This window comes from Chryseobacterium sp. Leaf405 (assembly GCF_001425355.1).
Taxonomy (GTDB): Bacteria; Bacteroidota; Bacteroidia; order Flavobacteriales; family Weeksellaceae; genus Chryseobacterium.
The window spans coordinates 57,672-115,342 of the sequence record NZ_LMQN01000016.1 but is presented as its reverse complement, the minus strand read 5'-3'; the positions used below and the strand labels follow the sequence as shown (position 1 = coordinate 115,342).

Below are 57,671 nucleotides of genomic sequence, written 5' to 3'. Positions count from 1 at the left end.
TAATTAATATAGGATTTTTCGGTCTTCTATTTTTATTTTGTTTTCCTTTTCCATCTTTTTTAGGGCTCTGATAACCGTTTCTACGCGAAGTCCAACGAGATTTGCCATTTGTTGCCTTGTTAGTTCAATGTGAAAACACTGTTCGCAGTCACTGTCGTAATAACTTCTCAGATAATCTAATAATCCTTTCAGTCTTGTCATAGGATTTTGTGAAGATATACTTTGCATCATGATTGACTTAAAATAGAGTCTCTGAGACAAACAAGCATTCATTTCAACGGAATATTTCGGATGTTTTTCCAACATTTCCAGAAAATTATTTTTAGGAAGCCGGATAACTTCCGTCGGGCTCAGACACATTGCATTCATAGGATAATATTTGTCAATAAAAAGCAGAGAATCTCCGAAACTTTGATTTTTACCTAAAATATTATGAATGAATTCTTTCCCGTCTTCATCGTAGCTGTTAAGCTTTACTTTCCCTTCTACAATTTGAAAATAATAAAGTGCATGATCGTCTTCGCTATAAATAGTTTCTCCTTTTTTATAACTCTTATCTTCTCCCCCAAAGGAGTACAGAACATCCTTATCAATGTTCATGCAGCTTATCGTTTTCATAATTATTTTTGGAAATTTCAATGCAAAAAAAAGACCATATATGTAATTTTAAGAAAATTTTAATAATAAATTTTACGATCTCTTATTTTTAATACATTATTTCTTTCCATCAACTTAATTGCTATTATCGCAGCTTTAAACCAGTAAGATCCGTCATTTGTTGTTTCGTCAAAGGATTTTTGAAAGAAAAATTTTGTGCCATTAATATTTAAATACATTCTTTCTGAAAGTACTTTATTCATATTAGCACATATTTCAGTAAATCCAAAAACATCTTTCTTGGCAATCTAATGATTTCACTTTTCTTAGTAACCACCGCATTATGCGGATAAGGTTTATTTATAAAAAGTGATGCTTCCCCTATACTCTGACCGTCTTTCAGAAGAACCTCACTAACTTCTTTACCTTCATCATTATAGTTGTTTAGTTTCACCTCTCCGGAAATTATCTGATAATAATAATTTGGAGAATCTCCTTCGTTGAAAATTACCTCGGAAGGCGCGTAAGTTTTGATACTTGCTCCTACGGAATACAAAATATCTTCATTGATAACCATTTTTAGCTGTTTACTGTTTCTCTTGTTTTAAGTCATCTTAGTGAAATTCATAGGAAATAATTACATTATACAAATACTGAACCCAATTTTTTGAATATATTAATAAAAATAAATTTTTTGTAAATAATATTAATTATAAATACAATTAAACCCGCTTTTTTCACAAAACGGGTTCAGGAAAATCTATGAATTGTAAATTATCTCGATGTGTTAGTCGCTGCCGTATCGGTAGTTGCCTGAGGCATACCTTCTGTACCGGTTGTAGCACTATCGGATACAGGTGGAATTACAGTTCCCATGGTATCATTTCTGTTAATTTGGGTTGAGTCAGTCGTAGTTCCTGTAGAAACGTTTGATTCTTTTTTGCAACTGATTACTAAGAATGCAAGTAGCATTGATGTAAGTACGAATTTCATAAAAAATATTTTTGTAGTGTGAACTTCAAAAGTAGATAAAATATCTAAGAAGGGATATGATCTTAATCACAACTAGTTTGGGAAATAGAAAATGCATTCACTATAATATTATATGAGCAAATACGAAGATTAACATTGCTATGACAAAGAAAGAATGTTATACTACAAACTATTTCAAAATTATGTGTGAATTAAAATTATAAAAAGTTAAAAAATTAGGTAAGAATAACTTTAAACTCTTTATTTATCCGGAACAAAGTTTTTCCGGGCCAATTCTTTTCTCACGCGGCTTAAACTTTCAGGAGTAATTCCCAAATAGGAAGCAATCATCCACTGAGGAACTCTTAATAATAAGTCAGGATACATTTTAATGAATTTCATGTATCGCTCTTCAGCGGTTTCGCCTAATAAAGAATTGATTCTGTCCTGAAGGTTTTTAATATGTTTCTGAAGTAAAATATCGCTTTTTTCGAGGCTGTTCGGGAATTCACCTATCAGATTATTGATAAAATCCGGATGAAGTAACAGTACCTCAGAATCTTCAACCGCTTCAATGTAATAAATAGATTTTTCGTTGAAATAAAGACTGCTTCGGTCGGAAGTAAGCCAGCTTTCCGGCGCAAATTGGATAATATGTTCTTTTCCGTTTTTATCAATAGAATACATTTTCAATAATCCTTTTTCAACAAAATAAATGTATCTGCACACTTCACCATACTGTAAAAGAAACTGATTTTTCTGAATTTTCTTTACTTCATAGTGTACACTACACATATTTACCTTTTCTAAAGGAACATCTAAAACTTTAGCCAGATAATTATTAATATTTTTCATCACAAAATTTGTTCTACCGATATATCCTGATGCGAAGCGTTGTTAATCGCTTTTCCGTTTTCTACAACGATGAGCTGCGGACTTTGATGGGTTACTCCAAGATCTTCCGCTATTTTATTGGAAATGGGTCTGTAAGCTAAAAGATCCAGAAAATATAAATCTGTTGTTTGTTCCAGATTTTCCAATTCCTTTTCAAAATTTCTCAATACCGTTTTGCTGATAAAGCAACTTGTTGAATGCTTGAATATTGCTATTTTATTTTGAAAAGAATGTTCAATAGCTTTTTTTAAATCTTCCTCAGATTCTATTTTTTTCCAGAAAGATTTTTGCTCAGAAGACGCATCTTTTCCGCCAAATATTTTATCAAAAAAACTCATACACTAAATTGTTTTAAATGGTGATTCAGGTGTTTGTACTCTAAAAATCCCCAGTCTTTTTCTGTCATTTTCCCGAAAAGTACATGATGATCAGGTAAATTTCCGCTCTCGAAAGCATTTCTATATTCATCAAGTGTTTTCAGGAGATTTTGCTGCTCTTCAACAAAATCACAATCAAAATTAATGATAAGTTTTTGAAAAGTGGGCATATTTTGAGGAATTCCGTTATTAAAAATCTGTATTTCCTTTTTTGTCAGAATTCCTATCGCCCGAAAAGCCATATTTATCGGTGGAAGCTGTATTTTCTTCAACGGAACATTCAGAACATAACTGCAATGTCTCATCATCTGCGAAACATTCATCCTTCCCCATTTTCGTGAAGAATTTTCAGATAAATTGGAAATTCTTCTGATGATTTCCTCAAAATAAATTGGATTATGAAGGCTCTTTTTTACCAACCTTTTTCTTTCTTCAGATTATCAATATGTGCAAAATGATGATTGCAGTGCCAGACATACAAAGCGAGGCAGGTTCTTAAATCATAATTTTTATTGTGTTCAGGATGGTGAAAAGTTCTTTCAAACTGCTTGTTGGTCATAGCTTTCAACAATGTTGTCCATCTTTGGTGAGTTCCTTTCAACATTCTCATGGCAGGTTTTACCGGCATATTAAAACTGTCCTGAAGTTCTCCCCATTTTGCCTCGTCATAAGGTTTTATCGTGGGATTATCTTCTGTAAGAGCTAATTTAAAACGTATAAAACTGTTAATATGACTGTCAGCCAAATGATTAACTACCTGCCTTACCGTCCAGCCACCTTCTCTATATTGTGTATCAAGCTGTTCATCGGTAAAGTTTTCGATCAAATTTCTAAGTTTTCCTGGAAAATCTTTGATCACTTTAATATATTCATCAAGCTTAATATCACAGATATTTTCAGGATATTCAAATTTTCCTATCGGAAACCTCTTTTGTTCTAAATCGTTCATTTTAATTGGCTGCAAATTAATGTTGTCTTTTATTAGAGATTTTTAAGACAATTTTTAGATATTAGTTTTTGTAAATTTATTAAAAATCTGAGAATTTATATATGAAAAAATATTAATCGTAATTAACTAGATATCGTACAATTAAAAAAGCTCCAATTAATTCAAATTGAAGCCTTTATTATTTTATTTCTAAATATTAATAACCATGTAAATCAATTCCTTCGGTTCTTTGTAAAGTTATTTTCTTCCCCATTTTCTTCTGAATCACTCTGAAATGCTGCAATTCATCATCCGTCAGAATATTAATCGCTGTTCCTTTTTCGCCAGCACGCCCCGTTCTACCGATGCGGTGAATGTAATCTAAAGGTGAACGTGGCAATTCATAATTGATCACACAGGGTAACGATTCAATGTGAATTCCACGACCAATTAAATCTGTTGCAACCAAAATCTGAGCGCCGTTTACTTTAAATTCCTCTAAATTATTTCTACGGGCACCCTGAGATTTCTGACTGTGAATGGCAACCGCTTTTATTTTATTTTTCTTTAATTTTTCAACCAAATTATCTGCAGATCTTGTTGATGAAACAAAGATTAAAGCTTTTTCAACTTTCTTTTCTTTAATTAAATAACGCAAAAACGGACCTTTATCTTCAGGAGAAACATGATATGCTAATTGTTCGATATTATCAATTTCAACTTCTTCCTTTTTGATTTCAATAATCGTGGGATTGATGGATAAGCGTTCCTTCATTTCAGAAACTTTATCATTTAGAGTCGCTGAAAATAAAGTTGTCTGTTTTACAACTGGCATCATTGCGAAAAGCTTATTCATTTCTTCGCCAAAACCTAGCTGAAACATTTTATCTGCTTCATCAACTACCAAATGTTGGATTCCCGAAATACTCAATGCATTATGATCAATTAGATCCAATAAACGACCCGGTGTCGCAATGAGAACTTCTACCCCAAACATTCCTTTCATCTGCGGATTAATAGAAACTCCGCCATAAACTGCCATTGTGCGGATTTCACGCTTTAAATTATCTGTAAAAGCCCTGAAAACTTCATCAATCTGAATTGCTAACTCTCTCGTCGGAACCAATATTAAAACCTGAACATTACGATCTTTTTTAACCTCCGCATTTTGTAATTTTTCTAAGATTGGCATTACAAAACAAGCAGTTTTTCCTGAACCTGTCTGTGCAATTCCCATCAGATCTTTTCCCTGCAAGATGACAGGAACAGCCTGCTCCTGAATCGGAAATGGCTTCAAATATCCTAATTTGTTGACAGAACGAATAATATTGTGTGATAATCCTAACGATTCAAATGACATAAAAATACTTATTTGTGCAAAGATAAGGTATTGAGATTTCATATGTAAAACTAAACATCAATCGAAATCTATTTATACAATGCCGATTTGTCCGATAATTTAATTTTGGATACTTTTTTGAATAAAAGTTTTTATAAATTTATCAAAAATTCGAGAAATCAAAATATGAAAAAAGCGTTAATAATCGTAGATGTACAGAATGATTTTTGTGAAGGCGGTGCATTGGCAGTGCCGGGAGCAAATGAGGTAATCCCGTACATCAATGCTCTGATGGAAGAAAATGAGTACGACCAAATTGTTTTAACTCAGGATTGGCATCCTGCAAATCATAAAAGTTTTGCCAGCAACAATGGCAGAAATGTTGGAGAGAGTATTATTTTAAACGGAGTTCCACAGTTTATGTGGCCGGATCACTGTATTCAGGGAACTTTTGGAGCAGATTTTCATAAAGATCTGAACAGAGACAAAGTAACCCACATTATACAGAAAGGAAAAAATACTGAAATTGATGCGTACAGCGGTTTTCAGGATAATAATCACTTTATGAAAACAGGTTTGGATGATTTCTTAAAATATAATGATATTCAGTTAGTGGAAATCGTAGGATTGGCAATGGATTACTGTGTGAAATTTACTTGTACAGACGCTGTTGCGAATGGTTATGTTACTTGCCTTCACTTTAACGGAACACGTGCTGTTAATGTAAAACCCGACAATGGCAGAGATGCGATTTATGAAATGATACAGAAAGGGGTGACTGTTTTGGGGTAATTTTTGATAACTTAAAGCCTTGTTCATAAAAAAGACGTTGAAAATTAATTCAACGTCTTTTTATTTTTAACTTAAAATTATTAGCTTTAAAACTCTAAATTTAATTAAAGCATTTTAAGATTATTCACTTCCAGTTCTGAAAGAATTCTCCAGTGACCTCTTTTAATATTTTTCTTTGTTAATCCCGCAAACATTACTCTGTCAAGAGCTTCCACTTCGTATCCCAATCTTTGGAAAATTCTTCTGATCACACGATTCCAGCCAATGTGAATTTCAATTCCAACTTCATTTCTCGGTTTTCCTTCAATGAAGGAAATCTGATCTACTTCCGCTACTCCTTCGTCCAAACGAATTCCTTCAGCGATAAGCTTTAAATCTTCATTGGTCAATTTCTTATCCAGCGTTACATGATAAATTTTCTTAGCGTCAAAAGATGGATGCGTCAGTTTTTTGGTCATGTGTCCGTCGTTTGTTAACAGAATAACTCCGGTTGTAGAACGATCTAATCTTCCGACAGGGAAAACACGGTAAGGAGAAGCGTTTGCCACCAAATCCATTACAGTTTTTCTTGCTTTGTCATCTTTAGTCGTAGAAATATATCCTTTGGGCTTATTTAAAAGAACGTAAACAGGTTTTTCCGGTGTGATATTTTGTCCGTCGAAAACTACTTTATCTACTTTTTGTACCTGATAACCCATTTCAGTTACCACTTTTCCGTTTACTTCTACTAAACCTTGGGTGATTAATTCGTCAGCTTCTCTTCTGCTGCAAATTCCTGAATTGGCAATAAATTTATTAAGACGGATGGTATCTTTATGCACATCCTTATCTATTTTTTCTAATCTTCTTTTCTGTACGAAAGATCTTGTTTTATCGGTTCTTTCGTCACCATTAGATGGTCTTTTTCCGTATTTTAAACTTCCTCTTTCGTCTTTATTTCTAATTCCGCCACTTACAGGTCTGCTACCTCCTCTTTTTGGACCGGAATTTCCGAACGATCTTTTTTCCTCACCTTTACTGGTAATAAAAGACTCCTGTTCAGTTTTTCCAAACTTCTTATCCATACGGGCTTGGTAACTATTGTCGCTTCTTCTGGTATCAGAATTATTAGCGCCATCAGAATCTCTTTCACTTCTTGTAAAAGGTTTCTTTTCGAATCTTGTATTAGATCCTCTGCTGTCAGAATTTCTTTCTCCTGCTTTAGGAAAAGACTTTTTAAAAGGCTTTGATCCGGAATTTCCAGATTTTGAAGCGCGAGAATCATCAGAATTATTTCTTGTTGAACTTCTTGGTTTCTTTGGTCTTCCTGAATTATTGTCTCTGCTCATGCTAAATATTTGTGCAAAGATAGTTAATTTAATAACGAGTTAAAAATTAAGAATCATAACTTTGCAAGATAGTTTAAATATAACTTTAAAGAAAATCTGAAAATGATAACAATAGTAGATGATAATTTTTCTCAATTAAATGACTTTTTACACGAAAAATCTTTTAGCAAAATATTTATTTTGGTTGATGAAAATACACATGAATATTGTCTTCCGACACTTTTAGGAAATATGGAGACGGATCTGGGTTTTGAAATTCTGGAAATAGAGCCAGGCGAGGAAATGAAGAATATTCAGACTGCCAATCAACTTTGGGAAATTCTAACTGAAATGCAGGCAGACAGAAAAGCATTGGTGATTAATCTTGGTGGCGGGGTCATTACGGATATGGGCGGTTTTGTGGCTTCTACTTATAAGAGAGGGATTCAGTTTATTAATATTCCTACTACCCTGCTATCGATGTGTGATGCTTCCATTGGTGGAAAAACGGGGATTGATCTGATGCATTATAAAAATATGGTGGGAACTTTCAGTTTTCCGGAACAGATTTTTGTCTATCCTAAATTTTTAGAAACGCTTCCTTTTAAAGAATTGAGAAGCGGCTTTGCAGAAATGCTGAAACATGGATTAATTGCTGACAAAGCACACTGGGAAAACTTAACGCAAATTCATAAACTAGATATTGAAGGCGTAATTCCTCACATCCAGACTTCAATGGATATTAAGCAAAATGTTGTAGAACAGGATTTTCATGAAAAAAATATCCGTAAAACCTTGAATTTCGGTCATACAATAGGTCATGCAGTTGAAAGTTTATGCTTAAGTCAGGGAAATCCTATTTTGCACGGCGAAGCGGTAGCAATGGGAATGATTGCTGAGGCGCATCTTGCTTATTTAGAAGGTTTGATCTCAGAAGCAGATTCCACGATCATTATAGAGAATATTCAAAAGTATTATCCTTATTTAGATATCAGTGATTTTAAGGATGAAGATATTTTTGAACTTTTATTAAACGATAAAAAGAATGTTGACAGTAAAATCAATTTTTCTCTACTTTCAGGAATCGGTTCTTGTACATTCGACCATCAATGCCATCAAAAAAACATTACTGAATCTCTGAATTTTTACAGAAAACTAAACGATGCTTAGCTTATTTCTATCTAATTTTTTCATAAAATACCTATTTTTTAATTTGAAATCGGGAAATTTTCACTCTTTTCATTTCATCTTTATTTAATTAGTCAATAATTGATTTTCAAGTATAAAAACAATTAGATCGCTTATTTCATAGGCGATTTTTTATTGATTTTAATCATAAAAATTATTTTTGGCAAGCAATTTGAAAGAAACTCTACGTCAAATGAAAAACTTGACAAGTAGTAAAATTTAAAACAAGAAAGAATAATACTTAAAAAATTAAATTATGAAAAAGTTAATTTTAGGAATTGCAGTTACCGCTAGCTCATTAGCATTTGCTCAGACAACGACTTCAAGTTCGAATATGTCATCTACAAGCCCTGTACAATTCGGTATCAAAGCTGGAATAAATGTATCATCAATTTCAAAAGATGGATATGAGGATGCTAAATCTAAAGTAGGATTTGCGGGAGGTGTTTTTGCAAATATTCCAGTTTCAGAAATGTTCAGTTTTCAACCTGAGGTAATGTATTCTCAAATGGGATCAAAAGTTACTAATAGCGTAAGTGGTACAGTTTTAGGAAATAATTTCACTTCAAAAAGTTCTGCAACATTGAATTTAGATTATGTTACAGTTCCTTTAATGCTTCAATTTAGAGCAACACCTGCATTTTATGTGGAAGCAGGTCCTGAATTTGGATTCTTAATTAGTGCAAAAACTAAAGATGCTAGTACAACTACTGTAAATGGATCTACAACTACTACAACATCAGAATCTGGTGATGTTAAGGATTATTTTTCAGGATTTAATATGGGTGTAGGTCTTGGTTTAGGATATGATATTACTCCAAACTTTGGTGTTAGTGCTAGATATGTTGCCGGATTTACTGATATTAACAAAAAAGACAGTAACACGAATGGTAATACTTCTCTTCAAAACGATGGGAATAAAAACAGAAATAATACATTCCAAGGAGGTTTGTATTACAAATTCTAGTTCATAAAAAAAATCTTAATTTCAATAAAAAAGGTCAGATTTCATTATGGAATCTGACCTTTTCGTCTTTATGTTTGCATTATAATTAACTGAATAATTCTATTTCCTCTCCTTTTTCTACCGGATATTCTTCTGTAAAACATCCGAAACAGTGATTAGAGGAACCTAAAATTACTTTTAAATTTTCTGTGCTTAAAAATTCTAAAGAATCTACTCCTAAATAATCTCTAAGTTCTTCTGTTGTCATGTTTGCAGAAATCAAATCGTCTTTCGACGGTGTATCAATTCCCAAATAACAAGGCGCAATAATTGGCGGAGAAACACTTCTGAAGTGAATTTCTTTTACCCCTGCTTCTTTCAGAATCTTAACCAATCTCTTAGAAGTTGTCCCACGAACGATTGAATCGTCGATGATTACTACTCTTTTTCCTTTGATTTCAGAAATAATCGGGTTCAGTTTAAGGTTCACTACCCTTTCTCTCATCTCCTGAGTCGGTACGATAAAACTTCTTCCGATGTATCTGTTTTTAATCAAAACCGGACGGAAAGGAATTCCCGAAGCCTTAGAAAAACCAATCGCAGCGGGAACTCCGGAATCCGGAACTCCAATTACCAAATCAGCTTCTACAGGAGCCTGTTCCCAGATTTTCTCCCCAGATTTTTCTCTGATTTCGTAAACATTGATATTTTCTAATGTTGAGTCTGGTCTTGCAAAATAAATATATTCAAAAGAACAGATTCTTTGCTTTCCTTTCTGCTCATTTACCATGTAAGAATTCAATTTTCCCGGCTCGTTTTCATTGGTATAAATGATTTCTCCAGGTAAAATATCACGAACATACTGCGCTCCGACAGCATCTAAAGCCACAGATTCAGAGGCAACAACGTAAGAATTTTCGCTGATTGCTCCCAAAACCAACGGTCTGATCCCGTTAAAATCTCTGAACGCAAAAAACTTATTTCTTGTCATTCCTACTACAGAATAAGCACCTTCAATTTTCTCCATTGTTGCTTTAATAGCACCACGAAGACCTAAATCAAGATTTTTTTGAATTAATCTTAAAATCACTTCAGAATCAGAAGTCGCTCTGAACACCACACCTTCAGCTTCCAGTTCGGCTTTTAATTCTTTTGCATTGGTAAGGTTACCGTTATGCGCTATAGAAAGGATAATCTGGTCATATTCGTTTTTGGCGAAAAATGGCTGAAAATTATACTTCTTTTTGTCTCCTGCAGTCGTGTAACGAGTGTGCCCGATTGCAGAATTTCCCATAAAAGTTTCAGGATCATGGATCTCTTTATAAACATCTAAAACCAATCCTTCGTCTTTCATATTGGTAATTTTCCCGTCTTTTAAAACAGAAATACCGCATGCCTCCTGACCCCTGTGCTGAAGCGCAAAAAGCCCGAACTGCGAAAGAGAAAACGTGTCTAAATCATCATCAGAGTACATTCCGAAGATACCGCACTCCTCGTTCGGAGCATCCAGCCTTTCTTCTTCCTGCGTTCTGAAAAGATTTCTTCCGTAGGTTTGAGTTTCAAATTGTTTTAAATATTCACTTTTATGAATGTCTAAACTTTTCATTTCTATTTTTTCTAAATTAGAAGTTAGCTATTAGATGTTAGAAATTAGTCTAAGTTAACTTCAATTATAATTTTAAACTTGTCTTTAATGAATAAATCATTTTCTGTATCTCAGCTAAAAGTTCTTTGATAGGAACTATTTTAGTTTCGGAAATAAAATTTAAATCTATTAATAGCTGTAATTGTGTTTGCAATTCATAGGTTGATCCAAACGCAATCCCAAGAAATTGATAAAATTCATTTTTATTATTTCTTCCTGCTCCTTCTGCAATATTTGAAGGTATTGAAACTGCACATCTTCTGATTTGAGATAGTAAACCAAATTTTTCTTCAATTGGTAATTCCGCAGTAACCAGATAAACTTCTTTTACTAAAGTCATTGATTTACTCCAAACTTTAAGATCTTCTATCCGGTGCGATTTCATACTCACTTCTAATATCTAAACTCTAACTTCTCAAGTTTACTTGCCAAGAGCAACTTTCAATCTATTGTAGATCTCCACGTAAGCCTCAGTAACTTCTCCAAGATCTCTTCTGAATCTGTCTTTATCCAACTTCTTCATAGTATCTTTATCCCAAAGTCTGCAAGTATCAGGAGAAATTTCGTCTGCCAGGATAATTTCACCGTCTGCCGTTTTTCCCAATTCGATTTTGAAATCAACTAAGATGATATTCATTTTGTCGAAAAGATCGATCAAGATTTCGTTGATGTCTGAAGTTAATTCATACATTTCATCAAGCTCTTCGTATGTTGCAGCTCCTAAGAAAACAGCGTGGTGATCGTTGATAAGCGGATCTCCCAACTCGTCTTTTTTGTAGCAGATATCGAAGATGGTTACCGGAGATTTAATTCCTTCTTCCACTCCTAATCTCTGAGCCATACTTCCCGCAGAATAGTTTCTTACCACCATTTCCAAAGGAATAATTGATACTTTCTTTACCAATTGCTCTCTTTCGTCTAATTGTTTGATGAAATGAGTTTTAATCCCTTTTTCATTCAAATATTCAAAAATAAGAGTGGTGATCGCGTTGTTCATTTCACCTTTTAAATCAACAGAACCTCTTTTTTGAGCATTAAATGCTGTAGCATCGTCTTTGAAACGCACCACTACTTCATTAGGATTATCGGTAGCAAATACTTGTTTCGCTTTACCTTCGTACAACATTTCTAACTTTTCCATTTTTAAAATTACTTTTTATTAGATTTATATTATTTTACTTACTTAAAATTCCTGTTAAAACTGCCAGTCCAAAACTTAAGAGCGTTCCAATCAATACATATTCGGTCAGTTTTCTCTGTTTTGCCTGCGCAAGATCGCTGAACCTGAAAACAGATTTTGCAGCCACCATAAAACCCACGCCTTCCCAGTGATTCACCAAAATTAAAGTGAATACCAGTAAACGCTCTAAAATACCAATATATTTTCCGGCACTTGATAAAGATTCGGTTTGTATATTTCCTGTTGTCTCGGGAACGGGTGTCCATGAAGACAATAATATCTTGATAAAAATGGAAGCCGGTGCTGTTAAAAACAAAGCTGCCATGACTATTTTTAAAATTCTCTGATCTCTTAAAAATTCAAAATTAAATTCATTGAAATAAAAAGAAACTCCCACGATAATCAAAACATGAAGAGCCTGATCAATAAAAAACCAGTTCTTTTTATTTTTATTAGTCTGAAAACTTAACTTACAAGCATCAATAATAAAATGTGAAATTCCCACCAAAACAGCGACCCACCAAAGTTGAAGATTCCAAAGGAAAATAAAACTTAAAACCGTGTGAATCAAAACATGAAGGTACAAATATTTGCTCTTCAGTTTTTTGCTTTCTTTCTCTGCAACCCAAGAATTTGGCTGAAGAATAAAATCTCCGAGTAGATGTGCCAATATGAGTTGAATGAAAATCATGCTTACAGTTCGGAAATTTTCTTTTTAAAATATTGGTTAGTTTCCACGATAAGCTCGTAGTTTGCACGTTTCAATCTCTGGCTTACAGATGATTGTGAAATAGCAAATCTTTTGGCAAGATCTTCCTGAGTAATATCCTGAAACATAATCATTTCATGGATAATTTCCGAAGTTGCCACCGTCCAGTTATCGAAATCTTTTGAAGACCATTTTAACAAAATATTTAAATCTCTGTCAACAGAATCGTTGGAGGTTTTGATAGAAACGGTGTGTCCGTCGTTCTTTAGGTCGTTCAGTAATCTTCCGGAATGGACATACGCTGTTCCGTTGGATTCTGTGATTTTTTCAGATGAAAAATTTTCCTCACCAATACCGATGGCAATTCTTACATCTAAATTTTCATGACTTTTTATTAATGATTTTATAGCTAAGAAACGCCAGAAAACCTCATCGATATTACATTTAAACTGAAACTCATCACCTCTGTAGATTTCCCATGTTTGAGGAGCGCTTCCCCAATTGTCGAGAAGATTTTTAAGCTTGGTAATCCAAACTTCTGTTTCCGCTTGTTGTGAATTTATAATATCTCCGGTAATGACCGCTATCATTTTGCAAATATAAGCATAATTACTTATAAATAAAAAATATAAGCAGATACACTTATAGATAATGAATATTAATGAATCTGCTTATATCAATGATGTTGTAAATGATTGATTTCAGGATATTTTTGCTTCATCCTAAAATTTATTTCTGATTTATTTTTTTATAAACTGATAAGTTTTATCATCCAGTTTCAACAGATAAGAACCTGCCGTTAAACTCTGAACGGAAATATTTTTCTTATTTTTAAATGGATTTTTCTCAGTATAAATTACCTTTCCTGAAAAATCTAAAATCTGTGCAGATTTCACATTTTCGGTTTTTCCAGTAACGAAGATATTCTCATTTACAGGGTTTGGGTAAATTTTAAACTCATTATTTTGAGCAAGAACAGCGTCATAAGTTGATAAAGTTCCCAAATTCTGGCAATAATCGACTGTGTAAGAATCCCATTCCGAAATATTGAATGTAGAATTAGGCTGCGTTGTCGTATTTTTCCTGTATAATGACACATTTGCATTGGAGTTGGAAGTGAATTTCGCACCAATGGCATCTACAGCAACTGTTTTATTATAAGCCAGCTCAAGATATTGACTTCCCGAAAACGTCATCGGATCAGAAGCCGTAACAAATCTTGCCTGATCATTTGTATAGCATGAAAGAGTGGCATTTGGATTCAAAATAACAACACTTTCATTATTCCCAACTTTACCTTCCAGTTCATATGTATCAGCAGAGTAATAATTTCCGCTGGTATTATTGTAAAGCTGAATATTGATTCTGTAATTATTTAAGTTAACCTCATGCCCTGTTTTATTTACAATTTCCAGTGCTTTGTTGTTTCCTGTTCCTTCAATATACTTTACAATCATCAAGTCTGAAGTATAAGAATCCGAAGCCAGAGTGGTCGCTGTTACGGTATTGCTTTGCGGAGATTCCAGATATCCCTTGTCAAAAGATTTAACCGTAAAATTATACGTAGTAGACGGATCTAAGTGATCAATACTAATGGATGTATTTTTTGTAGTTGCAACAGGTGTTATCGAACCATTTACATAAATTCTGTATCCTAAAATATCCGTATCCGAACTTGGCGACCAGCTTAGATTAACAAAATGCGCATTCTGCTGAGTGGAAACCAATGAAGACGGCACTAAAGGTGCCATTGTATCTGGAGTTTCAGACCAGATCATATTGATCCACTCCGGATGATCTATAAAAGGATTTCTGTTTTTCTGGATGGAATAAACCGCATTATTCCTGTCAATTTCCCTTTGCGAAACAGGATCTGAAGTACTCCACTGTTTCAGCATTTCAATATACGGTAAATCTACAGCTCTTTCTTCTGTACCATCAAACGGACACTGATCCGTAGCCGAAGTAATTGTTGAAGAAGTACTGTAAGCTGTATTAAACGAGCCTAATTTCCCTTCATATCTTACAACAAAATATAATAACGTTCTTGCAATATCTCCTTTAAATTCATTAATCGGCTCGTATACCCTTCCGGTATAAGGATAATTCGGAATGGCAGCGTTGCTCATTCTCGAAGTATTGGTAAAATTATAAAAATTGGTATTCCCCCCAATTCCGTACGGATAGTTATTTCTTAACTGATTAATTCTTGCATCTGCCGGAATTAAGAAATTCAGATCAGAATACATAGGATAATCACTAATGCTAGAACTTGTACTGAATGTACTTTGAGGAATCATATGTTCTCTGTTCCATCCCAAACCTTCTGCTCCAGCGCTTCCAATCATTTGAGAACTTGTATACTCGTAAGAATCAGGTCCATCCGGTTTTTCAGAATAGATATCTAATAATATGGTAGTATTTGTTGTATCGTGATCGTAATACCGGTCTAAATCGGTCTGGTTAAAAAGATTCTGCAGATCACCGTAATTCCAGTTAATATTCTTCGCTGCGATAATATCATGAAGTTTTGATTTCAGGGCGTAGCCCGTCAAACCCGTTGTTCCATCATAATATCCTGCCGGAATCTGGGCAGAAATAAATGATGAGATTAAAATTATAGGTAGGAGAAATTTTTTCATACTTTAAAAATTGGGGGACTAAAATAGTAAATTAATCTCATCAAAGTTCTGAAGATGTGATTAAAAAATAGTTAAATATCAACCGGTAAAAAATTGAAAATTAATTCCTTGCGTCTTAAAACCCTATGGTTCAAATAATTTTTTTGGACGTTCCGCCAATTTGGTTATCTTTGGGCACTAACTATTTATCTATATGAATACAGAGACTATTGACAATATCAAAATGATAGCGGAAACGGCAAGAGAATTTGCTGAGAAGAATATTAGACCTAATATTATGGAATGGGATGAAAGTCAGACTTTTCCTAAAGACTTATTTCATGAGTTAGGAGAAATGGGTTTCATGGGAATCGTTATTCCTGAACAATATGGTGGTTCTGGTCTTGGGTATCATGAATATGTTACGATCTTGGATGAGATTTCTCAGGTAGATCCTTCCATCGGGCTTTCTGTAGCAGCACACAATTCACTGTGTACCAATCATATTTACGAATTCGGAAACGAAGAACAAAGACAGAGATGGCTTCCTCAGTTAGCTTCAGGTAAAGTAATCGGAGCTTGGGGATTAACAGAACACAATACCGGTTCAGATTCAGGAGGAATGTCTACAACTGCGGTAAGAGACGGTGAAGACTGGATTATTAGCGGTGCTAAAAACTTCATCACTCACGCTATTTCAGGAGATATTGCGGTTGTAATGACAAGAACAGGAGAAATCGGTGCTAAAAATAACTCGACAGCTTTTGTCTTAGAAAAAGGTATGCCTGGTTTTTCTTCCGGTAAAAAAGAGAACAAATTAGGAATGAGAGCTTCCGAAACGGCAGAATTAATCTTCGACAGCGTTCGTGTTCCCGATTCTCACAGATTAGGGGAAGTTGGAGAAGGTTTCAAACAGGCTATGAAAATCCTGGACGGAGGCAGAATCTCTATCGCTGCTTTAAGTTTAGGAACAGCAAGAGGAGCTTACAAAGCTGCTTTAAAATATGCTAAAGAAAGACAACAGTTCGGAAAATCAATTTCAGAATTCCAGGCAATTAATTTTATGTTGGCAGATATGGCAACAGAAATCGATGCATCAGAATTATTGATCCAAAGAGCAGCAACTTTGAAAAATGCTAAGCAAAAAATGACAAGAGAAGGAGCAATGGCAAAACTGTACGCTTCTGAAGCTTGTGTAAGAATTTCAAACAATGCTGTTCAAATTTTCGGAGGTTACGGATATACAAAAGACTTTCCTGCCGAGAAATTCTACAGAGATTCTAAACTTTGTACAATAGGAGAAGGTACTTCTGAAATTCAAAGATTAGTAATCGGTAGAGATATTACAAAATAATATTTCTCAAGAAATTTAGAATTATATCATCAATAAGTGAATAGTACTCGTGTTTTGCGGGTGCTATTTTCATTTTTGGAAAAGTAAAAATTCAATCATACTCAATGCATTGCATAATTATTTACAATAATAATCAAAAATTTTCTTAAAAAATTTTGTTTTTCGTAATATAATTTTTATTAGCTTTGATATTCCACAATCAAATAGATTATATATGAAAAAACAACTATTAGTGATTGGAATGCTTTTCGTATCCGGCATTTCTTTCGCTCAGACCGATCGACTTTGGTCTGAAGGTTCAAGAAAAAGTACTTCAGAAATTTTTGAAAACAAATCTTCTATCAACAATCCGAAGATTTATAATCTGGACATTAATGGATTAAAAAACGCTTTGGCAAAAGCTCCAAAAAGATTAGCTGCAGGAGAAAAATCGGAAATTATTATCTCATTTCCAAATTCTGAAGGAAAACTGGAAAACTTCAAGGTAAGAGAAAATTCCAATTTCGACCCTCAATTAGCTGCAAAATATCCGGATATCAAATCGTATGTAGGCGAAAGCTTCGGAGACTCCAACTCTACTGTTTATTTCAGTATTTCGCCACTTGGTTTATCTTCAATGGAAATTTATGGTGATAAATCTGCCGTTTTCATTGAGCCTTATACAAAAGATCTTTCCACCTACGTCGTTTACAAAAAATCAGATAAAAAAGATGATCTTAATAAATTTGAATGTACTGTAATTGATGTTGCACAAAAAGGAGTTTCAAATACAAGCAATCTTGTAGCAAGACCTAATGCGGATGATGCTAAACTAAGAACATTTAGATTGGCATTATCTTCCACAGGAGAATACACCGCTTATTTCGGAGGAACAAAAGCCAACGCTTTAGCCGCAATGAACAACACCATGACCCGTGTAAACGGAGTTTTTGAAAAAGATTTTTCTGCGAGAATGGTTTTAATTGCCAATAATGATGCGGTAATTTACACCAACGCTTCTACTGATCCTTATTCTGCAGCTTCAGGAATGAGCAGCTGGAATTCTCAGTTACAATCAACGTTAACCTCTGTAATTGGTGAAGCGAATTACGATATTGGGCACTTATTCGGAGCTTCCGGAGGTGGTGGGAATGCAGGATGTATCGGTTGCGTTTGTACCAACGGATCAAAAGGAAGCGGCTATACTTCTCCGGCAGATGCTATTCCTTCAGGAGATAATTTCGATATTGATTATGTAGCACACGAAATGGGTCATCAATTCGGCGGAAACCATACGTTCTCAAACAGCAATGAAGGAACGGGCGTTAATATGGAACCCGGTTCAGGCTCAACAATCATGGGATATGCAGGAATTACGGCTCAGGATATTCAGCCGCATTCAGATGCATTTTTCCACGCCGTAAGTATTCAGCAGATTACTAATAATATTAAAGCTAAAACCTGCCCGGTAAGCACCAATACAGGAAATTCAATTCCGACAGCGAGTGCAGGTTTAGATTATACCATTCCGAAAGGAACACCGTTTATGTTAACAGGAACGGGCACGGATGCCAACGGAGATTCTTTAACCTATATCTGGGAACAAATGGATAATGCCTCTTCTTCCCAAACAGGTGCGAGCTCAGCAGCAAGCGCTACCAAAGCTACAGGACCGACTTTCAGATCCTGGACGCCGCAGACAACTCCTGTAAGATATTTCCCAAGAATGGCTTCTGTTTTAGCAGGTGCAACAACAACGGCAGGCTCAGAAATTACGGTTGAGGCTTTATCTAATGTAGCAAGAACGTACAACTTCAGATTTACCGCCCGTGACAACAGAGCCGGAGGTTCGGGAAATAATTCCGACGACGCAGTAATTACTGTGAACGGAACGGCGGGACCTTTCAGTGTAAGCTCTCAAAACTCAGCAACAACATATACAGGCGGAACTCCTCAGACCGTAACCTGGAATGTTGCAGGAACTACAGCCAACGGCGTAAATGCTGCCAATGTAGATATTCTTTGGTCTACCAACTCAGGAACAACGTGGACTACTCTACTGGCAGGAACTCCAAACGACGGAACTCAGGCGGTAACCATTCCAAATACTTCAACAACTACAGGAAGAATCATGGTAAAAGGATCAAACCATATTTTCTTTGATGTAAATAATGCAAATATTACTGTAAATGCAGGTTCAGGAGGAGATCCGATTGCTCCTACGGCACCTACACTGGTAGCTTCAGGGACTACCTCTACAAGCACAAATCTTTCTTGGTCAGGAGCAACAGACAATGTAGCAGTTACAGGTTACGACGTTTATCAAGGGAGCTCATTAATAGGCTCTACAGCTTCAGCTTCATACACTGTAACAAGTTTATCGCCTTCTACAACGTATAGTTTCTCTGTAAGAGCAAAAGATGCGGCAGGAAATATTTCATCTTCAAGCAATACCGTATCTGTAACGACGCTTGCGGGAAGTACGGTTAGTTATTGTTCAGCAACAGCAACAAATACTGGTGATGAAAGAATAGGAAATGTTTCATTCGGTACCATCAATAATACTTCAACGGGAACTGGCGGTTATGAAAACTTTACAGCCATTTCAACTAACGTGACAAGAGGTTCAGCTTATACAATTTCTGTGACTCCGGTTTGGACATCTACGGTTTATAGCGAAGCTTATGCTGTATATATTGATTACAATGGTGATGGTGATTTTACAGACAGCGGAGAACTGGCTTGGTCTAAAACAGGATCTACCACAACTCCGGCAACAGGATCTATAACGATTCCTTCAACTGCAACCGTTGGAAATACAAGAATGAGAGTCATGATGCAGTACAGTTCTGTACCTACTTCTTCTTGTGGATCATACACCTACGGACAGGTGGAAGATTATACCTTAAATATTGTTTCATCCGGAAGAGGTGAAGTTTCAGACATCAAAAATCTGATGACGGATATTAAATTATATCCAAATCCTGCAAAAGATATCTTGAATATTTCTAATACGACGAATGAAGATTACAAAATCTTCGATATGGGTGGAAAACTAATTAACTCAGGAAAACTTGAAAGAGGCTCCGTAGATGTAAGCGCACTTATTAAAGGAGCTTATATCATACAAATCGGAGAAACCTCTAAGAGATTCATTAAAAACTAACAACCAACTCAATTAAACTTTGAGAAAAGGCTGTCTGGAAACGGGCAGTCTTTTTTTGTGTTCTTAATTTTTATGTAATAAATTTTACCCCTTATCGAAGCCCCTACACCCCCTTTATTAAGGGGTGACGCCCCCTGACGAAGACCCCATACCCCCTTGGTTAAGGGGGTATACCCCGTTGCCCACCCCCCCCAGACCGTTCATCAAGACCCTTAGGGTGTTAATGAAGGGGGCGAAACCCCTTGCACAACGGGCTACAGGGTCTCCCAAAGAGGTTAAAGCCTTGATGAGCAGACAAACCTTTTATAAACAAAATGATCTGCGAGACTTATCTTGCAGATCATTATGATGAGAACTAAATTGATTTTAAATAATTTAGGAGGAGGGTTTCCTAAATCTTCTCATGAGTGTATTCATTGTGTTATTAGAATCTTAGTTTTTTTGTCCTACATCCGGGACCCAGACAATATTACCTGATTGATCTATTTTAAAGAGCCACTGATCGTAGTTAGTGGTTCCTCCAACTCCGTTATTAGTATCAGTAACATCGCCATTGTCACTGGAACCTGAAGAGCCAAATACTATATAATTCCCATCGTCGGTTTCCCTTATGCGGGTAGGGAGTAGAGATCCTCCATTAGATAAACTATTTCTATTGTCTCCATCTACAGAGCTTCCGCCATATAACTTCATCCATTGTGTAGCACCCGTAGAACTTAATTTGAATACGGTAATATCATAAGATCCTTTATTAGTATCCGTAATATCACCATTGGCAGAAGAAGTGGAGATGCCCGCTATCATATAGCCTCCATCCGAAGTTTGGATTACTGACTGCCCATCATCTATCCCTGTACCACCCAAAAGCCTTTGCCACTCAATAGTTCCGGCTGCATTTGCTTTTATAACCCAAATATCATCACCTCCATGATTGGTTCCTATAAGGTCGCCACTAGTCGAGCTATCGGTATTCCCCACCAGAATATATCCACCGTCTGAAGTAAGATACATGGAACGCAAGTCATCCTGACCACTGCTTCCATAAAGTCTTCGCCATTGTGTAGCCCCGGTAAGATTTATTTTCATGATAAAATAATCATAACTTGAAGAAGTATTACGATAATTTGAATTACTACGCCCAGCCATGATATATCCAGAACCATCAATAGCAGCTTCAAGATTATTCATATAATCAGACATATCATTTGTTGAATTTGCAGGGCCAGGATTGGTGTAGGTCTGCTGCCATGTAATGGCTCCCGTTGCGGTTATTTTAATTGCCCAGAAATCGAAATCATTTAATGAATTTCTGGTACTCGTTACATCCCCGTTTGCTGATGAGCGTGTAAATCCGCCAACCAAATACCCTCCATCGGCTGTCTGAATAATCCCGCCGGAGTTATCACCTCCACTACCACCATATAATCTCTGCCATGTAATAGCTCCTGTAGCAGTTATTTTTACTACCCAGATATCTCCAGCCCCTTTACCGGTTCCGGTTACATCTCCTGATGCTGAAGAAGTAGAAGCAATTGTAAAAATATATCCTCCTTCAGAAGTCTGCTTAATTGCTGCTGTAGCTACAGCTCCTGTTTCAAAAAGACTTCCTCCATACATACGCTGCCATTCTATTTTACCATACTTGTCATACTTCACTACCCATGCATCCGGAGTAGTTGTAGTGCCATGATTCGCATCTGTAACGTCACCGGTTACAGAAGAATTAGCGGCAGATAACGTTATGTATCCTCCATCAGCAGTAGTTGCCATATTAAGAGTCATTTCACGCTCTGTCCCCCCTGCAAGAAAACTGAAGGGTATATCTTGTGTCGGGATAATATAAGGCGTACCTGCCGCCTGTCCCCAACTATATTGCGAAGCACCGAGCAGCAAAAAGAATACTGTGAGATCTTTAATTTTTTTTGTCATAAATGTCTGGTTGTAAGTTTTTAAATTAAAATCCTGCAGACATATATACATATACCGTAGTTCCCATTACTAAAAAAGTGTACACTGTTTCAGTACCTGTTGTGGTAGCACGGTTGTTGGCGTATTTCACTGTAAAGCCTGTTGCTGTGAAAGTAGATGTTGCAGCTGCACTCCCTCTCACTGCAAGACTGTAGGTGCCTCCGTTTTTAATGTTGTTTAAAGTAAAAGCACCTGCAGTTGCAGTAGTATAAGCAAGATTGCTCTGGCTGTAATCGATTATTCTTCCAGCACCTGCATTATACGCAACCGTATTGGTAGAAGCTCCGTTTACTTCAAGCTTGCTAGCGGGTGCAGAAGTACCTATACCGATATTACCCGCCGGTGCGGCTACTGTACCTGTAGCACCCGTTCCGAAGATAATATTGGAAATACTTACCTGTCCTTGTGCTGTAGGATCTGCGACCTGAGCATTGGTTCCAATTGCAACGTTTCTGTTTCCTGTTGTGATTGTATTTCCTGCATTAACCCCGATAGCAACGTTTTGTATTCCTGTTGTATTTCCTGTCAATGCATAACGTCCTACCGCTGTATTGCCTGATCCTGTATTGACCGCTAAAGCATCTGCACCAATGGCAACATTGTTATTACTAGAGTTTACAGCAAGAGAATTGTTTCCAATCCCAACATTGTCGGTTCCTCCTGTAGAAGAAAGTCCCGAATCCGAGCTGTAATGGTTTCTTGTCCCTTGTAAACGGATATCCTGAGTATTCCAGTTGGTGCCATCGAAAGCCCATACACTGTTCGTGTTGGTGTCGAAAACCTGAAGACCGACAATGGGATCTGCAATAGCAGCTCTGTTTGCCGAAGTCATTCGGGGTAATAAAAATCCTTTGTTGAGAGAACTCAATTCTAAAATTGCAGAAGATGCCGGCGTTGGTGTACCGATTCCTACACCTTGAGCATTAGCAGCGAAACCTCCTAAGATGAAGATTGCAAAATAAAGTCTGTTTTTTTTCATAGTGATAAGTTAAGTTAGGGCTTAGTTAATTTTCAAGAATAATCGTTTAATCAAATTTATTTCATATTTAAAAATTAAGGCTTGCGGGTTATTTATTTTAAACACTATATATTCATCATGAATTATATTGTAAAAATAATATTCTATTTAATTTTGTTTAAATAGAATTATTCCCTATAAAAACAGATTTAAAATTCAGTAATTAAAATAAAATCAGAATATTCCGCAAATACTTCATGCGCCAAATATATATATTCTATGTTATACATATGAATATTTTATTGTCATATTAATACTACAAGCTTGTAGTATTAATATGACAATAAAATATTCTAAAAAACCATTTAGAATAAATATTTTTTACTTTGGTAAATTAATCTCACTTAAAAGAAACGATGATATGGAAAAAACTCTCACTTACCAGTAAACTTCTAAATTCTAATTTTTATCTTTGCTTTAAATAATAAATATTCATGGATAAAATTGACAGCCTGAACCAAGTAGCAGAATTCCACACAACTTTTAAAGCTCCTATTGTAGAGACACCACAAATTCCTTCACCCGAAAGATGCAACCTGAGAGTTGAACTTTTACAGGAAGAATTAAACGAATTAAAACAAGCTATAGCAGATAATGATATTGTAGAAATTGCAGATGCACTGTGCGATTTACAATACGTTTTGAGTGGTGCGGTACTGGAATTCGGACTTGGCAGCAAATTTGTAGAGTTGTTCAACGAAGTTCAGCGTTCTAATATGTCTAAAGCTTGCGATAATGAAGAACAGGCAAAGGAAACAGTAGAGTTTTACAAAGAAAAAGGGGTTGAATCATTTTATGAAAAATCCGGAGAAAAATACAACGTTTACAGAAAAGCAGATCATAAAGTATTAAAGAATAAATATTACTCTCCTGCCGATTTGAAGACAATTATCGAAAAATAGTATGAAAAAATTTATTACAAATAGTATTGCTGTTTCAGCTTTATTTTTGGCAACTCAACAGCTTAGGGCACAAAAAGTTGTTGTAAACCGTGAGGTTGAAACCACAAATGACGGTAAAATGCTTTTGGGCAATCAACTGAAAGATCAGTTTTTGAAAGCTCCTTACGCAGATTGGTACGTAAAAGAACATGACGAATATGCCTTAGACCAGAAAGCGATTGGAGAATTGAAGAAAGATAAAATTAATTCTTACACGATTACCGTTTTTATGGGAACATGGTGTGAAGATTCGCACAGAGATTTCCCGAGATTAATGAAGATTTTGGAGGAAGTAAACTATCCTTACAGCAAATTAACAATTATTGCCGTAAACCGTAAGAAAGAATCTCCTACAGGTGACGAAGCACGCTTTAATATTCAAAAAGTTCCTACAATTATTGTTGAAAAATATGGTAAGGAAATCGGAAGAATCATAGAAATGCCTACAACCGGATACATTGAAAGAGATTTGGTTGAAATTTTAAAGAAAGACGATAAATCTGTTATCAAAGAAATTTTTAATAAATAAGTTTTGAAGAATATAAGAATAATTATACCGTTTGTTGCAGGAATTGTTGTAATACTTTTGCTTTTTTGGGCAATGAAATCTTTTTTAAATCCTACCCAAAAAACTGAAAAATCAGATTACTACATTTTGACTAACCAGATTTCCAAAATGAATAAAATGGTTGTTCTGGAGCAAAATATGTCTTCTATGCAAAAAACAAAAATGGGCTATGAAGTTTTCGGAAAAGAAGTTTCAAGCAACAGCATTATCACTTATACCAAAACGACGGCTCAGGTTTCTTATGATCTTAATAAAATGAAAATGGAGGTTGATTCCGTTAATAAAAAATTGATTATTAAGGAATTACCAGACGCAGATATTAGAATTACTCCAAGTGTGGAAATACAGACGCTGGACGATTCATTCTTCAACAGAATCTCTGAAAAGGATATTAAAAACGTTACGCAGAAAGCTAAAGAAGCAGCAACAAAATCTGTTAATCAAAATCAGCTGAGAACTGAAGGACGTGAACAATTAATGGAAAATCTTAATAATATTTTCGTTTTGGCAAAGGCTTTGAATTATAAAATAGAAGACCAGACAGGCAAACTGGGTATTTTAGGACTATAAATTCAAGCATTATGGACTCAAAAGGAAAAGACAAAAAAGAAGAATCTACAAATTCAGCAGAAACTAAGAAGCAAAATCAGGATTTCCAAAATATTCCTGCTTCATCTGAAAAGACAAATCCGCCTGATATTGATAAAGAGGATGTTCAGAAATCTTCAAAAAACAAATCAGGAAAAACAGATAATACAGAAGAAAAATAAAAGGTTCTGTCTCAATTGAGGCAGAACCTTTTTAGCAAATATAGAAATTAAATATGTCCCTATTAATAATGGTCAATTTGCTCCGCTTGTGAATTACCTTTGACTATTGACTTACGAAGCAGAACTGACAGTCTTATTTTTAGACAATCGTTGATTTCCCGATTTTTACATTTTCAAAATTATAATACGACTTCTCAGAATATTTAATATAATCAGCAATAAAACTTCCAACTTCATGGGTAGAATAGGGTTGCTGAGAATTAAGATCTACCGTAACATATTTATGTTCAATCGCATGTTCTACAGATTCTCTCAATTTTTCGGCGGCGTGATCTAATTTTAAATAATCAAGCATCATTGCCGTACTCAAAATTGAAGCAATAGGATTGGCAATTCCCTTACCTTTTGCCTGTGGATAAGAACCATGAATAGGCTCAAACATCGCATTTTCATTCCCAATTGATGCAGACGGAAGCAACCCAATCGAACCTCCAATCACACTAGCCTCGTCGGAAATAATATCGCCAAACATATTTTCTGTAACGATCACATCAAACTGTTTTGGCTTGAGAATTAATTGCATCGCAGCGTTATCTACAAACATAAAATCCAGTTCTACATCAGAATATTCGACAGCAATTTCCTTGAAAATTTTTCTCCATAATCTTGAAGTGTCCAAAACGTTGGCTTTATCTATTAAAGTCAGTTTTTTTCTTCTTTTCTGTGCTTCCTGAAAAGCCATATGAACAATTGGAGCAATATCTTCCTTACTGTATTTACAAATATCGTAAGCATATCCCGCCTCTTCGTCTGTAAATTTTTCACCAAAATAAATTCCGCTCACCAATTCTCTAAAAATCTGAATATCTGTTCCTTCAATAATTTCCTGTTTCAACGGACTTTTTTCAATTAAAGAAGAATAGGTTTTCAAAGGTCTGATATTAGCAAAAAGCCCAAGCTCTTTACGAAGCTTCAATAATCCCTGTTCAGGACGGACTTTTGCATTAGGATTATTGTCAAACGCAGGATCTCCAATTGCACCGAAAAGCACGGCATCAGATTCTTTACAGATTTCCAACGTTTCGTCCGGTAAAGGATTTCCTATTTTATAAATGGCTTCAGCTCCCACTAAACCTTGTTTAAATTCAAATTGATAATGAAAAGCTTCAGCAATAGCATCTAAAATTTTAATGCTTTCTGCAACGACTTCGGGACCAATTCCGTCTCCGGGTAGAACTGCAATTTTAAAATCAGTTTTCATATACTTTTTGTGTTTTTAATTCAAATTCTCTGATTGCTTGTTTTTTACTTATTAAAAAATCAATATCATCATAACCGTTGATCAAGCAGATCTTTTTGTAAGAATCCAGTTCAAAATTTTCAGTTTTATTTTTAAACGTAATCGTTTGTTTTTCTACATCGACTGTAATTTCATTTTCAGGATTTTCTGTAATATCATTTAAAATTTCTTTTAAAAAATCTTCAGAAACTTTCACAGGAAGTAATCCGTTATTCAGTGCATTTCCTTTAAAAATATCTGCAAAAAAACTTGAAATAACAACTTTAAAACCATAGTCGGTTAATGCCCAAGCTGCGTGTTCCCGGCTGCTTCCACAACCAAAGTTATTTTCGGCAACTAAAATTTCACCTGAATATTTTGTATTATTTAAAACAAAATCAGGATTTTCTTCGTTCGTATGAACATTATATCGCCAATCACGAAATAAATTATCTCCAAAGCCACTTTTATCAATACTCTTTAAAAAACGGGCAGGAATAATTTGGTCGGTATCTATATTTTCAGCCGGCAAAGGAATCGCACGGGATTTTACAATAACTAATTTTTGCATTTATTTTTATATCATAATTTAATGTGAATTGTCAATTTTACTTTTGTAAGTTAGTTGTGAATGTCTATTAAGTGGAAAAATTTACAATTAACTGTTCACTTTTAAAATTCACTCTTGCTTAGCTTTCAAAAGCCAAAATTCTGCCTTCAATAGCAACTTTTGCAGCAGTTAACGGACTTGCGAGAATTGTTCTTGCACCTTGCCCCTGTCTTCCTTCAAAATTTCGGTTGGAAGTAGAAACACAATATTCACCTTCCGGAATTTTATCATCGTTCATTGCTAGACACGCCGAACATCCTGGCTGCCTAATCTGAAAACCTGCTTCGTTGAAAACCTTATCCAATCCTTCTTCGAAAATCTGTTTTACAACCTGTTGAGATCCTGGGACAATTAAAGCCTGAACGTGCTCTGATTTGCTTTTTCCTTTGATATAATTAGCTGCTGAACGGAAATCTTCAATTCTTGCGTTGGTACAGCTTCCTATAAAAACATAATTTACTTTAATATCAGAAACAGATTGTCCTGCTTTTAAGCCCATATATTGAAGTGCTTTTTCTTCAGATTCACTCTGCGGAGCCGGAATATTCTGATCAATAGAAATTCCCATTCCAGGATTGGTTCCATACGTAATCATTGGATAAATATCAGAAGCCTCGAAAGAAAATTCTGAATCAAAAATGGCTTCATCATCTGTTTGAAGCGTTTTCCAATACTCTACTTTCTCTTCCCAATCTTCACCTTTTGGCGCAAAAGTTCTTCCTTTTATATAGTCAAAAGTAGTTTCATCCGCGGCAATCATTCCGCCACGGGCACCCATTTCAATGCTCATATTACAAACCGTCATTCTGCCTTCCATCGACATTTCTTCGAAAACATTTCCCGCATATTCACAGAAATATCCTGTTCCGCCATCTGTTCCGATTTTTGAGATAATGTAAAGAATAACATCTTTTGGCTGAACATCTTTATTCAGTTTACCATTGACGTTCACTCTCATTGATTTCGGCTTGTTCAACAATAAACACTGGCTCGCAAAAACCTGTGCCACCTGACTTGTTCCGATTCCAAAAGCGATGGAACCAAAGGCTCCATGTGTTGAAGTATGGCTGTCTCCGCAAACAATGCTCATTCCCGGCTGGGTAACGCCCAATTCAGGAGCGATGATGTGAACAATCCCCTGATATTGATGACCGAGACCATACAGCTCAATATTATTTTTACGACAATTCTGCGTCAATTGTTCTACCTGATTTCTTGAAGATTCATCACGAATTGGCTGATCCTGATCCACTGTCGGAACATTATGATCGGCGGTTGCAACAATTTGTTTCGGTCTGAAAATTTCTAAACTCCTTGATTCTAATTCCGCAAAAGCCTGTGGACTTGTTACTTCGTGAATCAAATGTTTGTCAATGTATATAATTTGAGGCCCGTCTGGAATTGTTTCCACAACGTGAGCATCCCAGACTTTGTCAAAAAGTGTTTTTTTATCTTTGTTCATTATAGTTCAATCTTACTACTATCCTATTTTTCTTGTCACTTTTTCGATGATCATGTTTAAATCATCGTTATTTACTTCTTTTTTGCTATCAGCAACTCTCAAAAATTCCTGATATAAGAAATCCAGTTCATTTTTAGTAACATCAAAACCAATGTGTTTGAATCGGTAAGCCAGTGCAGAACGTCCGCTTCTTGCTGTCAAGATGATAGATGAAGCATTTACACCAACCTCGGAAGGATCTATAATTTCGTACGTTTCTCTATTCTTAATTACACCATCCTGATGAATTCCTGAACTGTGCGCAAAAGCATTAGCTCCCACAATTGCTTTATTCGGCTGAACAGGCATTCCCATCAGATCGGAAACTAAAACACTCATTTTGTTGAGCATTCTGGAATTAATATCCGTATGTAAATTTAAGTGCTTGTGCTGTTTCAAAACCATCACAATTTCTTCCAAAGCGGTATTTCCTGCTCTTTCTCCAAGTCCGTTAATAGTACATTCAATCTGTCTGGCTCCATTAATAGCTCCAGCGATAGAATTTGCAGTTGCCATGCCCAAATCATTATGACAATGACAGGAAAGAATTGCTTTTTCGATTCCAGTTACATTTTCTCTTAGATATTTTATTTTTTCTCCGTATTCCTCGGGCAAGCAATAGCCTGTTGTATCAGGGATGTTTAAAACAGTTGCGCCTGCTTTAATGACAGCTTCACAAACTTTTGCCAAATAATCATTATCCGTTCTTCCAGCATCTTCGGCGTAAAATTCTACGTCTTCTACATAAGTTTTAGCATATTTTACCGCCTGAACTGCTCTTTCAATAATATCCTCCCTATTTGAATTGAATTTAAATTTAATATGAGAATCTGAAGTTCCGATTCCCGTGTGAATTCTTGGTCTTTTGGCAAACTTTAAAGCTTCCGCTGCGGTATCAATATCTTTTTTATTCGCTCTCGTCAATCCGCAGACCTTTGCATTTTTCACCAATTTTGAAATTTCTGAAACCGAATGAAAATCTCCCGGACTTGAAATTGGGAAACCAGCCTCTATAACATCTACACCTAGTTCATCGAGCTGCTCTGCGATTACCAATTTTTGCTCGGTATTCAGTTTACAACCAGGAACCTGCTCTCCATCACGCAGCGTGGTATCAAAAATTTCAATTTTTTCGGAATTCATAATGAAGTTTTTACTTAATTTTGATTCAAAACTAAAAAGTTGAAACGTTTATACATTTTGGTTTTTATAAAAAATTACAATACTCAAAATATTGAATTTTAAACTTATATCACTGATAATCATATTTTTAAATCTTTAAAATTTACAATGGCAGAATTGCAGAAAGATTTTTTATTTGTTTTGATAAAGTCGTTAACAACTTCTGAAAAGCGCCAATTCAAGCTGTACGTTAATCGTCTCGGAATTAATGCTGATGCTAAATTTCTACTTCTTTTTTCAGAAATGGATAAAATGTCAGAATATGATGAAAATATCATTATCAATAAAAAAATATCGACAAAACAGCAATTATCGAATCTTAAAGCCCATTTGTACAAGCAAATTCTGGTGAGTTTAAGGATGAACCCAAGTCATCAGAATTACAGGATACAATTGCGTGAGCAGCTTGATTTTGCAAATATTTTATACCAGAAAGGGCTTTATAAGCAAGCGTTGAAAATTTTAGATAAAACAAAACAAACCGCACTAGAATTAGATGAAAAAAGTATTGCCTCAGAAATCATAGATTTAGAGAAAGTAATTGAATCACAATTTATTACACGAAGTATTGAAGGTCGTGCCGATGAACTCATCAAACAGTCTACTGAAATAAACAAACAGAATCATTATGCAACCGAATTATCCAATCTTTCGTTAAAATTATACAGCGAAATGCTGACGCATGGTTATGTGAAAAACGATACAGATCGAGCGGAAATCATGAAAATTTTTACTGCTCAAATTCAGAAAATAGCTTTTGAAAAATTGAATTTTACTGAGAAATTATGGTATTTCAAAGCGCATGTATGGAAAAACCAATTGCTTCAGGAATATAAATATACATTAAAATATGCGTTTCAATGGGTTGATCTTTTTCACAAAAATCCGGATATGATCGTAAGTCATCCTGTTTGGTATATCAAAGGAAATACGTACCTCTTAAAAATCCTTTTTCTGTATGGAAATATCGATATTCTGGAAGAGAGTTTTCAAAAGTTCAATCAAATTGTTAGCTCTTCAAGCTTTACTCAAAATGAAAATGTGCAATTGCTTGTTTTTATGACGCATTACAATACTTTAATGAATATTCACTTTGTGAAAGGTGAATTCTTTTCCGGTTCAAAATTAATTCCTGAAATCGAGCTGAAAATGGAAAAATTCAGGGATAAAATTGATGAGCATCATTATATGATTTTGTATCTGAAAATGGCAGCAATGTTTTTCGGAAGTAAGAAGTTTGAGACTTCGATAAAGTATTCATTAAAAATAATTGAATCTAAGGGAAATGTTCAGGAAGATTTGCTTTTTCACACAAGAATTTTAATTCTAATGGCAAAATACGAATCAGGAAACGATGAAGATTATGATGAATTTATTAAAGCAACTTTAAAGTTCGCAAAGAAAATGAAAAAACCTGATGAGTTTCATTTTGAAAGTATTCAATTTTTTAAAAATTTAAATAATTTACTTCCCGATAAGCAATTGGAATCCTTTAAAATATTTGATAAAAAGCTCGAATTTTTCTCTGAAAATGAGTACTACAGAAGATCATTATTGTATATAGATATTCACGGCTGGGTAAAATCTAAAGTGAGAAATGTTGATGTAATCGAGATTATCAAGGAAAAAGTTAGATTTAAAAGAAAATGACACCGATATTATTTTTGCTTTAACCTGCTAATAATTAATAGTTTGATCAGCTATTAATTATCTAAAACGATTTAATTCATCTTTTAGTATTAAATATATCTTCAAATATCTCGTATAGTAGTATTTTAAATAAAAAATGCGTATTTTTGCAACTTAAAATTTCTTAGTAAACAATGATAAAAATTACACTTCCAGACAATAGCGTCAAAGAATTCGAGGCGGGAGTTACTCCGCTAGATGTGGCAAAATCTATAAGCGAGGGATTGGCTAGAAACACCATCTCCGCAGTTGTAAACGACCAACAAGTAGAAACGACCACACCTATAACCACGGATTCTACGATACAGTTGTTGACATGGAATGATGATCTTGGAAAGAAGGCCTTTTGGCACTCTTCTGCTCACCTTTTGGCGCAGGCTATCCTTGAGTTTTATCCGAATGCTAAGTTAACAATCGGTCCTGCAATCGAAAACGGATTCTATTATGATGTAGATTTCGGCGACGAAAGTTTATCTGACAAAGATTTTGAGAAAATTGAGAAAAAAGTATTGGAAAATGCTAAAAAAGGTTCAACGTTCTCATTATACCCTGTTTCTAAAGAAGAGGCATTAAAAACTTATGCAGATAATCCTTATAAAGTAGAATTGATTTCTAATCTGAATGACGGAGAAATCACTTTTGTTACACATGATGATTTCACAGATCTTTGTCGTGGAGGACATATTCCGAATACCAATATTGTAAAGGCTTTTAAAGTGCTAAATGCTGCTGGAGCATACTGGAGAGGAAATGAAAAAAATCCTCAGTTAACAAGAGTTTACGGTATTTCTTTCCCCAAACAGAAAGAATTAACAGAATATCTTGAAAGATTAGAAGAAGCAAAAAGAAGAGATCATAGAAAATTAGGTAAAGAACTTGGAATTTTCGCATTTTCTGAAAAAGTAGGTGCAGGTTTACCGCTTTGGTTACCAAAAGGTACGGCTTTAAGAAGAAAATTGGAAAATTTCCTTTCTGCAGCTCAGAAAAAAGGAGGTTACGAATTTGTAATGTCTCCACATATCGGTTCTAAAGAATTGTATGTAACTTCAGGGCATTGGGATAAATATGGAGCAGACAGCTTCCAGCCTATTAAAACTCCGAATGAAGGAGAAGAATTCATGCTGAAGCCGATGAACTGCCCTCACCACTGTGAAATTTACAAAACTTCACAATGGAGCTACAGAGATTTGCCGAAAAGATATGCAGAATTCGGAACTGTTTACAGATACGAGCAAAGCGGAGAGCTTCACGGATTGACAAGAGTTCGTGGATTTACTCAGGATGATGCTCACCTTTTCTGTACTCCGGATCAGCTTTTAGGAGAATTTGAAGCGGTAATTGATCTTGTATTGTACGTTTTCAAATCTTTAGGTTTTGAAGATTTCATGACTCAGGTTTCGTTAAGAGATCCTGAAAATAAAGAAAAATATATCGGTTCTGATGAAAACTGGGAAAAAGCAGAAAATGCGATCATCACAGCAGCGAATAATAAAGGTTTGAAAACTGTTGTTGAATATGGTGAAGCAGCATTCTACGGTCCGAAGCTGGATTTTATGGTGAAAGATGCTTTGGGTAGAAAGTGGCAGCTTGGAACCATACAGGTTGATTATAATTTGCCTGAAAGATTTGATCTTCACTACATCGGAAATGATAACGAGAAACACAGACCGGTGATGATTCACAGAGCACCGTTCGGTTCTTTGGAGCGTTTCATTGCTATTTTGCTTGAAAATACTGCGGGAGACTTCCCATTATGGTTGGCTCCGGATCAGTTTATTATTCTTCCGATCAGTGAAAAATATGTAGATTATTCGAAAAAAGTTTCACAATTTTTGGAAAATCACGATATTAGCGGTCAGATTGATGACAGAAACGAAAAAACCGGTAAAAAAATCCGTGATGCGGAATTGAATAAAATTCCATTTATGCTTGTTGTAGGGGAAAATGAAGAGAGAGATGGCACAATTTCTGTAAGAAGACGTGGAGAAGGTGATCTTGGAGTAATGAGCATGGAAGATTTCGTTGCTTACTTTAAGAAAGAATCAGCGATATAAAAAATTTAATTAAGAGATTAAATAATTTAGAAATTGAGAGATTAGTAGAGTAATTTCTTAATGCCTAAATCTCTAAATTTTTTAATTTTAAAATAGTAATTAACCAATAAAATTATAATACAATAGCACAAAGATTTAACAACAGGGGCCCACAAAGACGTCCTGTACAGGAGGACTTACACTTAATCAACGATAAAATTCGTGTGAGAGAGATTCGTTTGGTGGGCGATAACGTAGAGCCGGGAATTTATCCAATTGACAAAGCGAGACAAATTGCTGCGGAACAAGAATTGGATTTAGTAGTAATTTCCGATAAAGCTGAACCGTTTATTGCGAGAATATTAGAATATAAAAAATTCTTATATGAGCAAAAGAAAAAGCAAAAGGAACTAAAAGCGAAACAAGTAAAAGTGGTTGTAAAAGAGATCCGTTTCGGACCTCAGACTGACGAACATGATTACGAGTTTAAAAGAAAACATGCTGAAAAATTCCTTGAGGAAGGTTCAAAATTAAAAACCTACGTATTTTTTAAGGGACGTTCGATTATCTTTAAAGATCAGGGAGAAATTTTACTTTTAAAATTGGCTCAGGAATTAGAGCATGTTGGAAAAGTAGACCAGCTTCCTAAGCTTGAAGGAAAGAGAATGATTATGATGATGAGTCCTAAAAAACCGGCTAAATAAGCAATAGTGACGGGGAACTGTCAATTTTAATATAAACCTCAAAGCAATTTGAGGTTTTTAACGGCTTTAAGAATTACATTTAAGTTTACTCTTTTAATATCTGAGTTAATAAATTTATATTAAAAGTTTAATGACTCATCGCCTTTGCAACACTTAAAATTTCTTTTTAACTCTCGATTTTTTTTCGTAATTTTGCAAACTATTATTCCCGAAATGTCTGGGAATAACCAAAGACAGATATTGATAACAAAACATAAAAAGCAAAACAATGCCAAAATTAAAAACGAAATCAGGTGCTAAAAAGCGTTTTGCTCTTACTGGTTCTGGTAAGATCAAAAGAAAAAATGCTTACAAAAGCCACATCTTAACTAAGAAAGAAACTAAGCAGAAGAGAAATCTTACTACTACTTCTTACGTAGCTAAAGTGGACGAAAAAAGCGTTAAGCGTCAATTAGCAATCAAGTAGTTTTTATAAATCTATATTCGGTTTATAAGAATTCAAAACAAATTCAACAATTTAACCCTGAAATGGAGCCACTAAGAGTAATGAAATAATTACCGCACATTTCAAAAAAACAATTAAATTATGCCAAGATCAGTAAATGCCGTAGCTTCAAGAGCTCGCAGAAAAAAAGTTTTAAAGCTAGCTAAAGGTTTTTTCGGTAGAAGAAAAAACGTTTGGACTGTAGCTAAAAATGCCGTGGAAAAAGCAATGCAATATGCTTACCGTGGTAGAAAAGAAAAGAAAAGAAATTTCAGATCACTTTGGATCACGCGTATCAACGCAGGAGCTAGAGAACATGGAATGTCTTACTCTCAGTTTATGGGAGCTCTTAAAAAGAACAACATTGAGCTTAACAGAAAAGTTTTAGCAGATTTAGCAATGAATCACCCTGAAGCTTTCAAAGCAGTTGTAGATCAAGTAAAATAATGTAGAATTTTTGTTATCAATATTAAATCCTGAGTTTTTTGCTCAGGATTTTTTTATTATATACATTTGCTAATTATTATATACGTAAAACTGTACCCCGAAGTGAAAAAAGTTACTACTATTCTATTGCTTTCATTAGCAACTTATAATCTGCAGGCACAAAGTCTTGTACAGGCTTATAAAAGCAGAGCAGACCAGGTTTCACAAACCAATATTACAACAAACCTTCAGGAATTTGGAAATCTTGGAGTAAAAACCACAGGTTCTACCGCCAATACCAATGCATTAAACTGGCTTAAAGCAAAATATTTGGCGTATGGGTATACTGCAAGTCAAATGACGGAAGATACTTTTAATTACGGAAGTTTAACTTCAAAAAATTTAATCCTCACAAAAACAGGAACAACTTATCCTAATATATACGTTATTATCTGTGGACATTATGATACTGTTACAGGTCCCGGCGTAAGCGACAACGGCAGCGGAACTTCAATTATTCTGGAAGCTGCCAGGATTTTAAAAGATATCCCTACTGAATATTCTATTAAATTTATTAACTTTTCGGGTGAAGAACAGGGAATGTTGGGAAGTAATCATTACGCGAATAATGTAGTTTTTCAAAACAGTGTTCGTCAATTAAATGTAAGATTGGTTTTTAATATTGATCAGGTAGGAGGAAAAATCGGGAATATTAATAATGCAATTAAATGCGAAAGTGATCAGAGCGGACAGACAGGCAATAATGCAGCATCGCTTTCTTTTACACAGCAATTAGCGACTTGTACAACACTATACTCACCCCTTCAGACTGTAATGTCTGATGCATATTCATCCGATTATGTTCCTTTTGAAGCTAACGGGGATATTATCACAGGTTTTTATGAAAATGTAAGAAGCTATAATGAGCATACGGTAAATGATACTTTTGCCAATGTAGATCCAACATATGTATTTAATGTAGGAAAAGCTGCGGTGGGGGCATTACAGCATTTTGCGGTAGCTACTACTTCTTTATTGGGCACTAATGAAGCAAATATAAATCCCTTAGAATCAATCAAGATTTATCCGAATCCGGCAAAAGATTATTTAAATATAGAGCTTCCGAAAGAAGTGAAAAATTTTAAACTGGAAATTACAGATTTAGCCGGAAGAACAGTTTTAAATCATGACAATGAAACAAAAATCAATGTTTCAGGCTTAATAAACGGAACTTACCTTTGTACTATTAAAGCAAATGATAAAACTGCTGTTAGAAAAATAATTATTGCAAAATAATTTTATTTTTAAAATATGGAAGTCCTGATTGTTGATCAGGACTTTTTTATTTCTATTTTTGATGATTAATAAAACTATAACCTTACTATAATGAAAAAAATCCCCACACTTCTACTCTTTTCTTTATCAGCTTTAAGTTTGAATGCACAGACTTTTATTCAATCTTATCAGGATCGTGTAAATATGTTAAAGAAAGAAGATATTATCTCGAATTTGAAAGAATTTGAAAAACTTGGAGTAAAAACTACAGGTTCCATAGAAAATGAAAACGCTTTGAAATGGATTAAAGATAAATATTTGGCTTTCGGTTACTCTGAAGATCAAATTGAAGAAGATCCCTTTTCAATAGGAAGAGTAAAATCAAAAAATCTTATCATAACAAAAAAGGGCACAGTTTATCCTGATAAATATGTAATTATCTGTGGACATTTCGACAGCATTAATGGTCCTGGAGTAAATGATAACGGCAGCGGAACTTCCATTATGCTAGAAACAGCAAAAATTTTAAAAGATATTCCTACTGCTTATTCTATTAAATTTATTCATTTTTCCGGCGAAGAGCAAGGGCTTTATGGTAGCAAACATTATGTAAATGATGTAGTTTATAAAGATAAAACTCGCCAATTTGATATAAAAATGGTTTTTAATCTAGATCAGGTTGGAGGAAAAAAAGGTATGTTTAATGATACCGTTTTTTGTGATGAAGACCAAGACGGAACCTCTAAAAACAATGCAGCTTCAACTCAAATTACCAAAGAATTAATGACTTGTACGACACTTTATTCTCCTCTACAGGCAAAAATTGATCCTGCAGAACACAGTGACTATATTTCTTTTGAGAAAAAAGGCGAAGTAATTACAGGCTTTTTCGAATATCTGAGGAGTGATCTTCCTCACACAAAAGATGATACATTTGCAAATACAGATGTAATGTATGTTTTTAATATCGGGAAGGCAACCATCGGAGCATTACAACATTTTGCAGTTGCTAATAGATAAAATATAATAGAAATTAAAGCCTTGCAAAACAAGGCTTTAATTATTTCTGTCTAAAAGTATTTTTTCAATCTGGTTTAGTGATATATTTTTTGATTTCAGTAAAATTAAAAAGTGATAAAGCAGATCTGCAGCTTCATTTTTGAATAAATCAGTATTGTTATCTTTTGCCTCAATTACCAGTTCTACGGCTTCCTCTCCTACTTTTTGAGCAACTTTATTGATTCCTCTCTGATACAAAGAATACGTATAAGAATCTTCTACCTTTTCATCAATTCTTTGAGCAATTTTTTCTTCCAATTCATATAAAAATCCTTTAGAATCTTTCTCTCCAAAACAACTGAAATTTCCCGTGTGACAAACGATATTTTTAGGAACCGCTTTAATTAAAATTGTATCCTGATCACAATCGATATCAATATTTTTTACGGTTAAAAAATTACCGGATTCTTCACCTTTCGTCCAAAGTCTGTTTTTGGAACGGCTGAAAAATGTAACAATTCTGTCATTTTTTGTTTTTTCGAAGGCTTCTTCATTCATATAACCCAACATTAACACTTGAAGTGTTCTTTTATCCTGAATAATCACAGGCACTAATCCGTCATTTTTACTAAAATTAATTTTCATCGTATTGCTATTTTTTTAGATTTTAATTCACTTTTCAACTCCTGAATTGTCACTTCCCCAAAATGGAAAATACTGGCAGCTAAAGCTCCTGTTGCTTTGGTTTGATTAAAAACATTTTCAAAATCTTCAATATTTCCTGCCCCTCCGGAAGCAATTACAGGAATATTTACATTTTCTGAAATCATTTTTATAAGTCTAAGATCAAAACCTTTTTTTGTTCCGTCTCCATCCATCGAAGTCAAAAGAATTTCTCCGGCTCCTAATTGCTCAACCTTTTTTGCCCAATCTAATGTTTTTAAATGGGTGATTTCCCTACCTCCTTTGATATGAACCCAATCATTGTTATTTATAAGTTTAGTATCAATTGCAAGCACAATACATTGACTGCCAAATTCTTTAGCCAAATCATAAATCAACTGAGGTTTTTTAACCACAGAAGAATTGATACTGATTTTATCTGCTCCTGCTTCCAGAAGCTTTCTGACGTCTTCAACCGTTGAAATTCCACCTCCTACGGTGAAAGGAATACTAAGTTCCTGGGCAATATGATTTACCAATTCAATGAAAGTTTTTCGCTCTTCGATTGTCGCAGTAATATCTAAAAAAACCAATTCATCAGCACCTTCCTCTTCATATTTTTTCGCCAATTCAATAGGATTTCCGGCATTCCGAAGATCTTCAAAATTGATTCCCTTTACCGTTGTTCCGTCTTTTATATCCAGACATGGAATAATTCTTTTTTTAAGCATTTTCAATAAATTTCTGTAATTCTTTCAGTTCAATTTTTACTTCATATATTGCTTTTCCGATAATCGTTCCCGAACATCCGATTTGCTTCATTTGGTGAACATCTTCAATTCCTGAAATACCGCCACTTGCAACCAATTGAACATTTGTTTTTTCCAAAATATCTTTGTACAAATCTGTCGACGGACCTTCCAGCATTCCGTCTTTGGAAATATCAGTGCAAATTGTATTTTTTACACCATTTTCTTGGTATTGTAAGATAAAATCAATTACATCTTTATCACTCTCTTCCAGCCAGCCTGACGTTTTTATTTTTCTGTTTTCACAATCAGCTCCGAGAATAATTTTCTCTGAACCGTATTTCCTAATTAATTCAAAACAAAATTCAGGATCTTGAACGGCAATACTTCCGATGGTAATCTGTTTTGCTCCGCAATTAAATGCAGCCTCAATATCCTCTAAACTTTTCAAACCACCTCCAAAGTCTATTTGTAAAGATGTTTCTTTAGCAATATTTTCCAATACTTTATGGTTAACAATATGTTTGGATTTTGCTCCATCAAGATCAACTAGATGAAGAAATTGTATTCCGTAATCTTCAAATTCTTTAGCAACTTCAACCGGATTTTCGCTGTAAATTTTCTTTGTCTCATAATTACCTTTTGACAGACGCACACATTTTCCATCAATAATGTCAATAGCAGGAATAATTTTCATACTTCAAGTTTTAAAAAGTTTTCTAATAATTGACATCCAATTTCCCCCGATTTTTCAGGATGAAACTGCATCGCATAAAAATTATCATTCTGTAAAGATGCACTGAAAGGCAAAATATAATCACAAACCGAAGTGGTATTCTCAGATAATTCACAATAATAGCTATGGACAAAATATACATCATTTTCCGCTTGAATGCCATCAAAGAATGATGATTTAAAGTTTGAAATCGTATTCCAACCCATATGCGGAACAATATCTTTTGCAGGAAATTTCTTCACATTACTATCAAAAATCCCCAATCCGACAGTGTTTCCTTCTTCATTGTTTTTACACATTAACTGCATTCCTAGACAAATTCCCAAAACAGGTTGTTTTAAAGTTGGAATTAACTGATCCAACCCTTTTTGCTTTAAAATTTTCATTGTTGATGAAGCTTCACCAACCCCCGGAAAAATAACTTTATCAGCTTTCTGAATCAGTTCAAAATCATCGGTAACAATAGAGTTTACATTAAATCTGTTCAACGCATTTTGTACGGAATTTACATTCCCCCCGTTGTATTTTATAATCGCAATCATTTTACAAACTTCCTTTAGTTGATGGTACATTAAAGTTCTGATCTGTTTGATTAACAGCCATTTTTATTGCTTTTGCAAAAGCTTTAAAAACAGATTCGATCTTGTGGTGTTCGTTCTCACCTTCAACTTTAATATTTACATTACATTTAGCCGAATCGGTGAAAGATTTAAAGAAGTGGTAAAACATTTCCGTAGGAACATCACCAATTTTCTCACGATTAAAATCAGCTTCCCAAACCAACCAAGAACGTCCTCCAAAATCGATGGCAACCTGCGCCAGACAATCATCCATAGGCAAAAGAAATCCATATCGCTCAATTCCTTTTTTCTTTCCTAAAGCTTTCAGAATGGCCTCTCCTAAAACAATTCCTGTGTCTTCAATGGTGTGATGTTCATCAACCTGAAGATCACCTTTTACTTTAATTTTTAAATCTAAATTCCCGTGTTTTGAAATCTGTTCAAGCATATGATCGAAGAAATACAAACCTGTTGAGATTTCTGATTTTCCGCTTCCATCGAGATTAACTTCAACTTCAATATCCGTTTCCTTTGTTTTTCTAGAAACGATAGATTTTCGTGGAATTTGCTTTAAATATGAATAAATTTCACTCCAACTTTCCGTCGTCAAATCTGCACACTCATTTTGAACTTTATTAATAAAAATTGCTTTTGAGCTTAAATTTTTTGCTAATTGAATATCTGTTAATCGGTCTCCAATCACAAAAGAGTTTTCGAGATCATAATCTCCATAAATATATTTACCAAACATTCCGATTCCCGGTTTTCGTGTTTGTAAATTTTCATGTTCAAAACTTTTATCAATTAAAATATCATTAAAAATAATCCCTTCATTTTCAAATGCTTTTAACATTTTTTCATGAGGTTTTATAAAGTCTTCAAAAGGAAAACTGTCTGTGCCTAAACCATCCTGATTGGTCACCATGACCAACTCATAATCTAGTTCTTTTGCTATTTTTGAAAGGTTTTGAAAAACATCAGGATAAAATTCTAATTTCTCTAAAGAATCTACCTGAAAATCTGTTGGCGGTTCTATAATTAAAGTTCCGTCACGATCTATAAATAATACTTTTTTCATGATTCAATACTTTTTAAAACTTGAATTAATTGAATATTTTCTTCTCTATTTCCAACATTTATCCGGATACAATTTGGAATTTGAGGACTTCTTTTACTCGTCAGAATTTCCTTTTCCAGTAATTTTTCATAAACTTTTTCTGAATCTTTAAATTCAATTAAGAAAAAATTAGCATCGGTCGGATACACTTTTTTTATACAATTTATAGTCTGAAACTCATTTTCCAACCAGAAGATTTCTTTTAAAGTATTTTTTATATTTTCAATTATATTATATTGTATATTAATTGCTTCCAATATTTTATTTAAACTTAAAGAATTAATATTATAAGGTGACTTTACTGTATTGATTAATTTAATAATTTCTTTTGACGAATAAGCGACACCGACTCTAGCACCCGCCATTCCCCACGCTTTTGAAAAGGTTTGAAGAACAATAAGATTTGGATATTTTTCCAATAATTCAATACTTGATTTTTTTCCGGAAAACTCAATATACGCTTCATCAACTACCACAATTCCATTGAAGTTTTTAATATAAAATTCAATGTCTTCTATGCTATTTCCTGTTGGGTTATTTGGCGAGCATAAAAAGAATATTTTTAACTGATTCTCTTTTATAACGTTTAAAAAATCATATTTTTCAATTTCAAAATTTTCATTTAAATTGAGTTTTACAACTTGGTTTTCATTGATAGAAGCATACAACCCATACATCGCAAAAGAAGGATTCATAACCAAAACTGAATCATTTTTAGGCTCACAAAAAACTTTTATAATCAAATCAATTAGTTCATCACTTCCGTTTCCGATAGCAATTTGATCAACTGAAATATTTTTTATTTCAGATAGTTTTTGCTTCAATTTTTTCTGTGTAGAATCAGGATAGCGATTGAATTCACCAAAAGGACTTTCATTAGCATCCAAAAAAACGGGATTTTCAAATTCATTATGATCTCTAAAACTGACGTAAGGTTGTAGCTGTAGAATATTTTTTCGTACTAAGCTATTGATATTAAATTCTTTCATTTTCTTGATTTAATCTTATTGATACAGCATTTTTGTGAGCATATAAACCTTCCGCTTCTGCCATAAGTTCTATTGTTTTTCCTAAATTTTGAAGTCCTTTTTTTGATAAATTCTGGAAAGTGATTTTCTTGACAAAACTATCCAAGGAGACTCCGCTATAATTTTTTGCAAACCCATTTGTAGGAAGTGTATGATTGGTTCCGCTTGCATAATCTCCTGCACTCTCGCATGAATAATTTCCAAGAAAAACAGAACCTGCATTTAAAATTTTCGGAATATATTTCTCAAAATCAGTCATTACTAAAATCAAATGCTCCGGAGCGTATAAATTGCTCAATTTAATGGCTTCTTCAATTGTTTCTAATAAAATAAAATAACTGTTTTTCAATGATTCTTTTGCAAATTCATTTCTTGGAAGCTTAATGAGTTGTTTTTCCGTTTCTTCGATAGTTTGGTTAAAAATTTTCTCATCAGTTGAAATAAAAACAACCTGACTGTCACTCCCATGCTCCGCCTGAGAAAGTAAATCTGCAGCACAAAATGCGGGAATTCCCTGTTCATCAGCTATCACCAATACTTCGCTCGGTCCGGCAGGCATATCGATGGCAACACCGAAACTTTGAGAGTATTCTTTTGCAGCAACAACAAACTGATTTCCCGGTCCGAAAATTTTATAAACATTCGGAATGCTTTCAGTTCCTAAAGTCATTGCAGCAATGGCTTGAGCACCGCCGGTTTTAAAGATCTCAGTAACACCACAAAGTTTAGCAGTATATAGAATTGCAGGATTAATATTTCCATTTTTATCGGGCGGTGTACATAATATAATTTCATCGCAACCTGCTAATTTAGCTGGAATCGCAAGCATTAAGACGGTTGAAAATAACGGCGCTGTACCTCCCGGAATATAAATTCCTATTTTTTCAATCGCTCTGGTTTCCCTCCAACAGATCACTCCTTTAGTTGTTTCAATCTTTTTAATTTCAGGAATTTGTGAAGCGTGAAATTTTGTAATATTATCTTTTGCCTGCTGAATAGCCAATTTTAGTTCTGCACTAATTAAATTTGTAGAACTTTCTATTTCTTCGTCAGATACTTTGATATTTTTAACTTCAGCATTATCGAATTTTTTATTAAACTCAATTAAAGCCTGATCTCCATTTCTTTCGACATTTTTGAAAATATCAGTAATAATTTCTGAGAGTTCTTCTCTTTTTATGATTGGTCTTTTTATCAGTTCAGACCAATTATTTCTATCGGGATATTTATAAATATTCATATTAAATCACCATTTTATCGATTGGAATTATTAAAATGTCCTGCGCTCCTTTTTCTTTCAGCTCATCAATCACTTCCCAGAATCTTTCCTCATCAATTACCGAATGAATACTGCTCCAACCCTCTTCTGCTAAGGGAATAACGGTTGGGCTTTTAAGTACCGGGAGGCTTTTTGAAATTATTTCAATCTTTTCGTTAGGAACATTCATTAAGATATATTTAGAATTTTTCGCTTTTAAAACAGCTTTAATTCTGAAAAGAAATTTTTCTAAAATAGCCTGTTTCTCTATATCCAGCTCAGAGGTTTTTGCCAGAACGGCTTCGGATTTCAATAACGTAACAGTTTCTCTTAATCCGTTTTTAAACAAAGTACTTCCGGAGCTTACGATATCACAGATCCCATCAGCCAGTCCGATATTCGGAGCAATTTCTACAGAACCGGAAATTACATGAATATCTGCGGAAATATTATTTTTATTCAGAAAATTTTTAAGCGTATTCGGATAAGAAGTAGCAATTTTTTTACCCTGAAAATAATTGATGTCGTTTGTTTCAATTTCTTTCGGAATTGCTAACGAAACACGGCATTTTGAAAACCCAAGAGACTGAACAATTTGAATGTTTTTCTGCTTTTCTGCTAAAAGATTTTCGCCGACAATGGCAATATCTACCACTCCATCTTCTAAGTATTGAGGAATATCGGAATTTCGTAAATACATGATTTCCATTGGGAAATTATCTACAGAAACTTTAAGTTGATCTTTTCCGTTATTGATGAAAATGCCGCAGTCTTTCAGGAGCTGAAGAGATTCTTCATAAAGCCTTCCGCTTTTTTGTATGGCAATTTTTAAAGTACTCATTTTTGATTATTTAAATCTGAGTAAACAAAAATGATTAATTGAAATAAATTGCCCGGGAAGAATTTAGAAACAAAAAAACCGTCTGTTTACTCAGACGGTTTTTAATTATTTTGATTTTAACATAGTTACATATCAATCAATTCCGTCTTAGCAGAGATGATGATGATAATGATGTACTGTTAAAAAATTTGGTTTCATTGTTGAAATTTGTGGTACAAATGTAGAACTTATTTTTAAACTTACAAGAATTTTATGAAATAATTTTTTGATAAAGATTCATCAACTGATTGACAATTTGCTCATCATTAAACTTCTGAACAAACTCAAAAGCCTTATCAGCACGACGTTTCCTTTCTGATTCATTATCCCACAAAAATTTAATTTTAGACTGAATGTCAAAATAATTATTAGGATCAATGTAAACAGAATCCGGACCGCCTGCTTCCGGAAGACAACTTGTATTGCTCGTAACAGTTACCGTTTTTGAAAATAAAGCTTCAATAACCGGTATTCCGAAACCTTCAAAAAAACTTGGATAAATGAAAATATCAGCCAACTTATAGATTATTGCCAACTCATCCATCGAAACTCCTTCCAAGAAATAAACCTGTTTTTCAAGCTTATTTTTTTTAATAAAATATTCAATTTTACTGAAATATTTTGTCTTTTTTCCGACAACTACTAACGGAATATTAGTACCGCTAATTGCCTTGACAATATTCAATAAATTCTTCCGATCTTCAATCGTTCCGACATTTAAAACAAATCTTTCAGGAAGGTTGAATTTATCTTTTGTAATTTCAATTAATTCATTGGATTGCTGCTCTTTAAAAGCATAATGACACCCTTGATAAATCACTTCAATTTTGCTTTCCGGAATCTTTAAAAACTGAATAATATCCTTTTTTGTCTGCTCCGAAATAGCAATGATTTTATCTGCAGAATTTGCCGCTTTTTTAAATTTCCAAAAGTGAATTTTGCGGTCAAAAAAAGAATAATATTGAGGGTATCGAACAAAAATCAAATCATGAATCGTCACAATCTTTTTAATCGGTTTTTGACTCCATTTTAAAGGCAATTCACCCGATAATCCATGGAAAATATCTGCATTTTGTTTTTGAGCATCCTTTCCCATTTTTAACTGTCGAGACATGCTTCCTTTGGATGTTTCAACAAAATGAACGTTAGGGTTTTCTAAAATATCAGACCCTCTTTCAGACCTATTTTTATTTAAGAGTAAATATTCGTTTTCCGGATAATATTTAGATAAAATTCTAACTAAATCTCTTGAGTAATTACCCAATCCTGAAGTATTATGAAAAAAACGTTTGGCATCAAATGCTATCTTCATTCTCAGGCTTTATAATGTTTTGAGTAAGCTGTTTTCGCTTCCAATGTTCAGATTTATCACTGTAAAGAAAGAATTTTCCAAGCTTGTATTTAAACTGCATATTGTTGTCATAATGCGGTCCCATAAAACGATGCGGAATCGTAGGATTTTCTTTTAAACATGCTTTTACTGCATCTGTATAAACCGTTGGTCCTGTTGTTTTGTGTACGTTATGAGGATGTGGATTATTTTTAATATTATCCAAAATCATCTCCAAAGTTCGCTGTAAAAATGGGTGTCCTGCGGCATAGGCAAGACCCCACTGTACGTAGTATGTATGAGGAATTTCATCCGTTACCAAAGCAACATCGTCTTCAAGAATAAACTTTTTAATAGGCTTATTAATTCCGCTGTCTACATCTAAATATACTCCCCCTTTTTTGTAAAGAATGGCGTATCTGAAAAAATCTGCTTTGGCAGCTCCTATTGTCAATCTATTATAAGCTTTCAAATATTCTGGTGGAAACTCCTCTTCAAAGAATGTCTGAATTCTGTTATCATCATAAAAATGATATTCGTACTCAGGATTTTTCCTTAGCATTCTTTTGATGTGAAACTTCGTAAGCCAAGGAAGCTTATCGGTTTTGAAAGTCTGAAAAATTTGTTTAGGAATTGCCATTTGCAAGTGATTTAAACAGCTACATTATTTTCTCTCAAAGCATCATTAAGAGACGTTTTTTTATCTGTAGATTCTTTTCTCTGACCAATAATCAAAGCACAAGGAACCTGATATTCTCCGGCAGGATATTGCTTAGTATAACTTCCAGGGATTACAACCGAACGAGCAGGAACTCTGCCTTTAATTTCAATTGGAGTTTCACCTGTAACATCGATAATTTTAGTTGAAGCCGTTAATACAACATTCGCTCCCAAAACTGCTTCTTTTTCAACATGAACTCCTTCTACAACGATACATCTTGAACCGATAAAACAGTCATCCTCAATAATAACCGGAGCAGCCTGAAGCGGTTCTAAAACACCACCGATTCCTACACCACCACTCAGGTGAACGTTTTTACCGATCTGTGCACAGCTTCCAACTGTCGCCCAAGTATCAACCATCGTTCCTGAATCTACGTAAGCACCAATATTTACATAAGACGGCATCAAAATAACTCCGGGAGCAATATAAGCACCTTCTCTTGCAATTGCATGCGGTACAACTCTCACGCCTTTTTCTGCATAATTTCTCTTCAAAGGCATTTTATCATGAAATTCAAACGGACCTACCTCAATAGTTTCCATTTTCTGGATCGGGAAATACATTACTACAGCTTTTTTTACCCATTCATTCACCTGCCATCCGTTTTCTGTAGGCTCTGCTGTACGAAGTTCACCTTTATCAACCAAAGAAATTACCTCTCTAATCGCCTTTTGGCTATCTTCATTTTGTAATAATTCTCTGTTGTCCCAGATATTTTCAATAGTTTGTTGTAACGACATTTTTCTAGTTTAAAATTATTCCGCCAAATATACAAAAAAGTTCAGCAAAACCTTTTGAAAGTATTATGTTTAAGCTGATTTTAATATTTAATAAAAAGTTTGTACAATAGCAAAAACATTCATTATAAAACTCTTTGAGCGTGCAGGTAAGCTTTGTTCCAGTACGTTTCATTTAATGAAGAAATGATGACACCTTTTGACGTAGATGCATGAATAAATTTCACTTCACCATCATTTCCGATATCATGAACAATTCCGACATGGGAAACCCGGCTTCCTCCTGCGGTTGCAAAAAACAGAAGATCTCCTGGCTTCACTTCTTTTATGTCGATTTTATTTCCGGTTTCTGCCTGATCCGATGATCTTCTTGGTAATTTAAAATCATTTTCCTCAAAAACTTTTACTGCAAATCCCGAACAATCAAAACCAGATGAAGTGTTTCCTCCGAATTTATATGGTGCCCCCAGATATTTTTCCGCATCACCAAGTAGTTCATTGATTGATTTTGAAACTTTTCCATCGAATTTTGAATCCAGTTTTCGGAGATTTTCAGATTTCGTAATTGTTTTAGTTCCTGAATTTTTTTTTGCGGTGACGTTTTTAGAACTTCCACATGAAATTATAATAAAAGATGAGATAAGCAAAACAGATAATTGTTTTATTCTTAAATCTTTAAATAATACTGTTTTCATACCCTTTTGCTTTTCAATACATACTATTTACTTACAAATATATTGAAAAATTACAGAAATATTCAGCAAAAAACGTTGATGAATAATGAAAAATGTAATTCTAATAATCACCAATAAAAAAGCCATCCAAAAATGGACAGCTTATGTGAGATATTGTAAAAAAATTTTATTCTTTATTTCTTTTCACCTTTCCAAGAACCAGATCTTACAGGAGTTGGTACTGAATTCGTCCAGTTTCCGGTTCCTGTTTTTTCTCTTGTAAGAGTTCCTCTGAATTCTCCGTCTGCAGGTGAACCGATAGAAGCATTTAAGTCTCCTGTATCAGATAAATTACCGGAAATGTGATAGTTTTCATTCGTCTGATCAGAATGCATTGTTCCGGTCACTTTGCCATCGCTTCCTACAACTATATTCCAGTCTCCTTTTTCAGTACCATCATAAGTTCCGGACCACGTTCCTATGAAGTCGTAAATCGTATCTTCATCTGAACTACAGCCAATAAATAAAAACGCAGTAAATAAAAGTAAAAATAGTTTCTTCATAGTTTTATAACATAATCTTTTGTGGAGAATACGGGGATCGAACCCGTCACCTTTAGACTGCCAGTCTAATGCTCTAGCCAGATGAGCTAATTCCCCTTTTCTTTTTTGAAACGCTACAAAAGTAAGTATTTAAACCACAAATCCAAACATTTTATTAAATTTTCTTTAATAAAATTATATTTAAAATAAAGTATTATTACCATTTTCATGTTTTTAAGTTTAAAATAAAAACGCATGCTAAAATTAATTAACATGCGTTATTACGATAACTTTATTAAAAATTATTTCCAGCCTCCGCCAAGAGCCTGATAAAGATCTATGGCAGCTTTCATTTTACTATATTGGGCATTAGAAATATTCAATTCTGCATTTAGGGAATTTACGCTTGCATTCAACACTTCAAGGTAATTTGCCATTCCGTAATTCACTAATTCCTGAGAATATTCAACCGAATTTTTGTAGGCATTCAATTCTTTTTCCTTTAAATCAATATAAGAATCCTGAACCGAGAAAACTCTGATTGCATCTGAAACCTCTTTTCCCGCAGTTAAAACCGCTTTTCTAAAGTTCAAATAGGCTGTTTCCTGATTTGCCAAGCTTACTTCATAATTTGTCTTGATCGTTCTCCGATTCAAAATCGGCTGTGCCAATCCTCCGATAACGCTCGCAAACAATGAATTTACACTAAATAAATGATCAATATCAAGAGACTGAATTCCTCCACTTCCGGTAATTCTTAATGTAGGATAAAACTGAGCTTTCGCAGAATTCGTCAATTCAAAAGCATTCATTAAATTATATTCAGCCCTCATTACATCGGGTCTGTTTGCCAAGAGCTGAGCGGGATATCCCAATTTTAAATCAACAGGAATATTCTGACTTTCCAACGTCGATCTTTCGATGGCATGAGAAGGTTCTCCCATTAAAAGACTCATGGTATTTTCCAGCAATTGAATCTGTGTATCCGTATCGATCAATAAAGATTTTGCATTCAAAACTAATGCTTCACTTTGCTGAACAGCAACTTCAGTTAAAGTTCCGGCAATTTTCAACGCTTTAGTGGTTTCTAAATTTTTCTCACGAACTTCAATCGTCTCCTGAATGATTTTTTTCTGTGCATCATACGTCAGCAACTGATAATAAGACGAAGCTACAGAAGCGATCAAATCACTTTTCACTGCCTTATGAGCTGCGACGCTTCCCAGATAACTCGCTAATTGCGCTTTTTCCTGAGATTTTAATTTACCCCAAATATCTGCTTCAAAAGCGACACTTGCTGTAACATCCAATTGGTTGATGTATCTTCTGTCACCGAACAACCGCCCGGTTTGAGTATTTAATGACTGAGTCTGAAAAGTATAGCCCGGACCCACCGTTAAAGTCGGTTCGTAAGCCGCTTTACTTTGTTTTAAATAAGCTTCTGCGGAAACAATGCTCTGTAAAGCAATTCTGATATCTAAATTATTTTCTAAAGCTTTATTGATATGTCCCTGAAGAATCGGATCTGTAAAAATTTCTTTCCAGGAAACATTCGCAACATTTACGCTGTCTGAAGGAAGCATATCGGTACGGAAAAGATTTTCGTTGACCACATTTTTCGGCCTTTCATATTCTTTTCTTACATGGCAGGAAGTAAGTACCACTGCAGTAAGCACCGAAAAAGCAGTTCCTTTTATTATTATTGATAAATTTTTCATTATTTAAATCTTAAAGATTTCTTATTCAGCTAAATTGATGTCCTCTTGTTTGATAGGCTTGATTTTCTCCTGTAAAGTCTGGAAAACCACGTACAAAACAGGAATCACAAATACTCCTAAAACAGTACCTATCAACAACCCGATTGAAGCACCTGTTGCGATCGATCTGTTACCAACAGCACCAATTCCGCTTGCTAATACCAATGGCAATAAACCAAAGATAAAGGCTAATGAGGTCATCAAAATAGGTCTTAATCTCGCTTTTGCTGCATTAATAGCAGATTCAACAATAGTTTCTCCGTGATGTCTTCTCTGCACTGCAAATTCGATAATCAAAATCGCATTTTTTGCCAATAGCCCCACCAACATAATTAATGCAATCTGGAAGTAGATGTTATTTTCAAGTCCCATAATTTTCTGTCCGAAGTAAGCACCCATTACCCCAAGTGGAAGTGAAATTACTACAACCAAAGGCAAAATATAACTTTCGTACTGAGCAGAAAGAATGAAATAAACAAAGACTAAACTCAAAGCAAAAATCAATAAAGTCTGAGATCCTGAACTTAATTCTTCTCTTGTAAGACCTGTAAATTCAACATCATAATTTTGATCAAGCGTTTCCTTAGCAACCTCCTGTACTGCAGTAATGGCATCACCGGAACTGAATCCTGCTTTATTGGCTCCGGTAATTTTCACAGACGTAAATAAGTTATAACGCCCTACCGATTGTGGTCCATAAGTTTTATTTAATGTTACAAACTGTGAAATCGGCGACATTTCTCCTGAGCTTGTCTTAACATAATACTGGTTAAGATTATCTGCATTTATTCTGTCTTCAGGAAGTGCCTGAATCATTACTCTGAACTGTTTTCCGTATTTGGTAAAATCAGCACCGTAAATTCCTCCGATATATCCCTGCATTGTTGACAGAATATCATTCACTGAAACTCCTTTTTGCTTTGCCAAAGGAACATTAATTTCCATCATATACTGAGGATATTTTGTATTGAATGACGTTTGCGCAAATTCAATTTCGGGTCTTTGCATTAAGTTTCCGATAAATTCATTGGTTTTTGCATCCAGCTGAGCAAAATCACCTCCGGATTTATCCAAAAGTACCATTTCAAAACCTGCACTGTTACCAAATCCCGGTACACTTGGTGGTTGGAAGAATACAACTTTTGCATCAGGCACTTTACCTGCCAAACCAAATAACTGCTTAGAAATCTCTTCAGAAGATAGACCGTCTCCTTTTCTGTCGTCGAATGGTTTTAATTTAATAAAAGCAAGACCATTATTACTACCGTTTCCAGATAGTAATCCTCTACCTGTAGAAATCGTTACGTTCTGAATTCCAGGAATTTTCATGGCATTTTTCTGCAACGTTTTCAAGACATTATAAGTTCTTTCCATCGAAGCTCCTGGCGGAAGCTGCACATCGGTAAAGATAATTCCTCTGTCTTCTGTAGGTACGAAACCTTTTTTCATACTGCCGTTTGCCCAATAAATAATTCCTCCTGTAACCACAAGAATTACCAAAGTAACCCATTTATGCTTGATCAGGAAATTAAATCCTCTTCCATAACGGTCTGTCGCTGTTTGAAAACCAATATTGAATTTATAAAAGAACTTTTGAATGATATTTTTGTTCTTATAATCTTCATGATGATCTTCGTGAGGCTTTAAGAATAATGAACATAAAACCGGACTCAACGTCAATGCGTTAATCGCTGAAATGACAATTGCAATAATTAAAGTGATCCCAAACTGCTGATAAAATACACCGGTAGGACCCGTAATAAATGTTACCGGAATAAATACCGCTGCCATTACCAAAGTAATTGAAATAATTGCTCCGGTAATTTCGTCCATCGCTTCAATGGTTGCTTTTTTAGGATTTGAGATACCATGTTCCATCTTGGCGTGTACAGCCTCGACGACGACAATGGCATCATCCACCACAATACCAATCGCAAGAACTAGGGCGAATAACGTTAATAAGTTTAATGAATATCCAAATAAATTCAGGAAAAAGAATGTCCCTACAATAGATACCGGAACCGCAATGGCCGGAATTAATGTAGATCTGAAATCCTGCAAGAAGATATATACAACAATAAATACCAGAATAAATGCTTCTATCAATGTATGAATTACTTTTTCAATAGATGCATCCAGAAATTCGTTGGTATCAAAGTTAAAAGTATATTTTACACCTTCAGGATAGGTACTTTCATTATCTTTCAGCTGCTTTTTGATGTTTTCAATAATTTCCTGAGCATTGGATCCCGGAGTTTGAAAAACCCCCATACTGATGGATGGATTATCACCATTTTCACCAATTCCGCTGTAAGATAAACCTCCCAATTCTACTTTCGCAACATCTTTCAACATTAAATTCTGTCCATCCGGAAGAGCTTTAATGATAATATCATCGTACTGCTCTTTTTCACTGAATTTTCCGACATATTTAATGATATATTCAAAAGAACTTCCGCTGTTTTGCCCTAAAGATCCCGCAGCAGCTTCTCTACTCTGATCATTAATTGCGTTGGTAACTTCAGTTGGCGTGATTCCATAGGCTGCCAATTTAGCCGGATCCAGCCAGATTCTCATAGAATAGTTTTTACCCCCAAAAACGTTGGCTTCACCTACTCCATTAATTCTCTGAAGATTTGGAATTACGTTAATATTCAAAAAGTTCTGAAGATATACATCGTCAATATTTTTATTTTCCGAATAAAAAGAAAGGTACATCAATGCACTTGTCTGCTGTTTCTGTGTAACAACTCCCGAACGGGTAACTTCACTTGGAAGTAATGGGCTTGCTCTCGCCACACGATTTTGAACGTTTACCGCAGCAATATCTGCATTCACTCCCTGTTTAAAAAATACCTGAATCTGAGCCGAACCGTCATTTCCTGCTGTTGAAGTGATATAATCCATTCCTTCAACCCCGTTGATTTGTTCTTCCAAAGGTACAACAACACTTTTCATTACGGTTTCAGCATTGGCTCCTGTATAATTTGCTCTTACACTTACCGTTGCAGGTGCAATATCAGGATACTGTGTAACAGGGAGCGACATCAATCCCAAAACCCCGAGAATCACAATTAAAATTGAGATTACCGTGGATAGAACCGGTCTGTTTATAAAATTTTTAATCATTTTAGAATTTCGGTTTTATAGATTGAACAAGACTATCCATTTTAACGGGTTTCGGCTTCACGGCAGTTCCCGGCTTTAAAGCTCCGATACCCGCTGCAACGATTGTTTCCCCTTTATTTACCCCAGATTTGATAAGAGCCATATTGTCGATTCTGTCGATCACATTAATCACAACATTTCTTGCGGTGTCTCCTTTATCAACTTTATAAACATAAACGATGCCCTGTTGTTCATACGTCGCACTTTCCGGAACAACCAAGACATTATCATAAGCTTGTGGCAATCTGATGGTTCCACTATTGCCGTTACTCAATAATTTCTGAGCATTGGTAAAGCTTACTCTGAACTGAATAGTTCCCGTGGTAGGATCAATCTGTCCTGTAATCGCTTGAATTTTACCTTTTTCAGGATACAAACTTCCGTTTGCCAGCTGCAATTCGACCATCGGAAGGTTTTTAATTTTTTCAGACATCGAAGAACCCGGAGATTTTTCAAGAAAATTAAAATATTCTTTTTCATTCATTGAAAAATAGGCGTAAATTTCTGAAGTATCCGAAATTGTTGTTAGTGCCGACTGATCAGTTGGTCCCACTAAACTTCCAACTTTCAACGGTAATTTCCCGATAACTCCCGAAATAGGCGCACGAATCACAGAATATTCAATGTTTGCTTCTACTCCTTTATAATTGGCAACTGCCTGACTTTTAGAAGCCTGAGCCTGTTTTAATTGAGCTTGTGCCTGTGCTAAATTTGCCTGAGCTGTCTGCAACTGAACATTACTGATAATATTTTTCTGCACCAATGGTTTCAGTTTATTAACTTCTACATTTGCAGCACTTACCGCTGCCTGAGCAGCAGCAATATTAGATTCCGCAGCACCGATTCCTGCTTTGGAAGCAGCAGCAGTTTCGTTTAGAATATTGGTTTCCAGACGGAATAAAGGCTGACCTTTTGTAACATACTGACCTTCATCCACCAAAACCTGAGTGATATATCCCTGTATTTTAGCACGAACATCATTGTTTACCCTACCCTGAATGGTAGCCGGGAAGGTCTGATAGCCTACTATATTTTTTGCCTCCACATTTACGACAGGATATGGCTTTGCACCATCCTGCTTGGGAGCTTCTTTTTTGCAGGCAACTAAAGAAAGTGCTGCAACAGAAAGTATAACTAGCTTATTATTCATTTTTTATAGTTTATTAAGAGATTCCTGAATATGTATTATGTTTTTATTTAAAAGAGCTTTATAAGCTTCTGTTTTTTTATTTTGTCCATCTTCCTGATTTTTTTTAAAATTGTCTAAATCATCTATTAGTTTTAATTCGTCTTGCATCTTTTGAACTATTTTTTCAAATCTTATTCTCTTATACTCATCATTGATGAAAAAATACCGTTTCCGTTCATCCATTTTATTATGATCTACAATAAGCTCGGCATTCAGCAATAAGGATATGCTTGTAGAAACCGAACTTTTGCTCGCAGCCAAAACATCCACAAACTCATCAAAAGTAATGCCCGCCTTCTCATAATCGAAAAGAAGGTAGGCATATATTTTAGACGCTAATGGAGGTAGGTTGAAAACGGTACCATAAAACTTTACGGCATCCTGAAAAATTTTTTCATCAATTTCTATACTCTTATGCATTGTATATAAATTTGGGACAAATGTAAAACTTTAGTTCAGAACTAAACGAACAAACTTAATAGAGTTTCTCAATCTATAGTTTCTTAAAGAATCAATGAAAACGGATTTAACTTTTTACTTAAATTATAATCTTCTCAAAAGCCTTTCTCATTCCGCCCGCCAAAAAAACTTCTCCACAATAAGAATATCCTTTGCTTTCAAGGATTTTGAGCATGGCAATATTATCATAATTGGTATCTACTTTTATACTTTGGATTTCCTTTTCTCTGGTGAAATCTTCAATATGATCAAAAAGTTTTTTGGCTAATCCTTTGCCTGCAAATTTTTCGTCAATAGCAACACGATGTACCACAACAAACTCTCCATCGCTCAGCCAAGCTCCCTCAATAGTGCTGTAAGCCGGCTCATCATTTAAAATCAAAGCTGTATAAACTGCAATTTCATCATCCACAGTCATTACGTATCCGAAGCCTTTTTCAATGTCACTTTCCACAGTTCCGAGATTGGGATAGCCCTGCTGCCATTGTGTACTTCCGTCTTGTTTTCTTCTTTCAATTGCCTGCTGTAAAATATTCCAGATGATATCTCTGTCTTTAATCTCTGCCTTCCGCAGATTAATTTCTGAATTCATGAGTTTATTTAATTAAATCAAAAAACCGAAAACTAATTAAAATTAATTTTCGGTTCGAAGTAGTAAAATTTAAAATTATGAAATTGTTTTTTAATTTTCATTTTGTTGAAGATAGCTATCGATAATCTCGAATGCTTTTTTTTCATCTTCTAGTTTAACCAATACTTTTAGCGAAGTTGCCGTTGGCGTTGTCGTAAAAGTAAGATAATTGTTTTCTATGGCATTTTTAATCTGCGCTTCATCTAATTTTGACTTGATTAGCTGTATTTCTGCCTGTTTGTCACTCTCAAAAACTGATACTCTTGTACTTCTTTCCATGTTTCTATACCGTTTAAGTATCTAAATATATAAAGTTTTTTTGAAAATTCCAAATTTTGATTTTTAAACTTTATTAATATTATTTTCAATTTTGTCTAAAGCAATCTGAATTTCTTCCTTTGAAACGTTCAGATGCGGTCTGAAACGAAGTGCCTGATCTCCACATGATAAAATAAACAAACCGTCATGGAAAAGTACTTCACGCAAATGATTTCTCTGCTCAGGCGTTGGTAAATCTATCGCACACATCAATCCTCTTCCTCTTGCATTGGATAATTTCTCAGGATATTTTTCTGCTAATTTTTTTAAACCTTCCAATAAATAATCACCGACAATTCTTGCATTTTCCACAAGATTTTCTTTTTCAATCACCTCCATTACCAACTGAAAACGAAGCATATCGATAAAATTACCTCCAAACGTAGAATTGATTCTTGAGCTCTCTCTGAAAACATTATCAGGAATTTCGTCAAACTTTTCTTTATTGGCTAAAACTCCGCAAACCTGTGCTTTTTTACCAAAAGAAATAATATCCGGTTTTGCTGTAAAGTGCTCAAAAGCCCACATTTTTCCAGTAATTCCGATGCCTGTTTGTACTTCATCAAATATTAAAAGAATTTCGTTCTGATCGCAGATTTTTCTCAACCCTAATAAAAATTCGTCTCTGAAATGATTGTCACCACCTTCAGCCTGAATCGGCTCAATAATAATACAAGCGACTTTGTTAGGATTCATTAAAATCGCTTCTTCGATATTCAATAGAGCTAATCTTTCGTTTTTGATCGTTTCCTCTAAATTTTCTTCTGTGAGCGGGAAAGTCAATTTAGGATTTAAAATTCTTGGCCAGTCAAACATCGGGAAATACTGATATTTTCTTGGGTCTGAAGTGTTTGTTAAGCTTAATGTATAACCGCTTCTTCCATGGAATGCCTGTCTGAAGTGAATACAAATTCCGGCTTCAATATCAAGACCTTTCTCAAAATTTTTACGGGTTTTCCAGTCAAAGCAAGCTTTCATAGCATTCTCAACCCCCAAGGTTCCACCTTCAATGAAAAAAGCATACTGCAATTCCTGTGGAATCACTACTCTTTCGAAAACTTCTAAAAAGTGAGCATATTCCTCAGAATAAATATCTGCCAACGTTGGTTTGTTGACTGCCATTTTCCCTAACCAAGCCGATTTTTCGACCAAATAAGGGTGATTATATCCGATAGACGCCGAAGCGAACATCGAAAACATATCTAAATATTCTCTGTTGGTCAGTTTGTCGTACAACCAAGATCCGTGAGATTTTTCTATATCCATCACGAAATCAAAGCCATCCGCCAAAACGTGTCTGCCTATTGTTTCTTTAACTTTATTTGTCGGTATATCAATTGTTGTTTGTTCCATATTGTAAAAATTTAGTGATTAAGGAATTCAGAGATTTAGAAATTAGTGACTGGTAATTTCGAATATCTAGATCTCTGAATCTTTTAATTTGAATAAATTATAAATCAAATTTAATTCCTTGTGCCAATGGCAGACTTGCCGTATAATTTATCGTATTGGTTTGTCTTCTCATGTAGTATTTCCAAACATCTGAACCGGATTCTCTACCGCCTCCTGTTTCTTTTTCACCACCGAAAGCACCACCGATTTCCGCACCTGAAGTTCCTATATTTACGTTGGCAATTCCACAGTCTGAACCTGCGTGAGAAAGGAATAATTCTGCTTCTCTTAGATTCTGCGTCATAATTGCAGAAGATA

General features: G+C 34.7%; 59 protein-coding genes and 1 tRNA gene (1 of these 60 only partly in view). 16 read left to right on the top strand and 44 right to left on the bottom strand.

What is annotated here, in order from left to right:
* Positions 1-3: 3 nt before the first annotated feature.
* From ASG22_RS16395 to ASG22_RS16355, 9 genes are all read right to left on the bottom strand, one after another.
* Positions 4-600, bottom strand: a complete 597-nt coding sequence (locus ASG22_RS16395; RefSeq protein WP_082505040.1) for a Crp/Fnr family transcriptional regulator — start codon at positions 598-600, stop codon at positions 4-6.
* A 77-nt stretch (positions 601-677) separates the two neighbouring features.
* On the bottom strand, positions 678-860 hold the full coding sequence (locus tag ASG22_RS16390) for a hypothetical protein (RefSeq protein ID WP_055987068.1): 183 nt from the start codon (positions 858-860) through the stop codon (positions 678-680).
* Positions 857-1,174 (bottom strand): Crp/Fnr family transcriptional regulator, encoded by a 318-nt coding sequence (locus ASG22_RS16385; RefSeq protein ID WP_055987066.1) that lies wholly within the window; start codon positions 1,172-1,174, stop codon positions 857-859. Before ASG22_RS16385 ends, ASG22_RS16390 begins: the two co-directional genes overlap by 4 nt.
* Before the next feature lie 197 nt (positions 1,175-1,371).
* On the bottom strand, positions 1,372-1,590 hold the full coding sequence (locus ASG22_RS16380; RefSeq protein ID WP_055987065.1) for a hypothetical protein: 219 nt from the start codon (positions 1,588-1,590) through the stop codon (positions 1,372-1,374).
* A gap of 240 nt (positions 1,591-1,830) precedes the next feature.
* Entirely contained in the window at positions 1,831-2,424 is a 594-nt protein-coding gene (locus ASG22_RS16375) for a Crp/Fnr family transcriptional regulator (protein WP_055987063.1), read from the bottom strand.
* Entirely contained in the window at positions 2,424-2,801 is a 378-nt protein-coding gene (gene ytxJ / locus ASG22_RS16370) for a bacillithiol system redox-active protein YtxJ (RefSeq protein ID WP_055987061.1), read from the bottom strand. Before ytxJ ends, ASG22_RS16375 begins: the two co-directional genes overlap by 1 nt.
* Positions 2,798-3,259 carry a DUF1569 domain-containing protein gene (locus tag ASG22_RS16365; protein ID WP_238586936.1) on the bottom strand — a complete coding sequence of 154 codons (462 nt, stop codon included), beginning with the start codon at positions 3,257-3,259 and terminating at the stop codon, positions 2,798-2,800. The genes ytxJ and ASG22_RS16365 overlap by 4 nt, the downstream gene beginning before the upstream one ends.
* Entirely contained in the window at positions 3,253-3,789 is a 537-nt protein-coding gene (locus ASG22_RS16360) for a YfiT family bacillithiol transferase (RefSeq protein WP_055987059.1), read from the bottom strand. The genes ASG22_RS16365 and ASG22_RS16360 overlap by 7 nt, the downstream gene beginning before the upstream one ends.
* 196 nt (positions 3,790-3,985) lie before the next feature.
* Positions 3,986-5,128 (bottom strand): DEAD/DEAH box helicase, encoded by a 1,143-nt coding sequence (locus tag ASG22_RS16355; protein WP_055987057.1) that lies wholly within the window; start codon positions 5,126-5,128, stop codon positions 3,986-3,988.
* Between the two features lie 165 nt (positions 5,129-5,293).
* Here ASG22_RS16355 and pncA point away from each other — a divergent pair, with 165 nt between their 5' ends.
* Positions 5,294-5,899 (top strand): bifunctional nicotinamidase/pyrazinamidase, encoded by a 606-nt coding sequence (pncA, locus tag ASG22_RS16350; RefSeq protein WP_055987369.1) that lies wholly within the window; start codon positions 5,294-5,296, stop codon positions 5,897-5,899.
* Positions 5,900-6,003: 104 nt separating this feature from the next.
* Here the strand turns inward: pncA and ASG22_RS16345 are convergent, their stop codons facing one another.
* Positions 6,004-6,963 (bottom strand): pseudouridine synthase, encoded by a 960-nt coding sequence (locus tag ASG22_RS16345; RefSeq protein WP_082505038.1) that lies wholly within the window; start codon positions 6,961-6,963, stop codon positions 6,004-6,006.
* A gap of 366 nt (positions 6,964-7,329) precedes the next feature.
* On the opposite strand from ASG22_RS16345, the gene aroB reads away from it, so the two are divergent.
* Both aroB and ASG22_RS16335 read left to right on the top strand, forming a co-directional pair.
* Entirely contained in the window at positions 7,330-8,376 is a 1,047-nt protein-coding gene (aroB, locus tag ASG22_RS16340; RefSeq protein ID WP_055987055.1) for a 3-dehydroquinate synthase, read from the top strand.
* Between the two features lie 274 nt (positions 8,377-8,650).
* Positions 8,651-9,361: a porin family protein gene (locus ASG22_RS16335; RefSeq protein WP_055987053.1), complete on the top strand. Its 711-nt coding sequence runs from the start codon at positions 8,651-8,653 to the stop codon at positions 9,359-9,361.
* An 85-nt stretch (positions 9,362-9,446) separates the two neighbouring features.
* Here ASG22_RS16335 and purF read toward each other — a convergent pair whose 3' ends face one another.
* From purF to ASG22_RS16305, 6 genes are all read right to left on the bottom strand, one after another.
* Positions 9,447-10,946 (bottom strand): amidophosphoribosyltransferase, encoded by a 1,500-nt coding sequence (gene purF, locus ASG22_RS16330; protein ID WP_055987052.1) that lies wholly within the window; start codon positions 10,944-10,946, stop codon positions 9,447-9,449.
* A gap of 64 nt (positions 10,947-11,010) precedes the next feature.
* The gene (locus tag ASG22_RS16325; RefSeq protein ID WP_055987049.1) at positions 11,011-11,370 is read right to left on the bottom strand and encodes a four helix bundle protein; all 360 of its coding nucleotides are present in this window, start codon (positions 11,368-11,370) and stop codon (positions 11,011-11,013) included.
* Between the two features lie 36 nt (positions 11,371-11,406).
* Entirely contained in the window at positions 11,407-12,126 is a 720-nt protein-coding gene (gene purC / locus ASG22_RS16320; RefSeq protein WP_055987048.1) for a phosphoribosylaminoimidazolesuccinocarboxamide synthase, read from the bottom strand.
* A gap of 34 nt (positions 12,127-12,160) precedes the next feature.
* The gene (locus ASG22_RS16315) at positions 12,161-12,856 is read right to left on the bottom strand and encodes a DUF3307 domain-containing protein (protein WP_055987046.1); all 696 of its coding nucleotides are present in this window, start codon (positions 12,854-12,856) and stop codon (positions 12,161-12,163) included.
* A gap of 2 nt (positions 12,857-12,858) precedes the next feature.
* Positions 12,859-13,464, bottom strand: coding sequence for a SatD family protein (locus ASG22_RS16310; RefSeq protein WP_055987044.1), 606 nt, complete (start codon positions 13,462-13,464; stop codon positions 12,859-12,861).
* Between the two features lie 150 nt (positions 13,465-13,614).
* Positions 13,615-15,516, bottom strand: a complete 1,902-nt coding sequence (locus ASG22_RS16305) for an endonuclease (protein ID WP_055987042.1) — start codon at positions 15,514-15,516, stop codon at positions 13,615-13,617.
* Positions 15,517-15,709: 193 nt separating this feature from the next.
* Here ASG22_RS16305 and ASG22_RS16300 point away from each other — a divergent pair, with 193 nt between their 5' ends.
* Together ASG22_RS16300 and ASG22_RS16295 are read left to right on the top strand one after the other, a co-directional pair.
* Entirely contained in the window at positions 15,710-16,849 is a 1,140-nt protein-coding gene (locus ASG22_RS16300; protein WP_055987040.1) for an acyl-CoA dehydrogenase family protein, read from the top strand.
* A 214-nt stretch (positions 16,850-17,063) separates the two neighbouring features.
* Positions 17,064-19,994, top strand: a complete 2,931-nt coding sequence (locus ASG22_RS16295) for a reprolysin-like metallopeptidase (protein ID WP_055987038.1) — start codon at positions 17,064-17,066, stop codon at positions 19,992-19,994.
* A gap of 432 nt (positions 19,995-20,426) precedes the next feature.
* Here the strand turns inward: ASG22_RS16295 and ASG22_RS16290 are convergent, their stop codons facing one another.
* Both ASG22_RS16290 and ASG22_RS16285 read right to left on the bottom strand, forming a co-directional pair.
* Positions 20,427-21,923 (bottom strand): hypothetical protein, encoded by a 1,497-nt coding sequence (locus ASG22_RS16290; RefSeq protein WP_131726206.1) that lies wholly within the window; start codon positions 21,921-21,923, stop codon positions 20,427-20,429.
* Positions 21,924-21,948: 25 nt separating this feature from the next.
* A complete protein-coding gene (locus ASG22_RS16285; protein WP_055987034.1) occupies positions 21,949-22,941 on the bottom strand; it encodes a hypothetical protein in 993 nt (330 codons plus the stop codon).
* Positions 22,942-23,414: 473 nt separating this feature from the next.
* On the opposite strand from ASG22_RS16285, the gene ASG22_RS16280 reads away from it, so the two are divergent.
* From ASG22_RS16280 to ASG22_RS16265, 4 genes are read left to right on the top strand one after another with little or no spacing between them, the layout of a single operon-like run.
* Positions 23,415-23,882: a nucleoside triphosphate pyrophosphohydrolase family protein gene (locus tag ASG22_RS16280; RefSeq protein ID WP_055987033.1), complete on the top strand. Its 468-nt coding sequence runs from the start codon at positions 23,415-23,417 to the stop codon at positions 23,880-23,882.
* A gap of 1 nt (position 23,883) precedes the next feature.
* Positions 23,884-24,450, top strand: coding sequence for a TlpA family protein disulfide reductase (locus ASG22_RS16275; RefSeq protein WP_055987032.1), 567 nt, complete (start codon positions 23,884-23,886; stop codon positions 24,448-24,450).
* 3 nt (positions 24,451-24,453) lie between these two features.
* The gene (locus ASG22_RS16270) at positions 24,454-25,059 is read left to right on the top strand and encodes a DUF4230 domain-containing protein (RefSeq protein ID WP_055987030.1); all 606 of its coding nucleotides are present in this window, start codon (positions 24,454-24,456) and stop codon (positions 25,057-25,059) included.
* A gap of 11 nt (positions 25,060-25,070) precedes the next feature.
* Positions 25,071-25,259 (top strand): hypothetical protein, encoded by a 189-nt coding sequence (locus ASG22_RS16265; protein WP_055987028.1) that lies wholly within the window; start codon positions 25,071-25,073, stop codon positions 25,257-25,259.
* Between the two features lie 139 nt (positions 25,260-25,398).
* Here ASG22_RS16265 and leuB read toward each other — a convergent pair whose 3' ends face one another.
* The 4 genes from leuB to ASG22_RS16245 all read right to left on the bottom strand — a co-directional run bounded on the left by leuB (position 25,399) and on the right by ASG22_RS16245 (position 29,792).
* Positions 25,399-26,520, bottom strand: a complete 1,122-nt coding sequence (leuB, locus tag ASG22_RS16260; RefSeq protein ID WP_055987026.1) for a 3-isopropylmalate dehydrogenase — start codon at positions 26,518-26,520, stop codon at positions 25,399-25,401.
* Positions 26,510-27,109 (bottom strand): 3-isopropylmalate dehydratase small subunit, encoded by a 600-nt coding sequence (gene leuD, locus ASG22_RS16255; RefSeq protein WP_055987024.1) that lies wholly within the window; start codon positions 27,107-27,109, stop codon positions 26,510-26,512. Before leuD ends, leuB begins: the two co-directional genes overlap by 11 nt.
* A 118-nt stretch (positions 27,110-27,227) precedes the next feature.
* Complete coding sequence (gene leuC / locus ASG22_RS16250; protein ID WP_055987023.1) at positions 27,228-28,610, bottom strand: 3-isopropylmalate dehydratase large subunit; 1,383 nt, start codon at positions 28,608-28,610, stop codon at positions 27,228-27,230.
* An 18-nt stretch (positions 28,611-28,628) separates the two neighbouring features.
* Positions 28,629-29,792, bottom strand: coding sequence for a 2-isopropylmalate synthase (locus ASG22_RS16245; protein ID WP_082505033.1), 1,164 nt, complete (start codon positions 29,790-29,792; stop codon positions 28,629-28,631).
* A 147-nt stretch (positions 29,793-29,939) separates the two neighbouring features.
* On the opposite strand from ASG22_RS16245, the gene ASG22_RS16240 reads away from it, so the two are divergent.
* From ASG22_RS16240 to ASG22_RS16210, 7 genes are all read left to right on the top strand, one after another.
* The gene (locus tag ASG22_RS16240; protein ID WP_055987021.1) at positions 29,940-31,481 is read left to right on the top strand and encodes a hypothetical protein; all 1,542 of its coding nucleotides are present in this window, start codon (positions 29,940-29,942) and stop codon (positions 31,479-31,481) included.
* Between the two features lie 173 nt (positions 31,482-31,654).
* Entirely contained in the window at positions 31,655-33,574 is a 1,920-nt protein-coding gene (gene thrS, locus ASG22_RS16235) for a threonine--tRNA ligase (RefSeq protein ID WP_055987019.1), read from the top strand.
* A 122-nt stretch (positions 33,575-33,696) separates the two neighbouring features.
* A complete protein-coding gene (gene infC, locus ASG22_RS16230; RefSeq protein ID WP_082505032.1) occupies positions 33,697-34,257 on the top strand; it encodes a translation initiation factor IF-3 in 561 nt (186 codons plus the stop codon).
* 268 nt (positions 34,258-34,525) lie between these two features.
* Complete coding sequence (rpmI, locus tag ASG22_RS16225; RefSeq protein ID WP_027385360.1) at positions 34,526-34,723, top strand: 50S ribosomal protein L35; 198 nt, start codon at positions 34,526-34,528, stop codon at positions 34,721-34,723.
* Between the two features lie 120 nt (positions 34,724-34,843).
* On the top strand, positions 34,844-35,188 hold the full coding sequence (gene rplT / locus ASG22_RS16220; RefSeq protein WP_055987017.1) for a 50S ribosomal protein L20: 345 nt from the start codon (positions 34,844-34,846) through the stop codon (positions 35,186-35,188).
* Positions 35,189-35,290: 102 nt separating this feature from the next.
* Positions 35,291-36,463, top strand: coding sequence for a M28 family peptidase (locus ASG22_RS16215; protein ID WP_055987015.1), 1,173 nt, complete (start codon positions 35,291-35,293; stop codon positions 36,461-36,463).
* A 90-nt stretch (positions 36,464-36,553) separates the two neighbouring features.
* Positions 36,554-37,462, top strand: a complete 909-nt coding sequence (locus ASG22_RS16210; RefSeq protein ID WP_055987014.1) for a M28 family metallopeptidase — start codon at positions 36,554-36,556, stop codon at positions 37,460-37,462.
* Positions 37,463-37,498: 36 nt separating this feature from the next.
* On the opposite strand, the gene hisIE is transcribed toward ASG22_RS16210, so the two are convergent.
* The 22 genes from hisIE to ASG22_RS16100 form a co-directional block, all read right to left on the bottom strand.
* Positions 37,499-38,086 (bottom strand): bifunctional phosphoribosyl-AMP cyclohydrolase/phosphoribosyl-ATP diphosphatase HisIE, encoded by a 588-nt coding sequence (gene hisIE / locus ASG22_RS16205; protein ID WP_055987012.1) that lies wholly within the window; start codon positions 38,084-38,086, stop codon positions 37,499-37,501.
* On the bottom strand, positions 38,083-38,835 hold the full coding sequence (gene hisF, locus ASG22_RS16200; protein ID WP_055987009.1) for an imidazole glycerol phosphate synthase subunit HisF: 753 nt from the start codon (positions 38,833-38,835) through the stop codon (positions 38,083-38,085). Before hisF ends, hisIE begins: the two co-directional genes overlap by 4 nt.
* Entirely contained in the window at positions 38,828-39,550 is a 723-nt protein-coding gene (hisA, locus tag ASG22_RS16195) for a 1-(5-phosphoribosyl)-5-[(5-phosphoribosylamino)methylideneamino]imidazole-4-carboxamide isomerase (RefSeq protein WP_055987007.1), read from the bottom strand. Before hisA ends, hisF begins: the two co-directional genes overlap by 8 nt.
* Entirely contained in the window at positions 39,547-40,131 is a 585-nt protein-coding gene (gene hisH, locus ASG22_RS16190) for an imidazole glycerol phosphate synthase subunit HisH (protein WP_055987005.1), read from the bottom strand. The genes hisA and hisH overlap by 4 nt, the downstream gene beginning before the upstream one ends.
* 1 nt (position 40,132) lies before the next feature.
* Positions 40,133-41,227 (bottom strand): bifunctional histidinol-phosphatase/imidazoleglycerol-phosphate dehydratase HisB, encoded by a 1,095-nt coding sequence (hisB, locus tag ASG22_RS16185; protein WP_055987003.1) that lies wholly within the window; start codon positions 41,225-41,227, stop codon positions 40,133-40,135.
* Positions 41,224-42,255: a histidinol-phosphate transaminase gene (gene hisC, locus ASG22_RS16180; protein ID WP_055987000.1), complete on the bottom strand. Its 1,032-nt coding sequence runs from the start codon at positions 42,253-42,255 to the stop codon at positions 41,224-41,226. Before hisC ends, hisB begins: the two co-directional genes overlap by 4 nt.
* A complete protein-coding gene (gene hisD / locus ASG22_RS16175; RefSeq protein ID WP_055986999.1) occupies positions 42,242-43,534 on the bottom strand; it encodes a histidinol dehydrogenase in 1,293 nt (430 codons plus the stop codon). Before hisD ends, hisC begins: the two co-directional genes overlap by 14 nt.
* A 1-nt stretch (position 43,535) precedes the next feature.
* Positions 43,536-44,393: an ATP phosphoribosyltransferase gene (gene hisG, locus ASG22_RS16170; RefSeq protein ID WP_055986997.1), complete on the bottom strand. Its 858-nt coding sequence runs from the start codon at positions 44,391-44,393 to the stop codon at positions 43,536-43,538.
* Positions 44,394-44,643: 250 nt separating this feature from the next.
* Complete coding sequence (locus ASG22_RS16165) at positions 44,644-45,744, bottom strand: glycosyltransferase family 4 protein (RefSeq protein WP_055986996.1); 1,101 nt, start codon at positions 45,742-45,744, stop codon at positions 44,644-44,646.
* Positions 45,728-46,402, bottom strand: a complete 675-nt coding sequence (locus ASG22_RS16160; RefSeq protein WP_055986994.1) for a glycosyltransferase family 32 protein — start codon at positions 46,400-46,402, stop codon at positions 45,728-45,730. Before ASG22_RS16160 ends, ASG22_RS16165 begins: the two co-directional genes overlap by 17 nt.
* 11 nt (positions 46,403-46,413) lie before the next feature.
* Positions 46,414-47,226, bottom strand: coding sequence for a 2,3,4,5-tetrahydropyridine-2,6-dicarboxylate N-succinyltransferase (locus ASG22_RS16155; protein ID WP_055986992.1), 813 nt, complete (start codon positions 47,224-47,226; stop codon positions 46,414-46,416).
* 122 nt (positions 47,227-47,348) lie between these two features.
* The gene (locus ASG22_RS16150; RefSeq protein WP_117590804.1) at positions 47,349-47,918 is read right to left on the bottom strand and encodes a C40 family peptidase; all 570 of its coding nucleotides are present in this window, start codon (positions 47,916-47,918) and stop codon (positions 47,349-47,351) included.
* A 173-nt stretch (positions 47,919-48,091) separates the two neighbouring features.
* A complete protein-coding gene (locus ASG22_RS16145; RefSeq protein WP_055986990.1) occupies positions 48,092-48,460 on the bottom strand; it encodes a hypothetical protein in 369 nt (122 codons plus the stop codon).
* Between the two features lie 22 nt (positions 48,461-48,482).
* Positions 48,483-48,556 (bottom strand) — tRNA-Ala (locus ASG22_RS16140).
* 185 nt (positions 48,557-48,741) lie between these two features.
* On the bottom strand, positions 48,742-50,157 hold the full coding sequence (locus tag ASG22_RS16135; protein ID WP_055986988.1) for an efflux transporter outer membrane subunit: 1,416 nt from the start codon (positions 50,155-50,157) through the stop codon (positions 48,742-48,744).
* A 21-nt stretch (positions 50,158-50,178) separates the two neighbouring features.
* Positions 50,179-53,325: an efflux RND transporter permease subunit gene (locus tag ASG22_RS16130; protein WP_055986986.1), complete on the bottom strand. Its 3,147-nt coding sequence runs from the start codon at positions 53,323-53,325 to the stop codon at positions 50,179-50,181.
* A 1-nt stretch (position 53,326) separates the two neighbouring features.
* On the bottom strand, positions 53,327-54,514 hold the full coding sequence (locus tag ASG22_RS16125; protein ID WP_055986984.1) for an efflux RND transporter periplasmic adaptor subunit: 1,188 nt from the start codon (positions 54,512-54,514) through the stop codon (positions 53,327-53,329).
* A gap of 3 nt (positions 54,515-54,517) precedes the next feature.
* A complete protein-coding gene (locus ASG22_RS16120) occupies positions 54,518-54,973 on the bottom strand; it encodes a hypothetical protein (protein WP_055986983.1) in 456 nt (151 codons plus the stop codon).
* Positions 54,974-55,091: 118 nt separating this feature from the next.
* Entirely contained in the window at positions 55,092-55,604 is a 513-nt protein-coding gene (locus ASG22_RS16115) for a GNAT family N-acetyltransferase (protein ID WP_055986982.1), read from the bottom strand.
* A gap of 90 nt (positions 55,605-55,694) precedes the next feature.
* Positions 55,695-55,922 carry a DUF2007 domain-containing protein gene (locus tag ASG22_RS16110; RefSeq protein ID WP_055986980.1) on the bottom strand — a complete coding sequence of 76 codons (228 nt, stop codon included), beginning with the start codon at positions 55,920-55,922 and terminating at the stop codon, positions 55,695-55,697.
* Between the two features lie 63 nt (positions 55,923-55,985).
* Positions 55,986-57,314, bottom strand: coding sequence for an L-lysine 6-transaminase (gene lat, locus ASG22_RS16105; protein WP_055986978.1), 1,329 nt, complete (start codon positions 57,312-57,314; stop codon positions 55,986-55,988).
* A 97-nt stretch (positions 57,315-57,411) separates the two neighbouring features.
* Positions 57,412-57,671: the 3' end of an aldehyde dehydrogenase family protein gene (locus ASG22_RS16100; protein WP_055986977.1), read on the bottom strand. The gene runs 1,291 nt beyond the window's last position; 260 of the gene's 1,551 nt are visible here — the last part of the coding sequence; the start codon falls outside the window, past its right edge; its stop codon occupies positions 57,412-57,414.

What these genes read in the sequence shown, in the direction of transcription:
- ASG22_RS16395 (WP_082505040.1), bottom strand. Translation starts at nt 600, where the DNA reads ATGAACATTGATAAGGATGTTCTGTACTCCTTTGGGGGAGAAGATAAG.
- ASG22_RS16390 (WP_055987068.1), bottom strand. Translation starts at nt 860, where the DNA reads ATGAATAAAGTACTTTCAGAAAGAATGTATTTAAATATTAATGGCACA.
- ASG22_RS16385 (WP_055987066.1), bottom strand. Translation starts at nt 1,174, where the DNA reads ATGGTTATCAATGAAGATATTTTGTATTCCGTAGGAGCAAGTATCAAA.
- ASG22_RS16380 (WP_055987065.1), bottom strand. Translation starts at nt 1,590, where the DNA reads ATGAAATTCGTACTTACATCAATGCTACTTGCATTCTTAGTAATCAGT.
- ASG22_RS16375 (WP_055987063.1), bottom strand. Translation starts at nt 2,424, where the DNA reads ATGAAAAATATTAATAATTATCTGGCTAAAGTTTTAGATGTTCCTTTA.
- ytxJ (WP_055987061.1), bottom strand. Translation starts at nt 2,801, where the DNA reads ATGAGTTTTTTTGATAAAATATTTGGCGGAAAAGATGCGTCTTCTGAG.
- ASG22_RS16360 (WP_055987059.1), bottom strand. Translation starts at nt 3,789, where the DNA reads ATGAACGATTTAGAACAAAAGAGGTTTCCGATAGGAAAATTTGAATAT.
- ASG22_RS16355 (WP_055987057.1), bottom strand. Translation starts at nt 5,128, where the DNA reads ATGTCATTTGAATCGTTAGGATTATCACACAATATTATTCGTTCTGTC.
- pncA (WP_055987369.1), top strand. Translation starts at nt 5,294, where the DNA reads ATGAAAAAAGCGTTAATAATCGTAGATGTACAGAATGATTTTTGTGAA.
- ASG22_RS16345 (WP_082505038.1), bottom strand. Translation starts at nt 6,963, where the DNA reads ATGGATAAGAAGTTTGGAAAAACTGAACAGGAGTCTTTTATTACCAGT.
- aroB (WP_055987055.1), top strand. Translation starts at nt 7,330, where the DNA reads ATGATAACAATAGTAGATGATAATTTTTCTCAATTAAATGACTTTTTA.
- ASG22_RS16335 (WP_055987053.1), top strand. Translation starts at nt 8,651, where the DNA reads ATGAAAAAGTTAATTTTAGGAATTGCAGTTACCGCTAGCTCATTAGCA.
- purF (WP_055987052.1), bottom strand. Translation starts at nt 10,946, where the DNA reads ATGAAAAGTTTAGACATTCATAAAAGTGAATATTTAAAACAATTTGAA.
- ASG22_RS16325 (WP_055987049.1), bottom strand. Translation starts at nt 11,370, where the DNA reads ATGAAATCGCACCGGATAGAAGATCTTAAAGTTTGGAGTAAATCAATG.
- purC (WP_055987048.1), bottom strand. Translation starts at nt 12,126, where the DNA reads ATGGAAAAGTTAGAAATGTTGTACGAAGGTAAAGCGAAACAAGTATTT.
- ASG22_RS16315 (WP_055987046.1), bottom strand. Translation starts at nt 12,856, where the DNA reads ATGATTTTCATTCAACTCATATTGGCACATCTACTCGGAGATTTTATT.
- ASG22_RS16310 (WP_055987044.1), bottom strand. Translation starts at nt 13,464, where the DNA reads ATGATAGCGGTCATTACCGGAGATATTATAAATTCACAACAAGCGGAA.
- ASG22_RS16305 (WP_055987042.1), bottom strand. Translation starts at nt 15,516, where the DNA reads ATGAAAAAATTTCTCCTACCTATAATTTTAATCTCATCATTTATTTCT.
- ASG22_RS16300 (WP_055987040.1), top strand. Translation starts at nt 15,710, where the DNA reads ATGAATACAGAGACTATTGACAATATCAAAATGATAGCGGAAACGGCA.
- ASG22_RS16295 (WP_055987038.1), top strand. Translation starts at nt 17,064, where the DNA reads ATGAAAAAACAACTATTAGTGATTGGAATGCTTTTCGTATCCGGCATT.
- ASG22_RS16290 (WP_131726206.1), bottom strand. Translation starts at nt 21,923, where the DNA reads ATGACAAAAAAAATTAAAGATCTCACAGTATTCTTTTTGCTGCTCGGT.
- ASG22_RS16285 (WP_055987034.1), bottom strand. Translation starts at nt 22,941, where the DNA reads ATGAAAAAAAACAGACTTTATTTTGCAATCTTCATCTTAGGAGGTTTC.
- ASG22_RS16280 (WP_055987033.1), top strand. Translation starts at nt 23,415, where the DNA reads ATGGATAAAATTGACAGCCTGAACCAAGTAGCAGAATTCCACACAACT.
- ASG22_RS16275 (WP_055987032.1), top strand. Translation starts at nt 23,884, where the DNA reads ATGAAAAAATTTATTACAAATAGTATTGCTGTTTCAGCTTTATTTTTG.
- ASG22_RS16265 (WP_055987028.1), top strand. Translation starts at nt 25,071, where the DNA reads ATGGACTCAAAAGGAAAAGACAAAAAAGAAGAATCTACAAATTCAGCA.
- leuB (WP_055987026.1), bottom strand. Translation starts at nt 26,520, where the DNA reads ATGAAAACTGATTTTAAAATTGCAGTTCTACCCGGAGACGGAATTGGT.
- leuD (WP_055987024.1), bottom strand. Translation starts at nt 27,109, where the DNA reads ATGCAAAAATTAGTTATTGTAAAATCCCGTGCGATTCCTTTGCCGGCT.
- leuC (WP_055987023.1), bottom strand. Translation starts at nt 28,610, where the DNA reads ATGAACAAAGATAAAAAAACACTTTTTGACAAAGTCTGGGATGCTCAC.
- ASG22_RS16245 (WP_082505033.1), bottom strand. Translation starts at nt 29,792, where the DNA reads ATGAATTCCGAAAAAATTGAAATTTTTGATACCACGCTGCGTGATGGA.
- ASG22_RS16240 (WP_055987021.1), top strand. Translation starts at nt 29,940, where the DNA reads ATGGCAGAATTGCAGAAAGATTTTTTATTTGTTTTGATAAAGTCGTTA.
- thrS (WP_055987019.1), top strand. Translation starts at nt 31,655, where the DNA reads ATGATAAAAATTACACTTCCAGACAATAGCGTCAAAGAATTCGAGGCG.
- rpmI (WP_027385360.1), top strand. Translation starts at nt 34,526, where the DNA reads ATGCCAAAATTAAAAACGAAATCAGGTGCTAAAAAGCGTTTTGCTCTT.
- rplT (WP_055987017.1), top strand. Translation starts at nt 34,844, where the DNA reads ATGCCAAGATCAGTAAATGCCGTAGCTTCAAGAGCTCGCAGAAAAAAA.
- ASG22_RS16210 (WP_055987014.1), top strand. Translation starts at nt 36,554, where the DNA reads ATGAAAAAAATCCCCACACTTCTACTCTTTTCTTTATCAGCTTTAAGT.
- hisIE (WP_055987012.1), bottom strand. Translation starts at nt 38,086, where the DNA reads ATGAAAATTAATTTTAGTAAAAATGACGGATTAGTGCCTGTGATTATT.
- hisF (WP_055987009.1), bottom strand. Translation starts at nt 38,835, where the DNA reads ATGCTTAAAAAAAGAATTATTCCATGTCTGGATATAAAAGACGGAACA.
- hisA (WP_055987007.1), bottom strand. Translation starts at nt 39,550, where the DNA reads ATGAAAATTATTCCTGCTATTGACATTATTGATGGAAAATGTGTGCGT.
- hisH (WP_055987005.1), bottom strand. Translation starts at nt 40,131, where the DNA reads ATGATTGCGATTATAAAATACAACGGGGGGAATGTAAATTCCGTACAA.
- hisB (WP_055987003.1), bottom strand. Translation starts at nt 41,227, where the DNA reads ATGAAAAAAGTATTATTTATAGATCGTGACGGAACTTTAATTATAGAA.
- hisC (WP_055987000.1), bottom strand. Translation starts at nt 42,255, where the DNA reads ATGAAAGAATTTAATATCAATAGCTTAGTACGAAAAAATATTCTACAG.
- hisD (WP_055986999.1), bottom strand. Translation starts at nt 43,534, where the DNA reads ATGAATATTTATAAATATCCCGATAGAAATAATTGGTCTGAACTGATA.
- hisG (WP_055986997.1), bottom strand. Translation starts at nt 44,393, where the DNA reads ATGAGTACTTTAAAAATTGCCATACAAAAAAGCGGAAGGCTTTATGAA.
- ASG22_RS16165 (WP_055986996.1), bottom strand. Translation starts at nt 45,744, where the DNA reads ATGAAGATAGCATTTGATGCCAAACGTTTTTTTCATAATACTTCAGGA.
- ASG22_RS16160 (WP_055986994.1), bottom strand. Translation starts at nt 46,402, where the DNA reads ATGGCAATTCCTAAACAAATTTTTCAGACTTTCAAAACCGATAAGCTT.
- ASG22_RS16155 (WP_055986992.1), bottom strand. Translation starts at nt 47,226, where the DNA reads ATGTCGTTACAACAAACTATTGAAAATATCTGGGACAACAGAGAATTA.
- ASG22_RS16150 (WP_117590804.1), bottom strand. Translation starts at nt 47,918, where the DNA reads ATGAAAACAGTATTATTTAAAGATTTAAGAATAAAACAATTATCTGTT.
- ASG22_RS16145 (WP_055986990.1), bottom strand. Translation starts at nt 48,460, where the DNA reads ATGAAGAAACTATTTTTACTTTTATTTACTGCGTTTTTATTTATTGGC.
- ASG22_RS16135 (WP_055986988.1), bottom strand. Translation starts at nt 50,157, where the DNA reads ATGAAAAATTTATCAATAATAATAAAAGGAACTGCTTTTTCGGTGCTT.
- ASG22_RS16130 (WP_055986986.1), bottom strand. Translation starts at nt 53,325, where the DNA reads ATGATTAAAAATTTTATAAACAGACCGGTTCTATCCACGGTAATCTCA.
- ASG22_RS16125 (WP_055986984.1), bottom strand. Translation starts at nt 54,514, where the DNA reads ATGAATAATAAGCTAGTTATACTTTCTGTTGCAGCACTTTCTTTAGTT.
- ASG22_RS16120 (WP_055986983.1), bottom strand. Translation starts at nt 54,973, where the DNA reads ATGCATAAGAGTATAGAAATTGATGAAAAAATTTTTCAGGATGCCGTA.
- ASG22_RS16115 (WP_055986982.1), bottom strand. Translation starts at nt 55,604, where the DNA reads ATGAATTCAGAAATTAATCTGCGGAAGGCAGAGATTAAAGACAGAGAT.
- ASG22_RS16110 (WP_055986980.1), bottom strand. Translation starts at nt 55,922, where the DNA reads ATGGAAAGAAGTACAAGAGTATCAGTTTTTGAGAGTGACAAACAGGCA.
- lat (WP_055986978.1), bottom strand. Translation starts at nt 57,314, where the DNA reads ATGGAACAAACAACAATTGATATACCGACAAATAAAGTTAAAGAAACA.